The sequence below is a fragment of the Microbacterium sulfonylureivorans genome, from assembly GCF_003999995.1.
In the GTDB taxonomy this organism is placed as follows: Bacteria; Actinomycetota; Actinomycetes; order Actinomycetales; family Microbacteriaceae; genus Microbacterium; species Microbacterium sulfonylureivorans.
In genome coordinates this window covers 454,505-510,252 of record NZ_RJAD01000001.1, presented here as the reverse complement: position 1 = coordinate 510,252, position 55,748 = coordinate 454,505, and the positions used below count along the sequence as shown (strand labels likewise).

Genomic DNA, 55,748 nt, shown 5'->3' with positions numbered 1-55,748 from the left:
CGTTCGTGGCGCAGCCGTCGGTGCTCATCCTCGACGAGGCCACGTCCTCGGTCGACACGCGCACCGAGCTGCTGCTGCAGCACGCCATGGCCGCGCTGCGCGAGGGGCGCACCTCGTTCGTGATCGCGCACCGCCTGTCGACGATCCGCGATGCCGACCTCATCCTCGTGATGGAGCACGGCGACATCGTGGAGAAGGGCTCGCACGACGAGCTCATCGCCGAGCAGGGCGCGTACTGGCGGCTGTACCAGTCGCAGTTCGAGCAGGCCGCCGCCGACCTCGACGCCGAAGCAGCGCTCCTCGCGCAGGGCACCGGCGCAGCCGGCGCGACGCCGGCCGACGGCGAGGCCGGCGCCGAGGCCGGCGCCGAGGCCGATGTCGACTCGGCCGACGCCGCTTCGCGTCAGCCCTAGTCGGCCGCCCCGCACGAAGAGACCGGGCCGCACCCTCGAGGGTGCGGCCCGGTCTCGTTCTGCGAGCGGTCAGCTGACCTTGCGGCGGTAGATGGCCATCGCCCAGAAGTACGCGACCACCAGGATGCCGACGCACCAGGCGAGAGCGATCCAGATGTCGTTGCCGACGGGCTGCTGCGCGAACAGGTCGCGGATCGTGTTGACGATCGGCGTGACCGGCTGGTTCTCGGCGAACCACGCCACCGGCGCCGGCATCGTGTCGGTGGGCACGAACGCCGAGCTGATGAAGGGAAGGAAGATCAGCGGGTACGAGAACGCGCTCGCTCCGTCGACCGTCTTCGCCGAGAGCCCCGCGACCACGGCGAGCCAGGTCAGGGCCAGGGTGAACAGGATCAGGATGCCGGCCACTGCGAGCCATGCGCCGAGACTCGCCCCGGTGCGGAAGCCCATCGCGAAGGCGACGCCGATCACGATCACGAGCGAGATCATGTTGGCGACCAGCGAGGTCAGCACGTGCGCCCACAGCGAGCTCGACCGTGCGATCGGCATCGACTGGAAGCGCTCGAAGATGCCGCCCTGCATGTCCATGAACAGCCGGTATGCCGTGTAGGCGATGCCGGAGGCGATCGTGATCAGCAGGATGCCGGGGAGCATGTAGTCGATGTACGAGTAGGAGCCGGTGTCGATGGCACCGCCGAACACGAACACGAACAGGATCATGATGGCGACCGGGGTGACCGCCGTGGTGATGATCGTGTCGGGACTGCGGAGGATGTGGCGCAGCGATCGTCCGGTCAGGACGGCGGTGTCGCCGAGGAAATGAGTGCTCATCGTCGTTCCTTACTTGTCCGTGGTGGCGGGGGAGTCGACGGCGGCGGCGCTCTGACCGTCGTCGCCGACGATCGCGAGGAAGACCTCCTCGAGGGTCGGCTGCTTCTCGACGTACTCGACCTTGGCCGCGGGCAGGAGCTGCTTCAGCTCGGCGAGCGTGCCGTTGGCGATGATCCGTCCCTGGTGGAGGATCGCGATGCGGTCGGCCAGCTGCTCCGCCTCATCGAGGTACTGCGTGGTGAGCAGCACCGTGGTGCCGTTCTGAGCGAGCTCCTTGACGGCGCTCCAGACCTCGATGCGCGCCTGCGGGTCGAGGCCCGTGGTCGGCTCGTCGAGGAAGATCACCGGCGGGTTGCCGATGAGGCTCATGGCGATGTCGAGGCGACGGCGCATGCCGCCCGAGTAGGTCGCGGCCCTTCGGCCGCCCGCGTCGGTGAGCGAGAAGCGCGCCAGCAGTCCGTCGGCGATCTTGCCGGCATCCTTGAGGTGGCGGAGCTTCGCGACCAGCACGAGGTTCTCACGACCGGTCAGGATCTCATCGACGGCCGCGAACTGGCCCGTCAGGCTGATGGACTGGCGGACGTCCGACGGCTGTGCGGCGACGTCGAAGCCGTGCACGTCGGCGGAGCCGCCGTCGGCCTTGAGCAGCGTCGACAGGATCCGGACGACCGTGGTCTTGCCGGCGCCGTTCGAGCCGAGCAGGGCGAAGATGCTTCCGCGGGCGACATCGAAGTCGACGCCCTTCAGCACCTGCAGGTCCTTGAACGCCTTCTCGAGACCCTGCACGCGGATTGCGGCATCCGTGGTCATTTCGCTTCTCCTCGCTCTGCGTCCTCGATCGCCTTCGTGAGGCGGGTGCGCTCCTTGTCGATCCACTGCCTGCCGGTGTACGCCTGAGCGAACGTCTCGGCGAACTCCACGGGGTCGTCGCCGACGATCTCGCGGATGGGCGTTCCGTCGAGCGATGCGCGCTCGAGCAGGTCGGCGAAGTCGCCGAGCATCGTGACGAGCGTGTCGCCGTCCACGATGCCGCCGTAGTACATGAAGTAGCGCTCGAACGCCTTCGCCGCCGAGCCGTACGGCTCGGGCAGTGCCTCCATGCGGGCCTTGTTCTGCTTGTACTGCTTCTTCTGCTCGAGCGACCCGGTGAGGGCTTCGATCCACTTTGCGGCCATGGTCACTTCTCTCCTTCGTGGAGCTTTTCGATACGGTCTGCGAGGAAGCTCCACGTCCTCCAGAACTCTTCGAGCTGTTCGCGCCCTTGCTCGTTGAGCGAGTACACCTTGCGCGGGGGGCCCTTCTCGGAAGGGACCTTCTCGACGTCGACGAACCCCTTCTGCTCGATTCGCACGAGCAGGGCGTACACGGTTCCTTCGACGAGATCCGAGAATCCCTGGTCACGGAGCCGCGCGGTGATCTCGTATCCGTACGCGGGGCTCCCGGCCAGAGTCGCAAGGACGATGCCCTCGAGCGTGCCCTTGAGCATCTCCGTCATCTGACTGCCCATCGCTCACCTCCGATCTACTCTGTGTTGCTGACTACCACTAGACGGTAACACTAAGTACCAGTAGATAGCAACACCAAGTACCAGCTTCTTCCCGACCGGCGACGGATGCTCGGGCCGCAGCGGGGCGCTGGAACGGCGCCCCCCGCGCCTCATTGGGGCGGGACGGCGGGGGCGCGACCTGGGTCAGGCCAGCCGAGGTGTGCGCGGAGGCGGCGTCCGGCGAGTCCCGGTCGCCTCGAACGCCGCCGCGATCGACAGCAGCGCGGTGTCGGAGTACGCCCGGCCGGCGAAGGTGAGGCCGACGGGCATCCCGATGTCGTCCATCACGCCCATCGGCGCCGTGACCGACGGGATGCCGAGGTGCCGCATCGCGAGGTTGCCGTTGGCGATCCACACGCCGTTGCGCCAGCCGCGGTCGGCGGATGCCGGGTTCACGTCCATGTCGGCCGGGCCGACGTCCGCGACGGCGGGGAACGCGACGGCGTCGAGCCGCAGCGCATCCATCCAGTCCTCGAGGTCGACGCGGCGCGTGCGCTCGAGCCCCTCCACCCCGGCTGCGAGCTCCGGGATGTCGGTGAACGCGTCGACGGGGTGCTCGCGCACATGGTCGGGGTACTCGGCGATGTCGTCGTCGAACCCCGTGTAGCGGTCGGGCAGCGCGCCTTCCGGATGCGGGAAGATCGTCGAGCCGTCCACCGCCGTCAGGGTCGACAGCGCCGGGTCGCCGTTCGCCGCGAGGAAGTCGTCCCACGCCCACGCCGACAGGTCGACGATCTCGCGCCGGAGGTACGCGGGCGAGACGTACCCGCGCGTGGCGATGGTCGGCGCCCCCGGCCGGTCGCCCTCGTAGTTCGACACCGCGGGGAAGTCGACCTCGACCACGACGGCGCCGTGCGCCTCGAGGTCGCGGCGCGCGGCATCCCACAGCGCGATCACCGATCCGCGGGTCTCGATGCGCCTGCCCGTCGGGCCGCCGATGCCGGGGGAGTCCGCGGTGCCGGCCTCGGGATCGGCGTTGATGTACATGCGGGGGATGCCGATGCGGAGGCCGTCGAGCACGCCGTCGGGCGCCTCGGCGGCCTCACGTCCGATCGACCGGTACGACGCGGGCCGCACCGCCGACGCGGCGGGAAGCGGGACCCACGGCTGCGCCCGCCAGAAGTCGCCGCGGGTGTCCGGGTCGTCGGCGACGACGACGTCGAGCACCTCGAGGAGGTCCGCCATCGTGCGTGTGTGCGGCACGACGACGTCCATCGTCGGGACGAGCGGCCAATTGCCCCGTACCGAGATCACGCCGCGCGAGGGCGTGTACGCGCACAGGGCGTTGTTCGACGCCGGCCCGCGGCCGCTCGACCAGGTCTCCTCGCCGAGCCCGAACGCGGCGAAGCTCGCTGCCGTCGCGGTGCCCGACCCGTTCGAGGAGCCCGAGGCGAACGGCGCGGTCAGGAACGCGGGATTGTAGGGGCTCTCGGCGCGGCCGTAGAGTCCGCGCTGCATGCCGCCGTTGGCCATCGGCGGCATGTTCGTGAGACCGAGGCAGATCGCGCCGCCGTCGCGCAGTCGCTCGATCGTGAAGGCGTCGCGCTGCGCGACGAGACCGGCGAACGCGGGGCTGCCGGCGGCGGCGGTCAGCCCGCGCACGAGGTAGCTGTCCTTCGCCGTATAAGGGATGCCGTCGAGCGGGCCGAGCGGGCGGCCGGTGGCGCGACGGGCATCGGATGCCTCGGCCTCCGCGAGCGCGTCGGGATTGGCCACCACGACGGCGTTGAGCGCGGTCTCCGTCGCCGGGCCGTCGTACGCCTCGATCCGGGCCAGGTAGGCACGGACGAGCTCGACGCTCGTCGCCTCGCCGCTCTCGAGTGCGTCGCGCAGCGCGGCGATGCCGGCCTCCACGACGTCGATCATCGCGCCGGCGCCTCGATCCGCGGCTGCTGCTGCGTGATGCAGTGGATGCCGCCGCCCCGCGCGAACATCGGCCGCGCGTCGACGCTCACGACCGTGCGCCCCGGGTACGCCTCCGACAGGATGGCGCGGGCCGCGGCATCCGCCTCGTCCTCGCCGAAGCCGCACGCGATGACGCCGCCGTTGACGACGAGGTGGTTGATGTAGCTCCAGTCGACGAAGCCCTCGTGATCGCGGAGGGTCGCCGGCGCGGGGACGTCGATGATCTCCCACGCCCGCCCCGCGGCGTCGGTCTCGGACTCGAACAGCGCGCGCAGCTCGCGGCTCACGGCGTGGTCGGGGTGGGCCTCGTCGGTCTGATCGTGCAGCAGCACGCGCCCCGGCGACGGGATGGTCGCCACGATGTCGACGTGCCCGTTCGTGCCGAAGTCGTCGTAGTCGCGGGTCAGGCCGCGCGGCAGCCAGATCGCCCTGGTCGTGCCGATCGTGCGGGCGAGCTCCGCCTCGACGCGCGCGCGGTCGGCGTAGGGGTTGCGGCGCGGATCGAGCTGCACGGTCTCGGTGAGGAGGACCGTCCCCTCACCGTCGACATGGATGCCGCCGCCCTCGTTGACGAGCACCGAGCTGACGAGCTCGGACCCGACGAGGCCGCTCACGAATCGTCCGATCTCGGCGGAGAGGCCCCACTCGGCCCATTCGGGCGCACCCCACCCGTTGAAGATCCAGTCGACGGCGCCCAGCACGCCGGGTCGTTCATCGTCGACGACGAACGTGGGTCCGAAGTCGCGCATCCAGAACTCGTCGAGCGGCGCTTCGACGATCTCGACACCCGACGACAGCATGCGGCGGGCGCGGGCGATCTCGGTCGGATCGACCACCATCGTCACCGGCTCGAACTCGGCGATCGCGTGCGCTGTGGCCGCCCAGGCGGCGTAGCACTCCTCCTGCTCGGCCAGCGTCTCACCGAGGGTCTGGCCGGGGCGGGGGAACGCCATCCAGGTGCGCTCGTGGGGCGCTGTCTCCGAGGGCATCCGCCAGGCCATGTGCCGTCCTCTCGATCGGTCGGGATCATCATCGATCCGGGATCACGGTACCCGTTTGTCACACCTCGCGCCCGGGCGGTGTCTCCATGTCGAAGGAAACCGACCCTTGGAGGAAGACATGACCGCCACCGCCCGCATTCCCGCCATCGAGGTGACCGGCCCGATCGGCTCGATCATGAAGGTCGCCGCCCGCAGGATGCTCGGCAAGGTGCCCGACTCGCTGGGGGTGCTCTGGCACTACCCGGCCGTGTTCACGGACATGATGGGGTTCAACCGCAAGGCCGAGAAGTGGGATCGGCTCGACGAGAACCTGTCGATCCTCGCCCGAATGGCCTCCGCAGCCGCGATCGGCTGCAACGCGTGCCTCGACATCAACTACTTCATGGCTCACCGCCAGGGACTCGACGAGGTGAAGGTGCGCGAGGTGCCGCGCTGGCGGGAGTCGACGATCTACACGACGCTCGAGCGCGCCGTCATGGCGTATGCCCATGCGATGAGCCAGACCCCGGTGGCCGTCACCGACGAGCTGTCGGCCGAGCTGCTGGACGCGCTCGGACCCGCGGCGCTGATCGAGCTCACCGCACGCGTCGGCCTGATGAACCTCGCCGCGCGCACGAACATCGCGCTCGGCATCCACTCGGAGGAGTACGCGGCGGCGTGCGGGCTCCCCGCCCTCGCGACGTCCACCGCCGCCCTAGGCTCGGTCGCATGAGCAGCCCGATCGGCGCCGGCGAGGACGATCCGTTCGTCGTGCACCGCAGTCTGCTCTTCACGGTCGCGTACGAGATGCTCGGCTCGGCCGCCGACGCGGAGGACGTGCTCCAGGAGTCGTGGCTCCGCTGGGCGGGTGCCGATCGCGACGCCGTGCGCGATCCGCGCGCGTATCTCGTGCGCATCGTCACGCGTCAGTCGCTCAACCAGCTGCGCACGGTGTCGCGCCGTCGCGAGGACTACGTGGGGGAGTGGCTTCCCGAGCCGCTGCTGACCACGCCGGATGTCGCGGACGACATCGAGCTCGCCGAGAGCGTCTCGATCGCGATGCTCACCGTGCTCGAGACCCTCGCGCCGACCGAGCGCGCGGTGTTCGTGCTCCGCGAGGTGTTCGACGTGCCCTACGAGGAGATCGCCGAGGCCGTCGACAAGTCGCCGTCGGCCGTCCGTCAGATCGCCCATCGGGCCCGAGACCACGTCGCCGCCCGGCGGCCGCGCGTGCGCGTCGAGCGTTCGGAGCATGAAGAGGTCGTCGAGCGCCTCATCGCGGCGCTGGGCTCCGGCGACGTGCAGGGGCTCATGGACGTGCTCGCCCCCGACGTCGTGTCGGTCGCCGACGGCGGCGGCCGCGTGCGCGGCGCGGCGCGGCGCCCGGTCATCGGGGCAGAGCGGCTGGCCCGGTACCTCGTCGCCGGCATGCAGCGGTTCGGGGTGCAGGCCGCGTTCTCGCCGATGGCGATCAACGGCGGGCCGGGACTGCGTGTCGAGGTCGACGGCGTCCTGTCCGGAGCGGTCAGCCTGACCATCGAGGACGGCGTCATCACGCACATCTACTCGATCGCCAACCCCGACAAGCTCGCTCGGCTCGACGCCGAGATGGCGCTCACCCGGTGATGAGCTCCGCTCGGAGCGAACTACGGTGGGATGCCTGACCCCATCGCACTCGCACCAGGAGGCGTCGCATGACCCAGGTTCTCGTCATCGTGGACATCCAGCGGGACTACTTCCCCGGCGGCGCGCACCCGCTCGTCGGTCCGGATGCCGCAGCCGACACGGCGTCGACCCTGCTCGACCGCTGGCGCCGTGCCGGTCTGCCGGTGGTCCATGTTCAGCACGAGAGTCGGGAGGAGGGCGCAGGCATGCTCGTGCCCGGCACCCCCGGCGGAGAGATCGACCCGCGCGTGGCGCCCTCCGCGGGCGAACCGGTCGTGCGCAAGACGCATCCCAACTCGTTCCTCGAGACGACGCTGAAGGAGCGGCTCGACGAGGCGGAGGCATCCGCTCTCGTCGTCATCGGGATGATGAGCAGCATGTGCGTCGACGCGACGGTGCGGGCCGCGTCGGATCTCGGCTACCGGGTCACCGTGGCCGCGGATGCCTGCGCCGCGCCCGACCTCGAGCACGGCGGCGTCCGGGTGGGCGGCGCCGAAGTGCACGCCGCGTTCATGGCGGCGCTCGCCTCCGCGTACGCCCGCGTGGTCCCCGCCGCGTCTCTGCCGAATTGATCCGCGGCGTCGCGCGCGGGCATCTCGGCGCGGGCGTTGGCGGGCAGGGGCGATCCGGTCCACGATGGGAGGACTTCCACCCAGAGAGCCGGTCGATGCCCACTGCCCCCGCCCGCCGCGTGCTTCCCGGCGTGACCCGCCGCTCCCTCGGCCGCGAACTGCTCGCCGGCGTGACGCTCATCGCGATCGCGGTGGCAGCGCCGCCGGATGCCGCAGCCGCCGCACTGGACGCCTCATCGATGTTCAGCCGTGTGAGAGGACCCGTCGACGAGCGACTGAGACACCTCGGCACCCTCGACGACCAGCCGGTGTTCGAGACGAACCGCGCCGCGCTCGCGGCGCTGGCACCCACCGCACAGAACGAGGCGAGCACATGACCGGGACCATCGGCGAGATCCTTCCCCTGGCGCTCGGCGTCTCGATCAGCCCGGTGCCCGTCATCGCCGCGATCCTCATGCTGCTCTCGCCCAGGGCGCGCGTGACCGGCGTCGGGTTCCTCCTCGGCTGGATCGCGGGCATCGTCGTCGCCGTCACGGTGTTCACACTGCTCGCCTCGCTGATCCCGAGCGCCGCACCCGATGCCTCGAAGCCGATCCAGGGAGCGATCCAGCTGCTCCTGGGTGCGCTGCTCCTCGTCCTGGCGCTGCGCAACTGGCGATCGCGCCCGAAGGCCGGCGAGGAGCCTCCGCTGCCGAAATGGATGCAGGCGATCGACAGGATCACGTTCCCCGCTGCGCTCGGCCTCGGCCTCCTCCTGTCGGCCGTCAACCCGAAGAACCTCATGCTCGGCGCGGCAGCGGGTGTCGACATCGGATCGGCCGGGCTCGGCGTCGGCGAGACGGTGCTCGTGATCGCCGTGTTCACGCTGATCGCGGCATCCACCGTCGCGATCCCGGTGATCGGCTATCTCATCGCCGCCGACCGCATGCGCGGTCCGCTCGGCGCGCTCCACGTCTGGCTGGCGCGCGAGAACGCGGTCATCATGGCGGTGCTGCTGCTCGTCATCGGCGCGGTGCTGATCGGCAAGGGCATCGCGAGCTTCTAGTCGCGCCGCGCGTCAAGCCCCTTACCGCAGCGGGGGGCGTTCCGTAGCGTCTCGACCGACGAACCGTCGGAAGGAGACGCACATGCACGACCCGATGACCGATCCCCGAGACAAGCATCCCGAGGGCGGCTTCCCCGGCCAGGGGCAGGAGCAGCCCGGGCTGACGGAGAAGACCCGGCCGGTGCCCGACCACGGCGAGGAGTCGTACGCAGGCGCGGATCGGCTCGCCGGTCGACGGGCGCTGATCACCGGCGGCGACTCGGGCATCGGCCGTGCCGTTGCGATCGCGTTCGCTCGGGAGGGTGCCGACGTCGCGTTCGCCCACATGCCCGAAGAGCAGGACGACGCCGACGCCACCATCGCGCTGATCGAGGATGCCGGTCGCGCCGCCCTCGCCTTCGCCGGCGACATCCGCGACGAGGAGTTCGCGACGAGAATCGTCGACGACACCGTCGACGTGCTCGGGGGCATCGACGTCCTCGTCCTCAACGCGGCGTATCAGAAGGACCGCGAGGGGCTCGCGTCGCTCGAGACCGCGGAGCTCGACCGCGTCTTCAAGACGAACCTGTATGGACTGCTCTTCACGGCGCGCCGCGCGGTGCCCGAACTCGCCCCGGGGAGCTCGATCATCGTGACGTCCTCGATCCAGGCGTTCCATCCGTCGCCGGGCCTGATCGACTACGCGATGACGAAGGCGGCGCAGGTCGCGTTCGTGAAGGCACTCGCCGAGGAGCTCGGGCCGAAGGGCATCCGCGTGAATGCCGTGGCTCCGGGTCCGATCTGGACCCCGCTCATCCCTGCGACGGGATGGGATGCCGAGCGCCTCGCCACCTTCGGCACCGACACGCCGCTCGGCCGGCCGGGACAGCCCGCCGAGCTGGCCGGCGCCTACGTCTATCTCGCCTCCGAGGCTTCGTCGTACGTCTCGGGCGCGGTGCTTCCGGTGACAGGGGGCAAGGGGCTCTGATGCCGCACACTGCGGGTGGTCGGCGGGCGCGACCGCGGGTGCGCCGTGGCCCGTGTGCGCTCGCGCTCGCAGGGGTGGCCGTCCTCGTGCTCGTCGGCTGCGGCGTGCAGATCCCGGCCGACCCGGGCGGGACCCTGGATCGGATCACGGGCGGGGTACTGCGGGTCGGCGCGTCGCCGAGCGGGGAGCTGGTGGCCACCGACGACGCCATCGTCACCGGGCCGCTCGCCGACCTGATCGAAGGCTTCGCGGAGAAGCGCGACGCGAGCGTCGTCTGGACGGTCGACAGCGAGGAGGACCTGGTGCAGGATCTGGAGGACGGCCGCCTGGATCTCGCGATCGGCGGGATGACGGCATCCACTCCCTGGGCCAGCCGGGTGTCCGTCACGCGCGGGTATCCGGGCGTCGACGGTTCCGGCGGCGCCGACGTCGCGGTGCTGCTGCCGCTCGGCGAGAACGCGCTGCAGGCGGCGCTGGAGGTCTACCTCGACGCGGAGGTCGCCCCGTGAAGACCATGGGGCGCACCGACCTGCCGGCAGAGCAGCGGGACGCTCTGCGCAAGGCGGTGCGGTGGGAGTGGTTCACGATCGGCTACACGATCGTCACGATCGCCCTGATCGCGATGGTCGTCAGCGGCTCGCAGGCGATGAAGACCGCCTGGATCGAGGACATGCTCTCGCTGGTGCCGCAGATCTCGTTCCTCATCGCCCTGCTGCTGATCCGGCATCCGCCCACCAAGGGATTCCCGTACGGACTGCACCGCGCGATGGGCGTCGGCCATCTCGTCGCGGGAGTCGCGCTGCTCGTCATCGGCGGGAACCTCGCCGTCGAGGCGATCCTCGGCCTCGCGCGGGCCGAGCATCCGGCCATCGGCACCGTGCAGATCTTCGGCTACACGATCTGGATGGGATGGATCATGGTCGCAGTCATGGCGCTCGTCACCATCGGCCCGCTGGTGTACGGCCCCGCCAAGGCCAAGCTCGCGCCTGTGCTCCACAACAAGGTGCTCTACGCCGACGCCGACATGGCGAAGGCGGACTGGACGACGACGGTGGCCTCGATCGTCGGGGTCCTCGGGATCGGCGTCGGCTGGTGGTGGCTCGACGGAGCGGCGGCGCTCTTCATCTCCCTGGGCATCATGTGGGACGGCTACCGCAACTCGCGGTCCGCCGTGCTCGACCTCATCGACCAGCGCGCCCGCAGCCACGACGACAAGCAGATCCACCCGCTCGCAGCCGAGGTCGTGGAGGCGCTCGACCGTCAGCCCTGGGTGCGTGCCTCGGCGATCCGCATGCGCGACATGGGGCAGGTCTTCCATGTCGAGGCGTTCGTCGTCCCGCGCGGGCGGCGCGCGTCGGTGGCTCAGCTCGAAGCCGCCCGGCAGGCGATCAGCGAGATGGACTGGAAGATGCAGGACATCGTGATCGTGCCGGTCGCGGAACTGCCCGGAGAGGCCGAGCGAACGTCGCGCCCGCGCCGCGATTGATCAGGCGGGTGCGGAGGGCACCCTGCCAGCCATGCTCCTGCACGCAGAGCGGGTGCGGGACCCGGCGCGCGAGTCGGCGCCCCGGCAGCATCGCCGCCGCAGCGGAGCGCTCCTCAGGAGGAGACGAGCGTGGTGAGGGTCTCGGGGGAGAGGGCGTACTCGATCGCGAGCATGCTCGCGCCGAGTACGGCGGCGTTGTGCGCCGTCGCCGACTGCACGATCGAGAGGTGCTCGGTGGCCAGCGGGATGGAGCGCGTGTAGACGACCTCGCGGACGCCCGCGATCAGGTGCTCGCCGACGCGTGCCATCGACCCGCCGATCGCGATGACCGAGGGGTTCACAAGACTCACACAGGTGGTGAGCACCTCGCCGATGTCGCGTCCGGCCTGCCGCACGGCCTGGATCGCGTCGATGTTCCCGCGCTTGACCAAGTCGACGACGTCGTTGCCGTTCTCGGCGGCGACCCCTTGGGCTCGCAGGGCGCGCGCGATCGCGGGGCCGGAGGCGAGGGCTTCGAGGCAGCCCTGATTGCCGCAGTGGCAGGGAACCCCGGCGCCGCGTGCGACGCGCACGTGGCCGATGTCGCCGGCGATGCCCTGGGCGCCTCGCTGCAGGGTGCCGCTGGAGATGACGCCGGCGCCGATGCCCGTGGCCACTTTGACGAACATGAGATGCTCGACGCCGGGGTACGCGATGGCCCGCTCGCCGAGCGCCATGATGTTCACGTCGTTGTCGACGAGGACGGGGACATCGAGGTGCTGCTGCACCCAGCCGGGAACGTCGAAGCGGTCCCAGCCCGGCATGATGGGCGGGTTCACGGGCTGTCCGGTGGAGTGCTCGACCGGGCCGGGGATACCCATCCCGATGGCGGCGACGTCATCGGTCGAGCGGCCGATGCGCTCGAGCAGAGCCACCGCGTTGTCGACCAGCCACGTGAGCACGGGCACCGGCCCCAACGTGACGTCCAGCGGCTCGCTGTGGTCGGCGATGATGCTGCCGGCCAGGTCGGTCACTGCGAGCGTGGCGTGCGAGGCGCCGATGTCGGCGGCCAGCACGAGGCGTGCACGGGGGTTCAGGGCGAACTGCGAGGGTGGGCGCCCGCCCGTCGACACCGTCTCGGCGATCGGCGTGATGAGGCCCAACCGCATGAGCTCGTCGACGCGCGCCGCGATGGTCGATCGCGCGAGCCCGGTCGACTTCGCCAGTTCGGCGCGGGTGCGGGGCACGCCATCGCGCAGAAGCTGGAAGAGCTGACTGACTCCGGACACGTTGGGTGTCGGTTCCATGCTCATTTTCGCCACATTCCAGTTTATCGGCAGTCGTGAGAGCGCCGAAGTCCGATGACTTCCGACGGGATGCCGCGGCCCGGCGCGGTGAGAACGTTCATTAGTCCGGGCGCCGGGCGGCGACATCCGATCAGGTCGCTCGTCCGGTGGGCTTCGCGAACCGCTGCTGCAGCAGCACGGCGACGACGATGATGATGCCCTTCACGACGGCCTGCACCGACGAGTTGAGGTTGTTCTGAACGAAGACGTTGCTGAGCGTCGCGAAGATCAGAACGCCGAACACGGTGCCGGTGATCGTGCCGCGGCCGCCGATGAGGAGCGTGCCGCCGACGACGACGGAGGCGATCGCGTCCAGTTCGAGGAGCGTGCCGTGCGTCGAGGTGCCGGCGGTGGTGCGTGCGAGGTACATGACGGCCGCGATGCCGGCGCACAGGCCGGAGATCGCGTACAGCCACATGGTGTGGCGCTTGACGTTGATGCCGGCGAGGCGGGCGGCCTCGCGGTTGCCGCCGATGGCGACGGTGCGGCGGCCGAAGGTGGTGCGGTTGAGGATGACCCACCCGAGCACCGCGACGATGGCGAAGATCCAGATGAGGATGTCGACCCCGATGATGTCGAGGTTCATGAACTCGATGAAGTCGCGGTTGCCGACCTGAAGGGTGCGTCGCTCGGCGATGATCTCGGCGAGTCCTCGTGCCCCGACCAGCATCGCGAGGGTGGCCATGAACGCGACGACTTTGCCGTACGCGATGACGATGCCGTTGATGAGGCCTGCGGCGAAGCCGACGAGCAGCGCGAACACGACCATGACGATCCAGTGCATCTGGTCGGCGAGGTCCTGCACGGCTGCGATCGTCGCGACGACGGAGGCGAGGCCGATCACGGAGCCCACCGACAGGTCGATGCCGCCGGAGATGATCACGAGCGTCATTCCGATGCTGACGACGCCGATGATGGACGCCTGACGCAGGATCGTGAGGATGTTGCTGACGCTCGTGAAGGTGTCCGGCGCGGTGACGGCGCCGACGATCACGAGCACCAGCAGCGCGGCGACGAGGCCGAGGTTGCGGCCGACCGACCCGGACATGAACCGCTGGAATCCGGACTTCTGCTTGTCGCCGTCGGGTGAGCCTGCGGGCGGCGGTGCCTCGCTGGCGGTGGGGACCCCTGCGGTCCCGGTGGTCTGCTCGCTCACGCGGCGGTTCCTTTCATGACGAGATCGAGCACACCGTGCTCGTCGATCTGGGAGGCGGGAAGGGTCTTGAGGACGCGGCCGTCCGCGACGACGAGCACGGTGTCGGCGAGGCCGAGCACTTCCTCGATCTCGCTCGAGACCACGACGACGGCATTGCCAGCGGCGGCCAGGCGCCGGATAAGCGCATAGATCTCGGCGCGGGCGCCGACATCGACGCCGCGGGTGGGCTCGTCAAGAAGGAGCACACGCGTGCCGTGCACGAGCCAGCGCGCGAGCAGGATCTTCTGCTGGTTGCCGCCGGAGAGGGTCATGGCCGGGCGGTCGGGATCTGCGGGACGAAGCTCGAGGGCGTCGATCTGCTCACGGGTCACCTTGCGCTCGGTGCGCTCATCGAGGAAGCCGGCCTTGGCGAACCGCGACATCGACGACAGGGTGACGTTGACGAAGATCGGCTCGTCGAGCACGAGCCCCTGGCTCTTGCGCTCCTCGGGAGAGAGTCCCACCCCCGAGGCGACGGCGTGCACGACCGAGCCGCGGCGCAGGCGCTTGCCGGCCACCTTGACGCTCCCGGCAGTGGATCGGCGCGCGCCGTACACCGTCTCGAGGATCTCGGAGCGGCCCGACCCGACGAGGCCGGCGAGGCCGACGACTTCGCCGGCCCGCACGGAGAAGGACACGCCCTCGAACACGCCGGAGAGGCCGAGGCCCTCCACCTCGAGGACGGTGGGCGCGTCAGCGGGCACGGGCACGGCGGGCGGGAACACGTTGGCGACCTCGCGACCCGTCATCAGGCGGATGAGCTCCGGCGTCGGCGTATCGGCCACGGGAAGCCCGACAGCGGTGGTGCGGCCGTCCTTGAGCACGGTGATCCGATCGCCGATCTGGCGGATCTCCTCGAGGCGATGCGTGATGTAGACCACGGCGATTCCCTGGGCCGTCAGCTCTTTCACGACGTGGAAGAGGTTCTTGACCTCCTCGGTGTCGAGGACGGCGGACGGTTCGTCCATGATGATCAGCTTGATGTCGTGCGAGAGCGCCCTGGCCATGCTGACGATCTGCTTGTTCGCCGCCGACAGTGAGCCGACCTCCGCGTGCGGCGAGAGGCGCGGATGCCCGAGTCGTCGCAGCAGCTCGCGGGTCTGCTTCGCCGCCTCCGATCGCCGGGTGAAGCCGCCGCGCGCCAGCTCGTGGCCGAGGAAGATGTTCTCCGCGATGGTGAGGCCGTCGACGACGTCGAGTTCCTGGTACATCGTGGCGATGCCGAGTTCGATCGCGGCTTCGGGGGTGGGGACGTCGACCGTCTCACCGAGCCAGGAGATCTCGCCCTCGTCGGGGCGATGCACACCGGCGAGCGTCTTGATGAGCGTCGACTTGCCGGCACCGTTCTGGCCGAGGACGCAGTGGACTTCGCCCGGAAGGACCTCGAGGTCGACCCCGCGGAGGGCGCGGACTCCGGAGAAGGACTTCGTCACGCCCTTGACGGAAAGTAATGCCGATTGATGGTCAACTTTGATCACCCGGTGAACATAACACGTCTTAGGCATGCGCGACGAGAACAATTTCACCTACGTGTGTTTCGGCGGCTGCGCGCATTCACGCCCCACATGCCGGAACTTCTGCAGGTCAGAGTCGATTCATCGACTTCTGACGAGTGGAAAACAAAAGATGCCAAAGCGAGGCGCACTTCTGCTACGGTGAACTTCGTCAGCGTGGACTCCTCGAGTGCGGGCAGCTCCCCCTCAGAACCACGCTGGTCCTAGCTGCATCACATTCAAGGAGGAAACACATGCGCTCACACCTGAAGGCGCGCACGCGACTCGTGCTCACCGGCACCGCCGTCGTCGCAGCCATCGGTCTTCTCGCAGGCTGCACCGGGGGCGGGGCCGACGAGGACACCGTCGTCGACCAGGGCACCACGACCGAGGAGAACGCGGAGTCGGGCGACACCGTCGTCATCGGCTTCTCGGGACCCGCGGCCGACCACGGCTGGCTCGGCGCCATCAACTCGGGCGCGCAGGCCGCCGCCGACAGCTTCGACGATGTCGAGCTGCGCGTGGCCGAGGGCACCAATGACCCGATCGCTCAGATCGCGGCGGTGGAGACGTTCGTCAACGACGGTGTCGACGCCATCGTGCTGCTGCCGACCGACGGCGCGGCGCTCACCGAGGCCGCGATCGCGGCGATGGAGGCCGGCATCCCGGTCATCAACGTCGACCGCGAGTTCTCGAGCCCGTTCGCCGCGCGAAGCACCATCCTCGGCGACAACTACGGCATGGGCGTCAGCGCAGGCACGTACATCTGCGAGCAGCTCGGTGGCGAGGGCTTCGTCGCCGAGATCGCGGGAATCGACTCCCTGCCGCTGACCCAGGACCGCTCGGCGGGCTTCGCTGATGCGCTCGAGGACTGCGGTCTGCAGGTCGACGCCCGCGTCGCGGCCGACTTCACCGTCGCCGGCGGAGAGGCAGCGGCATCCCAGCTGCTCGCGGCGAACCCGCAGATCGACGCCATCTGGAACCACGACGACGACCAGGGCATCGGCGTCCTCGCGGCGATCGACTCCGCGGGCCGTGACGAGTTCTTCATGATGGGCGGCGCCGGAAGCCGCTCCGCGATGGAGGCGATCCAGGCGGACGACACCGTGCTCAAGGCGACGGTCATCTACCCGTCGACCCAGGCCGCCGACGGCGTTGCGCTGGCCCGCCTCATCGCGCAGCAGAAGACGATGGGCGACCTGATCACGCCCAGCATCCCGAACCGGGTCGTGCTCGACGCCCCCGTCGTCACGAAGGACAACGTCGACCAGTTCATCGACCTCTCCTTCGAGTGAGTCAGACGACCGATCCGTGGGGCGCCCGCCGACAGGCGGGCGCCCCACGCCTCACCTCCCGAGAGAGGACACCGCGTTGACCGAGACGCTGAAAGTCGCCATGATCGGCCACGGCTTCATGGGCGCCGCACACTCGCAGGGCTGGCGTGTCGCCCCCCGCTTCTTCGATCTCCCGCTCGAGCCCGAGATGACCGTCGTCGTCGGGCGCAACGGGGCCGCGGTCGAGGCATCCGCTCGCAAGTGGGGCTGGGCCGAGACCGCGACGGACTGGCGGGAGGTCATCGCCCGCGACGACATCGACCTCGTCGACATCGTCACTCCGGGCAACACCCACGCGGAGATCGCGATCGCGGCGCTCGAAGCGGGAAAGCACGTCCTCTGCGAGAAGCCGCTGGCGAACACGGTCGCCGAGGCCGTCGAGATGGCCCGGGCTGCGACCGCCGCGGCCGACCGGGGCGTCCGCTCGATGGTGGGCTTCACGTACCGCCGCGTGCCGGCGACCACCTTCGCACGCGACCTCGTCGCCGCGGGGCGCATCGGCGAGATCCGCCAGGTGCGCGCCGAGTACCTGCAGGACTGGCTGATGGACCCGGAGGCGCCGCTGACCTGGCGTATGGACAAGAGCCTCGCCGGGTCCGGCGCGCTCGGCGACATCGGCGCCCACGCCGTCGACCTCACCGAGTACATCACCGGGCAGCGGGTCACGTCGGTGTCGGGGATCATCGAGACGATCGTCTCGGAGCGTCCTCTCCTCGGCGAAGGCGTCGGCCTGTCGGGCACGGCGTCATCCGAACGCGGTCCCGTGACGGTCGACGACATCGCGCTGTTCACCGGCCGGCTCGAGTCGGGTGCGCTCGCCTCGTTCGAGGCCACGCGCTTCCGCACAGGACGCAAGAACGCCCTGCGCATCGAGATCTCGGGTTCGAAGGGCGCGATCGCCTTCGACCTGGAGCGCCTCAACGAGCTCGAGTTCTACGACGCGACGCTGCCCGAGACCGGGCTCGGCTTCCAGCGCATCCTGGTCACCGAGCACGACCACCCCTACCTCGCCCCCTGGTGGCCGACCGGTCATATGCTCGGCTACGAGCATGGCTTCTCGCACCAGGTGTACGACTTCGTCACCGCGATCGGCGACGGAACGCAGCCGCGGCCGTCGTTCGACGACGGACTGCACGTCCAGCGCGTGCTCGACGCAGTCGAGCGCAGCTCGTCAGCAGGCAGCGCGTGGGTGCGCGCCGACGACTGAACCACGTCCATACGGAAACCGGAGGAACCGCAATGTCGCGACCGATCACTCTGTTCACGGGCCAGTGGGCCGATCTCCCCTTCGAGGAGGTGGCGCGCCTGGCGGGCGAGTGGGGCTACGACGGTCTCGAGATCGCCTGCTGGGGCGACCATCTGGACCCGTGGCGCTGGGATGACGAGGCGTATGTGCAGAGTCGCCTCGACATCCTGGAGCGCAACGGGCTGAAGGTGTGGGCGATCTCGAACCACCTCAAGGGCCAGGCCGTCTGCGACGATCCGATCGATCAGCGCCATCGCGACATCGTCTCGGATCGGGTGTGGGGCGACGGCGACCCCGAGGGCGTGCGGCAGCGCGCCGCCGAGGAGATGAAGAACACCGCCCGGCTCGCGGCGAAGCTCGGCGTGAAGACCGTGATCGGCTTCACGGGCTCGTCGATCTGGAAGTACGTCGCGATGTTCCCGCCGGTCTCGCAGGAGGCCGTCGACGCCGGCTATCAGGACTTCGCCGACCGATGGAATCCGATCCTCGACGTGTTCGACGAGGTCGGCGTCCGGTTCGCGCACGAGGTGCACCCTTCCGAGATCGCGTACGACTACTGGACGACGGTCCGCACGCTCGAGGCCATCGGCCACCGCGAGGCGTTCGGGCTGAACTGGGACCCGTCGCACTTCGTCTGGCAGCAGCTGAACCCGGTGGACTTCATCCTCGAGTTCGCCGACCGGATCTACCACATCGACTGCAAGGACGTGAAGCTCAACCTCGGCAACGGCCGCAACGGACGGCTCGGGTCGCACCTGGCGTGGGCCGACCTGCGTCGCGGGTGGGACTTCGTCTCGACCGGCCGCGGCGACGTGCCGTGGGAGGCGTCGTTCCGGGCGCTCAACCAGATCGGCTACACCGGTCCGATCTCGGTGGAGTGGGAGGACGCCGGCATGGACCGGCTCATCGGCGCGCCCGAGGCCCTGGAGTTCGTCAAGCGCAACCTGTTCGACGCGCCGGACGCCGCGTTCGACGCCGCCTTCAGCAGCCGCTGACACGGCATCGGTCGACGGGATGCCTCGTGCCGGGGCATCCCGTCGCTCGGCGCCGTCCGCAGCCGTCCCGGGGGTCGGGGGATAGGGTTTGACCATGGCGACGACACCCCCCGGCTGGTACGACGACGGACACGGCGGCCTGCGGTGGTGGGACGGCTCGCAGTGGACGGAGCACGTCGCGACCCCCGACGCCGAGACCGACGAGTCGGCACCCACCGAGGCCGACATCCTCGCCGCGTCGGACGCCGAGACCGCCCAGGTCGCCGCCGAGGTCGATGCGGCCACCGCTCTGGGGTTCGGCGTCCCGCCCGCGGCCGGCGCACCGGAGTACCCTGCGGCCGCCACCCACCTCGACCACCCGCAGGGTGCGTATCCGGGCGGCTACCCGGGGACGGATGCCCCGGCCGGCGCGTTCACCGCGGCCACCGAGCCGCGCACGTCGAACCTGTGGATCCTGTGGGTCGTGCTCGGCGTCGTGATGCTCGGCATCGTCATCGCCGCAGCCGTCGTGATCCCGCTGATCTTCCTCAGCCTGACCAGCGGATCGTCGCAGTCCGCGGTCGAGCCGTCCGGCGCCGACCAGGAGGCCGCCGTCGCCGCGGTCGAGCTCTACGACGACGCGTGGCAGGACGTGGACTGCGATGCGTACGTCGCCTCCACCACGGAGTCGTTCCGCGAGGTGTCCCAGCTCCCCGACTGCGAGGCGTTCACGTCGACCGCCTCCGAGTTCGCGGCGAGTGTCGAGGACTACGACGTGACCGTGACCGACATCGGCGTCGAAGGCGACTCCATCGTCGTCTCGACCGCGGAGACCTACGGCGCGCTCTTCGACGAAGACGGGAACCCGCTGGACCCGCCGCAGCCGGAGGAGCTCGAGTACACGTACGTCGTCGTTCCGCTCGACGGCGGCTGGGTGATCGACAGCATCGACGACATCACGAACTGACCTGTGCCCGGTTCCACCGCGCGCGAGAGGGATGCGCGCTTCGTCCTCACCTGCATCGGGATCGGTCTCGTCGCAGGACTGCTCTCGGGCCTCTTCGGAGTCGGCGGCGGGACCGTCATCGTCCCGCTTCTCGTGCTCGCACTCGGATTCGATCAGCGACTCGCCGCCGGCACGTCGCTGGCGGCGATCGTGCCGACCGCGACGGTGGGCGTCGTGTCGTACGCGCTCCACGGCTCTGTCGCGTGGATCCCGGCCCTCCTCCTCGCCGCGGGTGCGGTCGTCGGGGCGCAGATCGGCACCTGGCTGCTCCCGCGCCTGTCGCTCACGATCCTCCGGTGGGCGTTCGTCGGTTTCCTCGTGGTCGTGATCGTGAGCCTCTTCATCGTCGTTCCCTCGCGCGACGCCGTGCTCGAGCTGACGGTCGCGACCGGCGTGGGGCTGGTGGCCCTGGGGGTGGTGACGGGCATCGTCGCGGGCCTCATCGGCGTGGGCGGCGGCATCATCGTCGTGCCGTCGCTCATGGTGCTCTTCGGCACGAGCGACCTGATCGCGAAGGGCACGTCCCTCCTGATGATGATCCCCACCGCGGTCTCGGGCACGATCGGCAACGTCCGACGAGGCAACGTCGACCTCTTCGCCGCGGCGCTCGTCGGAGTGGCGGCGTGCACGACGACGGCGGCCGGTGCCTGGATCGCGACGGTCGTCGACCCGCAGGCCGGCAACATCCTGTTCGCGGCCTTCCTCGTCGTGATCGCCGTCCAGATGGCCGTCCGCGCGATCCGCGGCCGCAGCCGCCGACCCGACCCGCCGGGGCCTGCTCGGTAGGATGGCCTGGTGCCAGTGAACCCCGAGATCGTCGGCCGGGAATTTCCCCCGACGGCCCCCTACCTCGTCGGTCGCGAGAAGGTGCGCGAGTTCGCCCGCGCCGTGTTCGCCACCGACCCGCAGCACTCCGACCCCGCCGCCGCCCAGGCGCTCGGCTATGCCGACGTGGTGGCCCCGCCGACCTTCGCGATGGTCGTGCAGGACCTCACGCTGCAGCAGCTCCTGGCCGAGCCGGACTCGGGCATCGTTCTGCAGAACGTCCTGCACGCCGAGCAGCGGTTCCGCTACACCCGGCCGATCATCGCGGGCGACGAGCTGACCGCTCGCCTGTCCGTGACCGGCATCCGCACACTCGGAGGCAACGCGATGGTCACCAGCGATGCCGAGATCCGGGATGCCGAGGGCGGCCATGTCGTCACGGCGACGTCGGTCCTCCTCGTCGGGGAGGCAGGCGAATGAGCGCGCTCGACGCCCTGATCGTCGGCGACGTCGTCGCCGAGCGGTCGGTCCACCTCACCCGGGAGTCCCTCGTGCGGTATGCCGGGGCATCCGGTGACTTCAACCCCATCCACTACCGCGACGACGTCGCAGCCGCCGTCGGCCTGCCCGGTGTCCTCGCGCATGGGATGCTCACCATGGGCCTGGCCGTCGAGACGATCGTCCCCTGGCTCGGCGACGCGGGTCGCATCGTCGAGTACGGCGTCCGCTTCACGCGCCCGGTCGTGGTCGACCCCGAGGCCGGGGCCGTCGTGACGATCGTCGCGAAGGTCGGCGTGGTCGAAGACGGTGCGGCGCGCATCGACCTCACAGTGACCCACGCCGACACCACCGTCCTGGGCAAGGCGCAGGTGCGCGTCCGGACCGCATGACCGAAGTCACCCCCGTCCCGCTCGCACGGCTGACGACGCTGCGCACCGGCGGCGCGCCGACCCGCCTGCTCGAAGCGTCCACATCGGACGAGCTCGTCGCGGTGCTCCGAGGCGTCTGGGCCGACGACGAGCCGTGGCTCGTGCTCGGCGGCGGGTCGAATCTGTTCGTCGGAGACGAGCCGTTCGACGGCACGGTCGTCCGGATCCGCACGCAGGGGATCGAGCGGCTGCCGTCGCCGCGGCCGGGCTTCGCGCGCCTGCGCGTGCAGGCGGGCCACGACTGGGACGCCCTCGTCGGCCACGCCGTGTCGGAGGGGCTGGCCGGCATCGAGGCGATGTCGGGCATCCCGGGGACGGTCGGCGCGGCTCCCGTGCAGAACATCGGGGCGTACGGTCAGGAGATCGTCCAGACGCTCGTCGAGGTCGAGCTGATCGACGAGCGCACGGGAGAGGTCTCGACCGTTCCGGCGTCCGAGCTCGGCCTCGGCTTCCGCACGTCGGTGCTCAAGCACCACTACGGGTCCGCGCCCGCCCGCCGCGCGGTCATCCTGTCGGTCACCCTCGAGCTCGCCGAGGTCGGTCACGACGAGCGCCCGATCGCGGGCGACCAGCTGCGCACGGCGCTCGGTCTCGCTCCGGGCGAGGCGGTCTCGGTCGCGTGGGTGCGCGATCACGTGCTGAGCACGCGCGCCCGCAAGGGCATGGTCCTCGACGACGCCGACCCCGACACGTACAGCGCCGGATCGTTCTTCCAGAACGCGATCGTCTCGGCCTCGTTCGCGCGCACCCTCCCCGCCGAGTGCCCCCGATGGCCCGTCGCCCCCGACCTCGACCCGGTGCTCATCATCCCGCTGGCCGCCTTCGACGGCTACGTGCCGCCCGCTGCGGCGGTCGAGTCCGACGTGAAGGTGAGCGCCGCCTGGCTCATCGAGCACAGCGGTCTGAGGAAGGGCTTCAAGCTGCCCCGCTCCCGTGCGGCGCTGTCTTCGAAGCACGCGCTCGCGCTCACGAACCGCGGGTCGGCGACCGCCGCCGAGCTCGCCGAGCTCGCCCGGTACATCCAGGGTCGCGTGCAGGCCGAGTTCGGCCTGGTGCTGCAGCCCGAGCCCGTGCTCGTCAACGTCGAGCTTTAGCCCGCGGCGCCGTCCCGCGCTCCCGACTCGTCGTCGAGGTCGCGCTCCTGGTCGAGGAGCAGGTCGCGATGGTTCGGGCTCAGGTTGGCGAAGGCGGCGGCCACCTGGGCGGCCGTCGACAGGCTGGGACGCATGGGCGTCTCCTTCCGTTCGTCTCATCTCTGACGACGAACGGAAGCGGCACGGATCGACCTACCGGCGGACCCGACGTCCGAATCGGGGAGGTCACGGCTGACGCGAGGTGTGTCCGCGGTCGATCTCGCGCAGCCGTCGCTCGAGGTAGCGCCTCTCCGGTGCGGTCGGTGCGAGTGCGATGGCGGCGCGGTAGCGGTCGGCCGCGTCATCCGCTCGCCCCAGACGCCGGAGCAGATCGGCCTGCGCCGCCGGGAGCAGATGGTGGCCCGTGAGGGCTCCGTCCGCCTCGAGCTCGCCGAGGAGGGCGAGGCCCGCCTGGAGGGAGACGGCGAACCCCACGGCGATCGCGCGGTTGAGTGCGACGACGGGCGAGGCCGAGAACTCCTCGAGCTCGGAGTACAGGCGGGCGATGCGCGCCCAGTCCGTCGCATCCGGCGCCGGGGCGGTCGCGTGCGCCGAGGCGATCTCGGCCTGCACCCGGTAGGCGCCGCGCACCCGGTGGTCGGCGCCGAGCAGCATCACGGCCTCGGCGATCGCGGGACGGTCCCACCCGGTGCGATCCTGCGTCTCGAGCGTGGCCAGGCCGCCGTCCACGCCGATGCGGACGGTGCGGCGGGAGTGATGCAGCAGCATGAGGGCCAGGAGTGCGCGCCCTTCGTCCTGGACGGACGGGGGCACGAGCTCGAGTGTCAGGCGGGTCAGGCGGATCGCCTCGTCGCACAGGTCGACGCGAAGCAGCCCGTCGCCCGACGTGGCGGCATACCCCTCCGAGAAGACGAGGTAGAGCACGGCCAGAACCCCATCGAGCCGGTCGGGCAGCTCGTCGACGGAGGGCACCCGGAACGGGATGCCGGCTCCGCGGATGCGACGCTTCGCCCGGACCAGGCGCTGGGCCATGGTCGTCTCCGGCACGAGGAACGCCCGGGCGATCTCGGCCGTCGCGAGGCCCGCGACCGTGCGCAGGGTGAGCGCGACCCGCGAGTCCATCGGCAGCGCCGGGTGCGCGCATGTGAACAGCAGCCGCAGCCGGTCGTCGGACTGCTCGTCCCACGTTCGGGCGACGAGGTCGGCCACGTCGGACGCGAACGCGCCGCCGGTCAGCTCGTCCATCACCCCCACCTCCTGCAGCTTGCGGGTCTCGGTGGATGCCCGGCGGATGCGGTCGAGGGCCGCGTTGCGGGCGACGGTCGTGATCCACGCACCGGGCTTCGACGGGATGCCGTCGTGAGGCCAGGTCCGTGCGGCCTTCTCGAACGCGTCCTGGGCGGAGTCCTCGGCGAGGCTCCAGTCGCCGGTGAGGCGGATGAGGGTCGAGACGATGCGCGTCCACTCCTCGCGGTGGACGCGCACCAGCGCCTCGTCGACGGTCAGACCGCCTCCTCCTCCGCGCGCAGCGGCCAGAACGGACGCAGCTCGACCAGTCCGAATCGGGCCATCGGATGCTTCGACGCGATCTCGATCGCCTCGTCGAGGTCGCGGCAGTCGAGGATGTCGAAGCCGCCGACCCACTCCTTCGCCTCGAGGTACGGGCCGTCGCTGACGACGACGGCGCCGCCGCGCACCCGCACGGTGGTCGCGTCTTCCGGAGGCCTGAGCCGATCGCCCTCGGGACCGACCACGCCGCGGGCGCCCATCTCGGCCTCCCACTCGTCGAGGTTGTCGCCGTCGGGATCGTAGGGCTCGCCGGCCGGATCGTGCACCACGAACATCAGGTACTTCACGACGACACCGCCGCGGCGATGATGCGGTCTTCGCCCGGCACGCCGAGGTGGCCGATGGGGCGCAGCTCGATCGATCCGAGTCCGACCATCGGATGCCGCCGCGCCGCGCGCAGCGCGTCGTCGACGGTGTCGCACTCGAGGACGTCGAACCCGCCGATCCACTCGCGGGCCTCCGCGAGCGGCCCGTCGGTGACCAGCACCTCGCCCCCGCGCTCGCGAACCACGGTGGAGGCTGCGGTCGGCGCGAGCGGACCGCCGACGAGTCGGATGCCCCGCCCCTGTACGTCGTCGATCCAGGCGCCGATCGCACCCTGAGGGAGCTCTGCGGCCTCGGCCGCGGCATCCACCCACACCAGAAGCAGAAATCTCATCGCGCGTTCCCTTCTCGTTGTCACGCTATGTGAGGACGACGAACGGGGGAACCCGTTTTCGACACCGCCGGACAGGCGGCGCCGGATGCCTAGGCGAAGAGCCGCTGCAGGCGCTGCACGCCCTCGAGCAGGGCGTCGTCGCCGAGCGCATACGACAGGCGGAGGTAGCCGCTCGGGCCGAACGCCTCGCCGGGCACCACGGCGACCTCGGCCTCTTCGAGGATGAGGTCGGCGAGTTCGAGCGAGGTGGCCGGGGTCTTGCCGCGCCACTCGCGTCCGAGCAGACCCCGCACGTCGGGGTAGACGTAGAAGGCTCCGAGCGGGTTCGGCACCGTCACGCCGCCGATCTTCGACAGCTCCGACACGATGAGCTTCCGGCGACGGTCGAATGCCAGCCGGAACTGCTCGGCCTCGTGCTGCGACCCCGACAGCGCCGCGAGGGCCGCGCGCTGGGCGATGTTGTTGACGTTGCTCGACAGGTGCGACTGGAGGTTCGCGGCGATCTTGATCGCGTCCTTCGGGCCGACCATCCACCCGAGGCGCCAGCCGGTCATCGCGTAGGTCTTGGCGACGCCGTTGACGAGGATCGTCTGGGCTGCGGCATCCGGAACCGCCTCGACGATCGAGACGGCGCGGACGCCTTCGTAGACGAGGTTCTGGTAGATCTCGTCCGAGATGATCCAGATGCCGTGCTCGACGGCCCACTCGCCGATCGCGCGGGTCTCTTCGGGCGTGTAGACGGCGCCCGTCGGGTTCGAAGGCGACACGAAGACGAGCGCGGTCGTCCTGTCGGTGCGGGCGGCCTCGAGCTGGTCGACGGTCACCTTGTAGTCCTGGTCGGCACCCGCGAACACCTCGACGGGAACGCCGTCGGCGAGCGCGATGGCCTCGGGGTAGGTCGTCCAGTAGGGCGCGGGCAGCAGCACCTCGTCGCCGGGGTTCACGACCGCCTGGAAGGCCTGGTACACCGCCTGCTTCCCGCCGTTGGTGACGATGACCTGCGACGGGTCGACCTCGAGGCCGGAGTCCCGGAGGGTCTTGGCCGCGATCGCCTCGCGCAGCACAGGGAGCCCGGCGGCGGGCGTGTAGCGGAAGTTGGCCGGGTCCTTCAGGGCCTCGGCGGCGGCATCCACGATGAACTGCGGCGTCGCGAAGTCGGGCTCGCCCGCCGCGTACGAGATCACGGGGCGGCCGGCGGCCTGCAGCGCCTTCGCCTTGGCATCGACCTTGAGGGTCGCGGACTCGGCGATGGCGGAGAGCTTGCGGGAGAGCGGGGCGCGTTCTGTCACGTCTTCGAGCGTAGTCCGCGAGCGCGCCGCGCACCGTCCGGATTGCGTGGCGGGGCGCGACACTCCGCATGCGGGAGAGGGGACTGCCGCTCAGGCTGGCCGGCCGGTACGGTGTGATCCGTGGGTGCATGGGTCTGGGGAGCGGTGGCGCTCGCGATCGTCCTTGTGATGGCAGGGGGGATCGCGTGGTGGCTCGCGCGCGGATGCGTTCTCACGAGGATCGGCGCGGCGGGCGCGGTGCTCGGCGGCGTCGTCTCGCTGATGAGCCTGGCCGCTCTGCTCGACACCGATGCGTCGCTGCGTATCGCGGCGCTCCTGACCATCGGGTCCGGGGCGTGGCTGCTCGCATGGGCGCTCGCGGGAGGCATCCGGGGCCAGCGGCTCATGCGGGCCGAGGAGGCGGAGGCGCTCGCCCCGCGCGCCCGCGTCGAGGCTCCGCAGGTCTGACCCGGGCGAACCGACGGGTGGGGGAGCCGCACTCGTGCACGGCGTCTGCCCGACCGCTGCCGCTCATCGGACGAGAGACGACGGATGCCTCGGACCGCGCGGTCCGAGGCATCCGTCGTCTTCAGAGCGGACTCAGCTGAACTGGTTCATCGTGTTGTGCTGGCCGCCCGCCTTGAGCGCCGCATCGCCGGCGAAGTACTCCTTGTGGTTGTCGCCGATGTCGCTTCCCGCCATGTTCTGATGCTTGACCGTCGCGATGCCCTCGCGGATCTCCCGGCGCTGGACACCCTTCACGTAGGCGAGCATGCCCTCGTCGCCGAAGTAGCCCTTGGCGAGGTCGTCGGTCGACAGCGCAGCGGTGTGGTAGGTCGGAAGCGTGATGAGGTGGTGGAAGATCCCTGCGCGGGCCGCACCGTCACGCTGGAACGTGCGGATCTTCTCGTCGGCCAGCTGCGCCAGCTCCGTGTCGTCGTACTCGACGCTCATCAGATCGCCGCGGTCGTAGGCCGAGACGTCCCTGCCCTGCTCCGCGAGCGCGTCGTACGCCTGCTGGCGGAAGCTGAGCGTCCAGTTGAACGACGGGCTGTTGTTGTAGACGAGCTTCGCGTTCGGGATCTCCTCGCGGATCGCGTCGACCATGCCGGCGATCTGCTCCACGTGCGGCTTCTCCGTCTCGATCCACAGCAGGTCGGCGCCGTTGCGCAGCGACGTGATGCAGTCGAGCACGACCCGCTCCTCACCGGTCCCCGGGCGGAACTGGTACAGGTTGCTGGCGAGACGCTTCGGGCGCAGCAGCCTGCCGTCGCGCTTGATGACGACGTCGCCGTTGCCCAGATCGTCCTCGGAGATCTCCTCGACGTCGAGGAAGGAGTTGTACCGGTCGCCGAGGTCGCCCGGCCGGTGCGTGACGGCGAGCTTCTGCGTGAGCCCGGCGCCGAGCGAGTCGGTGCGGGCGACGATGATGCCGTTGTCGATGCCGAGCTCGAGGAACGCGTACCGGACCGCGGTGAGCTTCGCGATGAAGTCCTCGTGCGGGACGGTGACCTTGCCGTCCTGGTGACCGCACTGCTTCTCATCGGACACCTGGTTCTCGATCTGGATGGCGCATGCGCCCGCCTCGATCATCTTCTTCGCGAGGAGATAGGTGGCCTCGGGGTTGCCGAAGCCCGCGTCGATGTCGGCGATGATCGGCACGACGTGGGTCTCGTGGGTGTCGATCTGCGACTGGATGAACTCGACGGCGGTCTCGTCGCCGGCGACGCGCGCCTCGTCCAGCCGCGTGAAGAGCAGATCGAGTTCGCGGGCGTCGGCCTGGCGGAGGAAGGTGTAGAGCTCCTCGATGAGCGACGGCACCGAGGTCTTCTCGTGCATCGACTGGTCGGGAAGCGGGCCGAACTCCGAACGGAGCGCGGCGACCATCCACCCCGACAGGTAGAGGTAGCGCTTGTTCGTGGTCTTCAGATGCTTCTTGATCGAGATGAGCTTCTGCTGCCCGATGAAGCCGTGCCAGACCCCGAGCGACTGGGTGTAGACCGACGAGTCGGCGTCGTACTCGGCCATGTCGCGGCGCATGATGTCGGCCGTGTACTGGGCGATCTCCAGCCCCGTCCGGAAGCGGTTCTGGGCCCGCATGCGGGCGGCGGACTCGGGGTCGATGGCATCCCAGCTCGAGCCGTGCCGCTCCTTGAGCATCCGGATGGCCTCGATGTCGTCGTGGTACGCAGTCATGTCAATTCCTTCTCTCGGTGTGGTGTTCGTGTCCCGAAAACTTGTCTTCGTGTCCCGATTTCCACCGCCCGAGCGGTCGTATGGCGTGGAAATCGGGACACGGACAGCGCGTCACTCGGTCTCGATGAGGAAGCGCGAGTAGGCCGGCAGCGTCAGGAATGCCGGGAACTCCTGGCCGAGCGCGACCTCGCGGAAGATCTCGGCGGCGTCCTCGTACCGGTCGCCGTCGCGTCGCTCGACCTCGCCGAGCACCCGGGTGATCAGACCCTCGACGTAGTCGCGGGTGATCGGGGTGCCGTCGTCGGTGGTGCGGTCCTGGTGGATCCACTGCCACACCTGCGAGCGCGAGATCTCGGCGGTGGCGGCATCCTCCATGAGGTTGTCGATGGCGACCGCGCCCAGTCCCCGCAGCCATGCCTCGAGGTACCGGATCGCCACCGAGACGTTCGCGTGCACGCCGACTGCCGTGACCGGCCGCCCGATGTGCACGTCGATCAGGTCGGCAGCCTTCACATCGACCTCGGGGCGCTGGCGATCGAGCTGGTTCGGCCGCTCGCCGAGCACCGCGTCGAACTCGGCCCGAGCCACCGGGATGAGGTCGGGGTGGGCCACCCAGGTGCCGTCGAACCCGTCGCCGGCCTCGCGCTTCTTGTCGGCGGCGACCTTCTCGAACGCCGTCGCCGTCACCTCGGGGTCACGGCGGTTCGGGATGAACGCGCTCATGCCGCCGATCGCGAAGGCTCCGCGCTTGTGGCACGTCTGCACGAGCAGCTCGGTGTAGGCCCGCATGAAGGGCACCGTCATGGTCACTTCGCTGCGGTCCGGGAGCACGAAGCGGGCGCCCCGGCCACGGTAGTTCTTGATGATCGAGAAGATGTAGTCCCAGCGGCCCGCGTTCAGGCCCGCGATGTGGTCGCGCAGCTCGAAGAGGATCTCCTCCATCTCGAACGCCGCCGGCAGCGTCTCGATCAGGACGGTCGCCCGGATCGTGCCGTGCGGGATGCCGACGTACCGCTCGCTGTACGTGAAGACGTCGTCCCACAGCTTCGCCTCTTCGCTCGACTCGAGCTTGGCGATGTAGAAGTACGGGCCCCGGCCGTTCGCGATCAGCCGCTGCGCGTTGTGGAAGAAGTACAGACCGAAGTCCACCAGCGAGCCCGACGCGGCCATCGTGCGGCCGGTGCGGTCCGTGAACCGGATGTGCTGCTCGGGCAGGTGCCACCCGCGCGGACGCATCACGATGGTCGGGGTCTCGGTCGCGGTGACCTCGTAGCGCTTGCCCTCGGGGCTGGTGAACTCCAGCTCGCCGCGGATCGCGTCACGCAGGCTCAGCTGGCCCTCGACGACGTTCTTCCAGGTGGGGCTGGTGGCGTCCTCCTGGTCGGCGAGCCACACCTTCGCGCCGGAGTTCAGCGCGTTGATCGTCATCTTCGGATCGGTCGGACCCGTGATCTCGACGCGGCGGTCCTCGAGCCCGGGACCGGCGCCGGCGACCCGCCACTCGGAGTCCTCGCGGATGTGCCGGGTGTCGCCGCGGAACTGCGGGTCGTGCCCGTTGCCGATCTCGAAACGGCGTCGCATGCGGTCGGCGAGTCGGTCGTGCCGGCGCGCTCCGAACCGCTGGTGCAGCTCGGTGAGGAACGCGATGGCCTCGGGCGTCAGGATCTCGTCGTACCGGGGACCCATGCGGCCGGCGACTTCGATCGACGGCTCGTGGATCTGGGTGGGGATGGGGCCGGTGCGCGTGCGCATCGGCGTGGCGGTTGCAGGTGTCATGTCCCTGTCTTCCTGTGAACGAGTGCAGTGAGAGATGGAGGGATGCCTCCACCCGGCGTGTGCGCCGGGTCGGGGCATCCCGTGATCCGCGTTCTGGATCAACCGTCGGTGTGGCGTGAGACCACTCTGCGGTGAAGTTCGGGGGCTCACCCCACGATTCGGCGTGTGAAGTTTTCGGCTATTTCTGCTTTCGTGAGAGAATCGGTGCATGACAACGTCGTTCACCCGCGATCCGCGGGCAGAAGTCCCCGACGATGAGGATGTGGACTCCCTCACCATCGGCCGCCGCATCCGGCAGCTGCGCACCGAGCGCGGCATGACGCTCGAAGAGCTCGCCTCCGCCGTGGACCGCGCGCCCAGCCAGCTGTCGATGATCGAGAACGGACGCCGCGAGCCGAAGCTCACGCTGCTGCAGGCGATCGCCCGGGCGCTCGGCTCGTCGCTCGACGCGATCCTCGAGTCGGAGCCGCTCGACGAGCGGGCCACGCTCGAGATCTCTCTCGAGCGGGCGATGCGCGGGCAGACGTTCCAGGCCCTCGGCATCCCGCCGTTCCGGATCGGGAAGACCGTGCCCAGCGAGGCGCTCAAGGCGATGCTGGCGCTGCAGTCCGAGATCGAGCGGCTGCGCGACGAGCGAGCGGCGACGCCCGAGGAGGCCCGCCGCGCCAACGTCGCGCTGCGCCGGCTCATGCGCACCCAGAGCAACTACTTCGCCGACCTCGAGGAGCAGGCTCGGGCGCTGCTCGAAGCGGTCGACCACCCCGGCGGTCCGCTGACGCAGCGGACGGCGTCCGACATCGCCGCGCACCTCGGGTTCACGCTGCACTACGTGCCCGACCTGCCGCAGACCACCCGGAGTGTCGCCGACATCAAGAACGGCCGCCTGTACCTGTCGAGTCGCCTGACTGCCAAAGGCGACCCGCGAACCGCGGTGCTGCAGGCGCTGTCGAGCCGCATCCTCGGGCACCGCGAGCCGACCTCGTACGCGGAGTTCCTCCGCCAGCGGGTGGAGACCAACTACCTCACCGGGGCTCTGCTCATTCCCGAGGCGCACGTCGTGCCGTTCCTGCAGGAGGCGAAGAAGGATCGCGCGATCTCGATCGAAGATCTCCGCGACGCCTACTCGGTCTCCTACGAGACGGCGGCGCACCGCTTCACCAATCTGGCGACCGTGCATCTCGGCATCCCGGTGCACTTCCTGAAGGTGCACGAGTCGGGGACCATCACGAAGGCGTACGAGAACGACGACGTCAACTTCCCGACCGATCGTCTCGGCTCGATCGAGGGGCAGATGTGCTGCCGCAAGTGGACCTCGCGCGTCGTCTTCGACGTCGACGACCACTTCAACCCGTACTACCAGTACACCGACACCGGCAACGGCACGTACTGGTGCACGGCTCGAGTCGAGCAGTCGAGCGAGGGTGCGCACTCGGTGAGCGTGGGGGTGCGATTCGACGACACTCGCTGGTTCCTCGGTCGCGACACCTCGAACCGGGGCGTCTCGAAGCACTCGGTCGAGGCCTGCTGCCGGCGGGCGCCCGCTGAGCTGGAGGCGTCGTGGCGCGAGAACTCGTGGCCGAACGTCCGCACGCCGCGCACGCTGCTCGCCACGCTGCCGACCGGTGCGTTCCCCGGAGTGGACACGACAGACGTCTACGAGTTCCTCGAGGCGCACGCTCCCCGCTGACGCCGCCGTGCCGGCCCGCTCTCGGCGACAGGGGGTGGGTTCGTCGCGGTGAGAGGCGTGTGAGAGGCGTGTGAGAGAGCGGACGTCGGGGGTTCCCCTAATACCTTTCAACTGTTAGGTTTTGCGGACCGACGGTTCCGCCCGACGGAGCCGCTTTCGATGAGGAGCGCGCGATGAAGCGATGGGTGAGCACGGCAGCGGCGGCGGGACTGGTCGCCGCAGGACTGGCCTTCGCCGGGCCGGCGACGGCGGCCGGCGGCGGAGACGGCAGGCCGGGGACCGAGAGCCTGGAGCGCTACGCACACGACACCTGGGCGTCGCTCGACGCCATGACCGACGCGGTCACCGGCCTCCCGTCCGACAACATCACCGGCGACCTCGCGACCCCCGCGGACTACACATCCCCGACGAACATCGGCGGGTACCTGTGGTCCACGGTCACAGCACGCGACCTCGGCATCATCTCGAAGTCCGATGCCCGTGACCGGATGGCGACGACGCTCGACACCCTCGAGACGCTCGAGCGCAATGACGCCAGCGGCATGTACTACAACTGGTACGACCCGGCCACGGGGGCGAAGCTGACGATCTGGCCGGATTCCGGCGACGTCGTGCACCCGTTCCTCAGCACCGTCGACAACGGGTGGCTCGCGGCATCCCTGCGCATCGTCCGCGAGGCGGAGCCGAGCCTCGCCGGGCAGGCCGACGCGCTCTACGACTCGATGGACTTCGGCGCGTTCTTCAACCCCGAGGGCGCACCAGGCCTGCCCGCCGGCACGAACCGGGGCGGGTTCTGGGAGGTCGCGCCTCCCGGCTGCAGCGTCGCCGCCCCCATGTACAACGGCTCGGGCGAAGAGGCGTTCTACACCTGCCACCACTACGACACGACCGTGAGCGAGAGCCGCATCGCGACCTACCTCGGCATCGCGAACGGGCAGATCCCCGCGACCGCGCTCTACGGAACACACCGCACGATGCCCCCGGGCTGCGACTGGGCGTGGCAGGAGCAGCTCCCCACCGGCACCACCCGCACCTACCAGGGCTTCGACGTGTGGGAAGGCGTCTACACCTACGCCGGCATGAGCTTCGTGCCCAGCTGGGGCGGCAGCATGTTCGAGTCCCTCATGCCCGATCTCCTCGTGCCCGAGACGAAGTGGGGCGCGAAGTCGTGGCGTCTGAACCACCCCATCACGGTCGCGGTCCAGAAGCATCACGGCCTCGTCGACGCGGGCTACGGTGCCTGGGGCTTCTCGCCCGCGAGCGACCCGTTCGGCGGCTACGCCGAATACGGCGTCGACCTCGCCGGCATGCGCTCCGACGGCTACCCCTCCGACCACGAGAAGACCGACGTCGACATCGACCGTCCCGGCTGCACCGAGGGGACCGCCCCCGATCCGGGGTTCGGCGACGGCGTCGTGACCCCGCACGCGGCCTTCCTCGCGCTGCCCTACGATCGCAGGGGCGTGATGGCGAACCTCGCGCATCTCGAGGACGACCTGGGCGCTTACGGCCCCGGCGGCTTCTACGACTCGGTCGCGGTCGGCAGCGGCACCGTCGCCGAGCGCTACCTCTCGCTCGACCAGTCGATGATCATGGCCGCGATCGGCAACGACCTCACCGGCGATACGCTGAAGCGGTACTTCGTCGACAAGGAGATGGAGAAGCGCCTGCGCCCCGCGATGGCCGCACAGGTCTTCAGCTCCGAATGGAAAGCGCGCGAGTGAGCAGCGAAGCCTCCGAGAACGCGACCGGGACACCCGATTCGGATGCCCCGGTCCGCGCCGTGCGCGCCCCGCGGGGCAGCTACGCCAAGGGCCTGGCCCGCCGGCAGCAGATCGTCGACGAGGCGCTGGTCGTGTTCGGCCGGAGCGGCTTCCACAGCGGATCGCTGCGCGAGATCGCGAAGCGCGTCGGCCTCACCCCGACCGGCCTCATGCACCACTTCGCCAACAAGGAGGAGCTCTTCACCGAGGTGCTCCGCCAGCGTGACGAGAAGATCCGGGCTGCCGCGGGCGATCCCTCCGAGCACACGCTCATCCAGCAGGCGGTCAAGGTCGTGGCGTACAACCAGGACTCCCGCGGCCTCACCTCGCTGTACGCGACGGTCTCCGCGGAGGCGACGGACTCCGAGCATCCCGCCCACGACGAGTTCTCGCGCCGGTACCGCGAGAGCGCCGAGCGCTCGACGCCGATCCTCGTCGCGGCGCAGGCCGACGGCGAGGTGCGATCCGACATCGACCCCGCGCTCGCCGCACGCCTCATCAGCGCGGTGATGGACGGCATCCAGCAGCAGTGGCTCCTCGACGACAGCGTCGACATGAACGCGCTGTTCGCCGAGTTCGTGCGCGGCTACCTTCTGCCTCCCGCAACCTGACCCGTCCTGCCGGCGGCCCTGCGCCGTCCAGCCCTCTGCCCGCGAGAGCACATCCCTTCGCCGGCGGCACACGGCTCGAGCGGCGCAGTCACGTGCGCCCGCTCAAGCCGTGTGTGCGCTCGGGGTAGAGGGCCCGCGCGGCTCAGCGCTCGAGGAGGGCGTTCGCGCGCGCGACCTCGCCGAGCCACGTGAGGCTGGGCTTGGGGTGGCGCTCGAAGGTCTCGCGGTCCCAGGCGATGAGCCCGAACGTGGGCCGGTAGCTGCCCCACTCGTAGTTGTCGAGGGCGCTCCAGTGGAGGTAGCCGCGTACGTCCACGCCGTCGTCGATGCACGCGCGCACAGCCTCGAGCGCGCCGCGGGTGTAGTCGATGCGGCGCGCGTCGTCGGCGGTCGCCATGCCGTTCTCCGTCACGTAGACGGGCACCGCGGCGCGAGCCCACGCGTTGCGGATGCCGTCGCCGACCGCGGGCGGGAAGTACTCCCAGCCGGTGAGGGTGCGCTCGGCATCGTCTGCGATGGGCAGCGGACCGTCCGGTCCGATGCGTGTGCGCGTGTAGGCCTGCACGCCCACCCAGTCGTCGCCCTGCGCCGCGTCGAGGAAGTCGTCCTCGCGAGAGCGGCCGTACTCGGCGGCGATCTCCTCGGCGCCGGCGACCGGCTGGTAGGCCTGCGTCGCCACCGACCATCCCGCCTGAGCGCCGGTGCCGCGGACGATCTCCACCGCGCGCTTGTGCGCGTCGACGAGGCGGTCGGTGACCTCGGGCACGCCGGGCGGCAGCCCGATCGACGGGAATCCGACCTCGGGATCGGCGAGCACCGACACCATGTTCGGCTCGTTGATCGTGCACACCAGATCGACGCCGTCGAGCACGGGCTGCGCCGCCTCGACGTACCGCGCGAAGCGGGTGGCCGCGGCATCCGAGTGCCAGCCGCCTTCGCGGGCGAACCAGACCGGATTCGTGAAGTGATGGAGCGTGATCATCGGGCGAAGACCGAGATCCTGCGCGGTCGCCACCATGCGCCGGTAGTGGTCGATGGCGGCTCGCGAGATCCAGCCGTCCTCCGGCTCGATCCGGGCCCACTCGATGCTGAACCGGTACGTGTCGAGGCCGGCCCCGGCGAGCAGCGCCATGTCCTCCGGATAGCGGTGGTAGCTGTCGGCCGCGTCGCCGGACGGTGACTCGACGGGGGCGCCGGGGAGATGACCCCACTCGCGCTGCCACCAGTCCGAGTTGACGTTGCCGCCCTCGATCTGGTGCGCCGCGGTCGACGCGCCCCACAGGAAGCCTTCGGGGAAGTCCATCGTGCGGATGGTCCTTTCGTTGAGGAGAGCGGATGCCTCGGCATCCGCCCGGGTCACTTGATTCCCGTCAGGGAGATGCCCTGGACGAAGTAGCGCTGCAGGCAGACGAACACCACCAGCACCGGCACGACCACGACGACGGCGCCCGCCATCATGAGGCCGTACTGCGCCGCGTTCTGGCCCACCGAGTACAGCGCGAGCGCCACCGGCAGGGTGTACATGTTCTCGGTCGTGGCCACGACGAGCGGCCACAGGAAGTTGTTCCAGCTGCCGAGGAACGTGAGGATCGTCAGCGTCGCGATAGCCGGGCCGCACAGCGGCATGATGACGCGCAGGAAGATGCGCCACTCGCTGGCTCCGTCGATGCGCGCCGCCTCGATGAGCTCGTCGGGGAGCCCCATGATGAACTGCCGCATCAGGAACACGCCGACCGGCGTGATGAGGAAGGGCAGGATGAGGCCGGGGTACGAGTTCACCAGACCGAGGTTCGCGGTGAGCACGAACAGCGGCACGAAGGTGACGACGCCCGGGACCATGAGAGTGCCGAGCACCAGGGCGAACAGCGCCTTCTTGCCGCGGAACTGCAGCTTCGCCAGGGCGTAGCCGACCATCGAGCAGAAGACGATGTTGCCGAGGGTGACGAACACGGCCACCACGATGCTGTTGAGGAAGAACGTCGCGAAGTCGAGTCGGACGAACAGCGCCTCGTAGTTCTCGGTCGTCGGGTCGATCGGCCAGAAGTTCGTCGGGTACTGGCGGATCTCCGCGTTCGTCTTGAACGAGCCGAGGATCATCCAGATGAACGGCATGACCATCGCGACCAGGCCGAGGGTCAGCACGACGTAGAGCCACCAGCGCGGGCGCCCGCGCAGGCTGCTGCGACGGCCGCGCGACTTCTGCGGCACGAATGCGGAGGCCTCCGGGGCCTCGGGAACCTGGGTGAGTGTGGACATGTCAGTCCTTCCGGCCGAGCAGGCGGAACTGGATGAGAGCGAGCGCGACGATCACGATGAAGAGCACGTAGCTCGCCGCCGACGCGTAGGCGTAGTTGCCGAACCCGAACTGGTCGTAGGTGTACATCGCCGTCGACAGTGTCGCGTCGAGCGGGCCGCCCTGGGTCATGACGTAGGGCTCCTCGAAGAACTGCAGGAACCCGATTCCGGTGATGACCGCGGCGAACAGGATCGTGGGGCGCAGTGCCGGAATCGTGATCGCGCGGAAGCGCTGGAAGACGTTGGCGCCGTCCACCATCGCGGCCTCGTGGTGCTCGCGCGGCACGCTCTGCAGACCCGCGAGGAAGATGACCATCAGGGTGCCGATGTTGCGCCACACCGCCATCATGATGAGCGACGGGAGGGCCCACGTCGTCGACTCGAGCCAGTTGGGACCCTGGATGCCGAACCAGGCCAGGAAGCCGTTCAGAAGCCCGTCGGGCTGGAGGATGAAGCGCCAGACGATCGCGATCGCCACGATGCTGGTGACCACGGGCGCGTAGTACCCGACGCGGTACACGGTGCGGAAGCGGTGGATGCCCTTGTCGAGCGCGAGGGCCACGAGCAGCGCGAGCGCCATCGTCAGCGGCACGCCCACGAGCGTGAAGGTGAACGTGTTGATGAGCGATCGGGTGAACCGGGGATCCTGGAACAGACGGATGTAGTTGTCGAATCCGACGATGTCGACGTTGAACGGCGTCTCCAGATCACGGGTGGTCAGGTCGGTGAAGCTCATCGCGAACGAGGCGACGATCGGCCCCGCCATGAACACGGCGAAGAGGATCACGAACGGGGTGGCGAACAGCCACGCCGTGAGGGTCATGCGGCGGTCCCGCCGCGACGCGCGGGCGCGCGGCGGGACCGATGTCGCAAGGGCGGTCATGGCTCGGGCCTACTGGCCGGTGCCGATCGATGTGGCCTGCTGCTGGACCGACTCGAGGGCCTCGTCGACCGTCGCGTCGCCGCGGGTGACCTTTTCGAGCTCCTGGTCGATGACGGCGGACACCTGTGCCCAGGTCGGGATCGCGGGCGGTGCCTTCGAGTCCTGCAGCTGCTCGCCGAAGACGCTGAGGTACGGGTCGTCGGAGAACACCGGGTCGTCCCACGCCGACTGCACGGAGGGGAGGTCGGTCGAGATGTCGTACCACTGCACCTGCGTCTCGGGCTGGCTCAGCCAGCGCACGAACTTCCACGAGGCGTCGCGGTTCTCGGTGTCCTCGAACACGGCGAGGTTGCCACCGCCGGTGAAGCTCGTGCGGCTCTCCTCGCCGGGGACCATCGCGACGCCGAACTTGTCGGCGAATTCCTCGCCGCCCTGGTCGAGCAGAAGGCTCACGTGGTACGGACCGCTGTAGAACGCGCCCACCTCGCCGTTGATGAACTTCTGCTCGATCTCGCCGCCCTCGAGGCGGACGGGCTCGGAGATGCCCTCTTCGAAGAAGCTGGCGTAGTACGCGAACGCCTCCTGCCACTCGGGGCTGTCGAGGGTGAACTCGGTGCCGTCTTCGTTGAGGATCTCACCGCCCTGCTGCCATGCCAGCGGCGTGACGTTCTGCCAGGAGTCGAAGCCGCCCGGGGGCAGCGAGAGCCCCCACTTCGCGCCGGCGGTCTGCAGTCCCTCGGTGAAGGTCTTCAGCTCGTCCCACGTCGCGGGCGGCTCGACGCCCGCCGCCTCGGCGAGGTCGGTGCGGTAGTAGAGCACGCGCGTGTCGACGTACCACGGCACGCCGTACGCGACCTCGTCCACGATCGTGGTGTCCCACGAGCCCTCGAAGAAGGAGGACTCGTCCACGAGCCCCTCCGGGGTGGGCTCGAACGCGCCCGTGGCGGCGAACTCGCCGACCCACGTGGTGCCGAGCATCGAGATGTCGGGTGTCTCGCCGCCCGCGATCGCGGTGGCGATGCGGTCGTGCGCGCTCTCCCACGGAACGGCAGTGACGTTGATCGTGACGTCGGGGTTCTCCTCCTCGAACTGCGCGGCGAGTTCACCGAGGACCTCGCCCTCGTTGCCCATCGCCCAGACGTCGACGGTGCCGGTGGCGGGGGAGTCGTCGACGGAGTCGCCGGCCTCGGGGCCGGCCGATCCGCCGCCGTCGGTGCGGCCGCAGCCGGCGAGCACGAGCGTGCCGACGAGTGCGACCGCGCCGGCTGCCGCCCAGCGGGAGCTTCTGCGTGTGAGAGTTCGATTCATGGGTCTGACGCCTCCATTGGTCGTCGCCGCCAGCGCGGCGGCCTTGCCTCGGCTGTGAGGGCGCCGGGGAAGCGCCCTGTGAGAACCGTATCCTAAAAACCTGACACATGAAAGGTATTAGCGAATGAGAATGGCCTCATGGTCCACGGTGACGGCGCGCGACCGCGCGCGGAACCGCCTCGACCATGGCACGCGATCGTGCTAGGCGCCGCGTCTGCGCAGGGGTCTCAGTGGCGGCCGGCGACGAAGTCGGCGACGTGCGCGGGCCAGGCGGTGCGCTCCGAGGACCCGGATGCCTCGGCGCGGTCGGCCGCGCGATACGCGGTGTAGATCGCGTTCACGGCCAGCCACCGCAGCGGCTCGACCTCCCACCGCTTCGCGCGGTGACCGACCCACGGCAGGCGCGTCCGGTCGGTGTCGCGGTCGAGCACCAGGTCGGCGAGCGTGCGGCCGGCGAGGTTCGTCGCCGTGACGCCGGTGCCGACGTACCCGCCGGCCCAGCCGAGCCCGGTCGCGGGGTCGTGGACCACGGTCGCCGCCCAGTCGCGCGGTACCCCCAGCACTCCCGCCCACGCGTGTGCGATCGGAACGTCGGCGGCTGCGGGGAAGAACTCGCGCAGCAGGCGTGTGAGCGAGGCGATCGTGCGCTCCTGGGTCGTGCCGTCGCTGTCGACGTGCGAGGCGTAGCGGTAGGGCACGCCGCGGCCGCCGAACGCGATGCGGTCGTCGGCCGTGCGCTGCGCGTACATGTACACGTGGGCGAAGTCGCCGAGGGTCTCGCGACCCTCCCATCCGATCGACGCCCAGGCCGCGGCGGGCAGGGGATCGGTGACGATCATCGACGAGTTCATCGGGAGCCACGTGCGGTGCTCGCCGCGGAGGTCGGCGGTGAAGCCCTCCGTCGCGCGCAGCACGTGCGTCGCCCGCACGACCCCGCGCTCCGTGACGGCCCGGCCTGGCGCGATCTCGGTCACGCGCGTCTGCGCGTGGATCGTGGCGCCTGCCCGCTCGACGGCGACGGCGAGACCCGCGACGAGCTTGGCCGGGTGCACCCGGGCGCAGTGCGGATGCCACACGCCGCCGAGCACGCCGTCGACGGCGATGCGGGATGCCGCGGCCGAGGCATCCAGCTCCTCCACGTCGGTGTGCGGCCAGGACCTCTCGTCGGCGGCGGACGCCCGCAGGCGGGCGAGCTGCGACGGCGTGCGGGCGACCCCGAACTCGCCGCCCCGGACGATGTCGGCTTCGATGCCCTCGCGTGCGGCGACGGCGATGACCTCGTCCACGGTCTCGTTGAGCGCGCGCTGCTGCGCGATCGCCGCGTCGCGGCCGTGGGATGCCGCGTACCGGTCGCGGCCGCCGGTGACCGTGTTCGTCAGCCATCCGCCGTTGCGGCCGGACGCGCCGAAGCCGCAGAAGCGCTGCTCGAGCACGGCGACCCGGAGATCGGGCTGCTCGCGCAGCAGGTAGTACGCCGTCCACAGGCCCGTGTAGCCGCCACCGACGATCGCGACGTCGACGTCGAGGTCGCCGTCGAGCGCCGCCCGGGGAGCGGGCGTCCCGCCCAGCTGCCGCCACCACCACGAGACGTCTCCGTTGGGAACCTGCGACTGCGTCATGCGCCCATCCTCCCGTGGCCCGCTTCGCCGCCGACACGCCGATCCGTCTCGTTTCCCCTCCGCCCTCGGCCGTTTGTGTGGAGTACGTTCCGCTCACCCGGAGCGCGAACCGCGCTCTTCTCCACACAAACCGCGGGGGGTGAGGGGGGATCAGGCGGGGTCGAGGGCGCGCAGCGCGGCCCACAGCTCGGCGCGGATCGCGAACGACGAGAGGTCGCGGCCGAGCACCCGCTCGACGAGCGCGAGGCGGGTCCGCACGGTGTGCCGGTGCACGCCGAGCGCGCGAGCGGATGCCTCGTGCGAGCAGTCGTTGTCGAGCCACGCCTGCAGGGTCTCCACGAGGTGCGTGCCCTCGGCGGCATCGTGAGCGGACAGCGGCGCGAGCTCGGCCCGGGCGAGCGAGCGGGCCTCGTCGGAGAGCGCCGAGAGCACGCCCGACCGCGCCACCTCGGCGAAAGCCGTGACCGGGCCGGTGCCGCGATCGCGGGCAACGCGCGCCTGGCCGACGGCGGCTGCGAACCCGTCGTACCCGGTCGGGTCCGACACTCCGATCCGCACCCCGAACCGCTCGGCGACCTCGTCGACCGGTCCGCGCTCGCCGACGGGGACGACGATCACCAGGCCGTCGTCGCCACGTCCGAAGAACAGCGAGCCCCGGCGCTCGTCGACCCGGAGCTCGAGCAGCTCGGCGATGGCGTCGATGCGGGAGGCCGCGGCATCCGTCACCGCCACCTCGACGGGTGCGGCCGGGAGCGGCCCCCACAGCTCGCGGGCGATGCGACGTGCGAGGGCGGGATCGTCGGTGAGCAGCGCGTGCACGAGTCCCGCCCGGAGCGCGCCGCGTGCCCGGCTGAGTCCCTGCTGCTGCTCCAGTGCGAGACCGGCCATGGCGATCACGGCGGTGACGACCCCGCGCCCCTCCTGGTCGAGGTCGCCCGCCGCCATCGCGATCACACCGCGCAGGTGCCCGCCACGACCGAGCGTCTGCAGGCTGAAGGGCGTGTCGGCGATGCGCAGGGACGACCCGGCGCGCGCCCCACGGTTGAGGACGCCGGTGACCTCTCGGCCGAGCGCCGCCGCAGTCGCGGGGTCGAGCCCGTCGACCGGATGCTCCCGCGAGAGCTCGCCCGCGGCGTCGTACATGCCGACCCACGTGTCGAGCTGACGCGCGAGCTCTGCCACGGTGGCGCCGAGCCCGTCGGGGCGGAGCGCGGCGAGGGCGATCGCGCGCTGCGCGGCCAGGGCCCAGCTGCGCCGGGCGTAGGTCTGAGCCGCGATCGCCTCCGCGTTGGCGCGCGCCACGGCGATGAACGGCGTGCGGTAGGGGACCTCGAACAGCGGCATCCGCTCGTCACGGCAGGCCTCGGCGAGTGCCGGGGGGAGTCCGGCGCGGACGACCTCCGTGCCGAACCCGAGCCCGACCACTCCGCGGGCGGCGAGGCGGCGGACGTAGGCGCGATACGACCCGGCGTCGTCGGGGTCGTCCTGGAACTGCGTGCCGGTCGTCAGCAGCACCAGCCCCTCCGAGAGGAACGGCGTGGGGTCGGCGAGGTCGGAGCTGTGCACCCAGCGCACGGCCCGGTCGAGTGCTCCCGGCTCGAGTGCGTCGTCTTCGGCGAGGGTGAGCCGCAGGTCGGCGCGGGTGAGCAGCGCACGAAGGGTGGGGGCGTCGACTGCGGCGTTCATGATCCTCCGGATGTACCACCTGTACAGCGGTCTACAGAGAATGTACAACCGGGAAGGTGCGGGTGCGCGAGAGCACGGCCTACGCTCGCGACCATGAGCGCTGTCGACACCGTTGCCACCACGCCTCTGGGCGGTCCGTCCCTGCCGCAGGAGCGGCGCCTGGTCACGAGCATCCCGGGCCCGCGCTCTCAGGAGCTGCTCGCCCGCAAGGCGGCGGCCGTCGCGGCGGGCGTCGGCCACACCGCCCCCGTCGAGGCCGTCGCGGCCGGCGGCGGAGTCATCGTCGACGCCGACGGCAACTCGCTCATCGACCTCGGGTCGGGCATCGCGGTCACGTCGATCGGCAACGCGCACCCCAAGGTCGTCGCCGCCGTGCAGGCGCAGGTCGCCCAGTTCACCCACACGTGCTTCATGATCGCGCCGTACGAGTCCTACGTCGCCGTCGCGGAGGCGCTCAACCGGGTCACTCCCGGCGACCACGACAAGAAGAGCGCCCTCTTCAACTCCGGCGCCGAGGCCGTCGAGAACGCGGTGAAGATCGCCCGCAAGTTCACCGGCAAGCAGGCCGTCGTCGCGTTCGACCACGGCTACCACGGCCGGACCAACCTGACGATGGCCCTCACGGCGAAGTCGATGCCGTACAAGAGCGGCTTCGGCCCGTTCGCCTCCGAGATCTACCGGGCGCCGCTGTCGTACCCGTACCGCGACGGACTGAGCGGGGCGGATGCCGCGAAGAAGGCCATCTCGGTCATCGAGAAGCAGGTCGGCGCCGACAACCTCGCCGCCGTCATCATCGAGCCGATCCAGGGCGAGGGCGGATTCATCGTCCCCGCCGAGGGCTTCCTCCCGGCGATCGTCGAGTGGTGCCGCGCCAACGGCGTGGTGTTCATCGCCGACGAGATCCAGACCGGCTTCGCTCGCACAGGGGAGATGTTCGCGAGCGATGTGTTCGGCATCGTGCCGGACCTCATCACGACCGCCAAGGGCATCGCGGGGGGCCTGCCCTTGGCGGCCGTGACCGGCCGCGCCGAGATCATGGACGCGTCGCACGCCGGCGGGCTCGGCGGCACCTACGGCGGCAACCCCGTCGCCTGCGCTGCGGCGCTCGCCGCGATCGACGTCTTCGAGAACGACGGCATGATCGAACGCGCCCGCGAGATCGGCGTGCTGCTGAAGGATCGCCTCGGCGCGCTGCAGGCGGGCGACCCGCGTGTCGGCGACGTCCGCGGTCACGGTGCGATGATCGCGGCCGAGTTCGTCGACCCCGAGACGGGCGAGCCGGATGCCGCGCTCACTGCCGCGGTCGCGAAGGCGTGCATCGCCGAAGGCGTCATCGTCCTCACGTGCGGCACCTACGGGAACGTGATCCGCTTCCTCCCGCCGCTGTCCATCACCGACGACCTGCTCCACGAGGGCATCGACGTCGTGGCGTCCGCTCTCGCGGCGCACTGAGCCCACCACCACCCGACATGTCCCGAAATCGGCTGAACGTGTCCCGAAACCGGCCGCAACAGTGGTCGGGTGACAGCTGAAATCGGGACATGCCGAACAGGGGGACCGCGGGAGACCGCCGAACCCCCGCCCGCGGCGAGGATCACACCAGACGAAGGAGTCCCATGACCGAGATCACGCGAGACGTCGTCATCGTCGGCGCCGGCGCAGCCGGCACGACCGCCGCGAACGAGCTGAAGAAGGCGGGGCTGTCCGTCGTCGTGCTCGAGGCGCGAGACCGCGTCGGCGGACGCCTGTGGACCGATGTGATCGACGGCGCCATGCTCGAGATCGGCGGTCAGTGGGTGTCGCCCGACCAGGAGGCTCTCAAGGAGACGATCGCCGAACTCGGACTCGAGACCTACAGCCGCTACCGCGAGGGCGAGTCCGTCTACGTCAACGGCGCCGGCGAGCTCACCCGGTTCACCGGTGAGATCTTCCCGGTTCCTCCGGCGACGGAGAAGGAGCTCGTGCGGCTGATCGAGAAGCTCGATGCGATGGTCGCCGAGGTCGATCCCGACCGGCCGTGGGAGCACCCCGACGCCGTGGCGCTCGACCGCATCTCGTTCGAGGCGTGGCTCGAGCACGAGACCTCCGACCAGGAGGCACGCGACAACATCGCGCTCTTCATCGCCGGCGCGATGCTCACCAAGCCCGCCTACGCCTTCTCCGCGTTGCAGGCGCTCCTCATGGCGGCCAGCGCCGGCAGCTTCTCGAACCTCGTCGACGCGGACTACATCCTCGACGAGCGCGTCGTCGGCGGCCTGCAGCAGGTGCCGCTGCTCCTCGCCGAGCGGCTGGGCGACGACGTCATGCTCGACCAGCCCGTCACCGAGGTGAACTGGTCGGACGACGGCGTCCGCGTCGTCACCGACCACGGCCTCGTGGTCAACGCCCGCTTCGTGATCCTCGCCCATGCGCCGATCCTCTACCCGTGGATCGACTTCAACCCGGCGCTCCCGCGGCTCAAGCAGCAGATGCACCAGCACATCTCGATGGGCTTCGTGATCAAGGTGCACGCCGTCTACGACCGGCCGTTCTGGCGGGAAGACGGGCTGTCGGGCACCGCCTTCAGCCCGTACGAGATCTCGCACGAGGCCTACGACAACACCAACCACGGCGATGAGCGCGGCACGCTCGTCGGCTTCGTCTCCGACCGCAACGCGGACGACCTCTTCCGCGTCTCGGCCGAGGAGCGCAAGGCGCGCATCCTCGAGTCGCTGTCGCACTACTTCGGTCCCGAGACCCTGAACCCGGTCGTGTACTTCGAGAGCGACTGGGGCGCCGAGGAGTGGACGCGGGGCGCCTACGCCGCCAGCTTCGACCTCGGCGGTCTCTCCCGCTACGGGGCGGACCTGCGCACCCCTGTCGGCCCGATCCACTTCGCGTGCAGCGACATGGCAGGCGCCGGCTATCAGCACGTCGACGGCGCGATCCGCATGGGGCGCCTCGTCGCCGCGAACATCGTCGAGGAGACGCGCGCATGAGCGGACACATCGTGGTCGGGTTCACCGCCACCGACGCCGGGCGCGACGCCGTCGCCCTCGGCGCGCGGCTGGCCGCGGCATCCGGGGCATCGCTCGACCTCGTGGTCGTGCTGCCCGGAGAGGACCGCAGCGTCATCACCCCGCCCGACGCGGGCTACGACCGCTTTGTGCAGGACCAGGCGCAGGCCTGGCTCGACGAAGCCGCCGACGCGGTCCGGGATGCCGTGTCCCCGGCCACGCACGTCTGCTACGGCGAGTCCTTCGCCGGCGGCCTGCTCGAGATCGCGCACGAGATCGGAGCGACCCTGATCGTCGTCGGCGCCGCGAACGGCGGTCTTCGCGGCAGGCATCGCCTGGGCACTGTGGCCAGCGAGCTGCTGCACTCGGCCGACGTTCCGGTCGCGCTCGCCCCGGAGGGCGCGCGGCGGATCGACCCGACGACGGGGATCACGCGCGTCACGGCCGCGATCGGGCTCCGTCCCGGCGCCGACGTGCTGCTCGAGGAGAGCGTCGCGCTCGCGACCGCGACAGGGGCGGAGCTGCGGCTCGTCTCCCTCGTGGCGATCGATCTTCCGGCCGGCATGGCTGGGAACGAGTCCGCCGCCATGCACGCGGACGAGGTGTTCGTCCATGCGCGTGCCCAGCTCCCGAAGAGCATCGATGCGGAGGCGGTCGTCGGCCTCGGCGACAGCATCGAGGAGGCGGTCTCGCACCTCAGCTGGGAGCCGGGTGAGATCGCGGTCGTCGGCTCGAGCCGGCTCGCGCGGCCGCGGAGGCTCTTCCTCGGCTCGACCGCGGCGAAGATGCTCCACGAACTGCCGGTGCCGATGATCGTCGTGCCCCGCACGCGCAAGAAGAAGGGGGCCCGGTCATGAGCGGTCAGCACGACACCGACGTCGTCAGCGGCGATCCCGTGTCCGGAGGTCTGTCCAAGAAGGGCCTGAGCGCCGGGACGGTGGGCCTCATCGGCGCCGTCGTGATCGGCATCTCGTGCATCGCGCCGGCGTACACGCTGACGGCGGCACTCGGCCCGACGGTGTCGGAGGTGGGCTTCCAGGTCCCCGCGATCATCCTCGTCGGGTTCATCCCGATGCTTCTCGTCGCGTTCGGATACCGCGAGCTGAACCGCGCGATGCCCGACTCGGGCACCTCCTTCACGTGGGCGACGCGCGCGTTCGGGCCGTGGGTCGGCTGGCTCGCCGGCTGGGGCCTCATCGCGGCGACGATCCTCGTGCTCTCCAATCTCGCGGGCATCGCCGTCGAGTTCCTGTTCCTTCTGATCGATCAGCTCGCGGGGAGCCCCGGCACGATCGCCGAGCTGGCGTTCAACCCGTTCATCAACGTGGTGGTGTGCCTGCTGTTCATGCTCGGTGCGACCTTCATCTCGTACCGCGACATGCAGACCACCCAGAAGCTGCAGTACTTCCTCGTCACGTTCCAGGTCCTGGTGCTGGTGATCTTCTCGGTCGCTGCTTTCGTCGCCGTGGCCAACGGAAACGCCTTCGACGCGAGCCCCGTCGAGCTGTCGTGGTTCAATCCGTTCGCGGTGGGTGACTTCGCAGCGGTCGTGGCCGGACTCTCGCTGTCGATCTTCATCTTCTGGGGCTGGGACGTCACCCTCACCATGAACGAGGAGACGAAGGACCCCGAGAAGACGCCCGGCCGCGCGGCGACCCTCACGGTCATCACGATCGTGGTCCTGTACCTGCTGATCTCGGTGTCGCTCCTCGCGTTCGCCGGGACGGGCACGGAGGGCGTCGGGCTCGGCAACGAGGAGATCCAGTCGAACGTCTTCTTCTACCTGTCCGGACCGACCCTCGGCCCGTTCGCGTTCCTGGTTTCGCTCGCCGTGCTGACGAGCTCGGCATCGTCGCTGCAGTCGACGTTCGTGTCGCCCGCGCGCACGCTGCTCGCCATGGGCCACTACGGCGCACTTCCGCCGAAGTTCGCGAGCGTCACGCCGCGGTTCTTCACCCCGGGCTACGCGACCATCGTGTCCGCCGTCGTGGCGTCGGTCTTCTACGCCGTCATGCGCTTCATCAGCGAGGACGTGCTGTGGGACACCATCACGACGCTCGGCATGATGATCTGCTTCTACTACGGCATCACGGCGTTCGCGTGCGTCTGGTACTTCCGCAGGCAGCTCTTCGACTCGGCCAGGAACGTGTTCTTCATGTTCCTGTTCCCGCTCATCGGCGGCCTGATCCTGCTGTTCCTGTTCGGCAAGACGCTGATCGACAGCATGGACCCCGACTACGGCAGCGGCTCGAACATCGGCGGCCTCGGCCTCGTCTTCATCCTCGGCGTCGTGGTGATCGGCCTCGGCGTCGTGATCATGATCTGGCAGGCGATCAAGCGTCCGGCCTTCTTCCGCGGCAAGACACTCAGTCTCGATGCACCGCCGAGCCTTCGACGCGCACGTCGCTGACCGGCAGACTTGACCAACCACCCGATCGGAGAACACCCATGAGCGACTACGCCGTCGTCAACCCCGCCACGGGCGAGACCCTGGCCACCTACCCGACGATCACCGACGAGGCGCTCGAAGCCGCCGTCGCCGGAGCGGATGCCGCATACCGCACGTGGCGCGACACTCCCGTCGCCGAGCGCGCCGCCGGCATCCGCAAGGTGGCCGAGCTGCATCGCGAGCGCCGCGACGAGCTCGCCGCCATCATCGTGCGCGAGATGGGCAAGCCGCTGGAGGCCGCGCTCGGCGAGGTCGACTTCGCCGCCGACATCACCGAGTACTACGCCGACCACGCCGACAAGATCACCGGCGACCAGCCGATCGACATCGATGGCGAGGGCACTGCGGTCATCCGCCGCACGGCCCTCGGCGTGCTCCTCGGCATCATGCCGTGGAACTTCCCCTACTACCAGGTGGCCCGCTTCGCCGCGCCGAACATCGTCATCGGCAACACCATCCTCCTCAAGCACGCTCCGCAGTGCCCCGAGTCGGCGGCGGCGATCGAGCAGATCTATGCCGACGCCGGACTCGCCGGGGTCTACACGAACATCTATGCGACGAACGAGCAGTCGGCGACCGTGATCGCGGACCGCCGCGTGCAGGGCGTCTCGGTCACGGGTTCCGAGCGCGCCGGCGCCGCGGTCGCCGAGGTGGCGGGCCGCAATCTCAAGAAGGTCGCACTCGAGCTCGGCGGGTCGGACCCGTTCATCCTCCTGTCTACCCACGACCTCGACGGGGCGGTGCAGGCCGCCGTCGACGCACGCCTCGACAACACGGGCCAGTCGTGCAACGCGGCCAAGCGCTTCATCGTGGTCGACGGCCTGTACGACGAGTTCGTGGAGAAGTTCACCGCCAAGATGACCGAGGCGAAGGTCGGCGACCCGTTCGCCGAAGACACCGTCCTCGGACCGCTCTCGTCGCTCACGGCGGCCGAGCGCCTCGCCGAGCAGGTCGACAAGGCCGTCTCGCAGGGCGCGACGCTCGTCACGGGCGGCACGCGCGACGGCGCCTACTACCCGGGCACCGTCCTCACCGGCGTCACGCCGGAGATGGACGCCTATCGCGAGGAGTTCTTCGGACCCGTCGGCGTGGTCTACAAGGTCGCCGACGAGGACGAGGCCGTGAAGATCGCGAACGACACCAGCTACGGGCTCGGCTCTTACGTCTTCACGACCGACGAGGCCCAGGCAGCGCGCGTCGCCGACAAGATCGACGCGGGCATGGTGTACGTCAACGTCGTCCTCGCCGATGAGCCGGGCCTGCCCTTCGGGGGCGTGAAGCGCTCCGGCACCTCGCGCGAGATGGGGCTCCTCGCCGCCGACGAGTTCGTCAACAAGAAGCTGATCCGCATCGGCGCCTGACCGGCTCTCGCTCGACGACCGGGAGGTCCGGTCGTCGGGCGGGAGGGGCGATCAGAGCGCGTCGCGGGCTTCGGCGAGAGCCTCGTCGGCCCATCGCACCTGCTGCGGGGTGCCCCAGCGGGTCGCGGCATCCCGAGCGCGCTCGAACTCGGCGATCGCATCGTCGATGCGCCCGGCGTCGAGATGCGTCCATCCGGCGTTGTTGTGCAGCGAGACCGCCCACCGCAGAGTGCGGGCGTCCGTCGTGCCGTCGAGAGCGTCGAGCGCGCGCGCCGTCCACTCGCCCCCGTGGTCCGGGTCGGCGATCGCGAGCATGTGGAGCGCGTCGACCCGGAGGAACGTCAGGTCGGCGGATGCCGCGGCCTCCGCCGCGAGTTCGAACAGCGGGATCGCCGCGGCGGTGTCGCCCGCCGAGTTGCGCAGGCGACCGCGCTCGAGCGCGATGCGCACCGATGCCTCGGGTGAGGCCACCGGAGTCGTGCTCAGCACGGCGTCGGCCTCGTCGAACCGCTCCTGAAGACCGAGGGCGCGCGCGACCTGTGTCGCGAGCTCGGCGCGGGCCGCGGCATCCGTCTCCGCCTCCGCGGCGGCGCGCAGCCGGGCTTCGGACCCGGCCGCGTCGCCGAAGTCCCACAGTGCGTCGAGCGCGGACTGCGAGAGAGTCATGACCGCATGGTAGCCCCGGCTTCCGGGGGGTGTCGCGCCCGGGCGCGCGGGGGGAGGATGGAGGCATGGCAGACACACCGGGTCCCGTCGTCGCACTCACCGACTCGCAGTGCTGGGAGCGGCTGCGCTCGCAGGAGCTCGGCCGGCTCGTCACCCGTGTCGGCGACGTGCTCGACATCTTCCCCGTCAACTTCGTCGCCGACGGCGAGAGCATCCTCTTCCGCACAGCCGAGGGGAGCAAGCTGTTCGAGCTGACCGTGAACGATGAGGTGCTGTTCGAGGTCGACGACCACACCGATACCGACGCGTGGAGTGTCATCGTTCGCGGCCATGCGCACGCCCTCGACGACTCGGCCGAGGTCGAACGGGCCGATGGTCTGGGACTTCGTCCCTGGATCCCGACGCTGAAGTACACGTACGTGCGGATCGAGCCGGCCTCGCTGTCGGGTCGGGCCTTCGAACGGGGACCTGAACCCGACCGCTACGGCGTCCAGCAGTACTGACCGGATTCGCGGGGCCCCGGAGCATGCCGTACACTGGACCATGCAGTTGAAGTCTGCATTCTTTCGCCGTGCCCGTCGTCCGGGTCGGCTCCCTTTCGCTCAGGTGACAGGGGAGAACGCGGGTTTCCGAGGCCTCCGGGCCTCTAGGGCGGTAGCTCAATTGGCAGAGCAGCGGTCTCCAAAACCGCAGGTTGCAGGTTCGATTCCTGTCCGCCCTGCGCGTCAGCGCAACGTCGACAAGACAACGTCGACGGTTGACAACACAGTGAGTCGGCCCACGCCGGCGCACGGAAGGTAATCAGGTGGCATCGATGGTTCAGGACGAGCCGACGGGCGAGGTCGTCCCTGCGGGCGCCGCACCCCGCGAGAAGAAGCCCAACGTCTTCGCGCGGATCGCCATGTTCATCCGTCAGGTCTTCGCAGAGCTCCGCAAGGTCGTCACGCCGACGCGCCAGGAGCTGCTGAAGTACACGGCGGTCGTGCTCGGATTCGTCGTCATCATGATGGCGATCGTCTACGGCCTCGACGTGCTGTTCGTGTGGATCACGGCATACGTCTTCGGAGTGCCGGGCGGCGCCTGAGTCGCCTGAAGGCCCTGATCGAGCAGCGGGGCCACGCGGATGGGGTCTCATCCCACCGCGGACGGAACGGAAGAGAACGCAGTGTCTGAAAGATATTTCGACGACGCCGACTGGGCGACGGCGGCAGAGCAGTCCTCTGAGGACGACGAGGCCCAGGAGGGCAACGTCCTCGCTCAGGAGGACGCCGCCAACACGCCGGCCGAGCACGTCGCGATCCACATCGTGGACGACACCGAAGACGACGACGCCGACCTGGACGACATCGACATCGACGACCCGGAGGCAGACGCCATCGTGAACGACGCACTGAACCTGGACGAAGCCGCCGAGACCGAGGCCGCGGCCGAGGTCCTCAACGACTCCATCGCAGAGGAAGTGGCCGAACTCGAGGCCGAGGCCGCCGACGAGGTCACCCCCTACGACGGTCCCGACGTGAACGGCGACGAGGACGAGCCTGTGCTCGACTCCGAGTTCGTCGCCGAGGTGGATGCCGCGGCCGAGCTGGTCGACGAGGTCGAGGCGGAAGAGTCCGACGACGAGGACGACGAAGACCCCTACGAGGCCTTCCGCACCGAGCTCCGCATGCTTCCCGGCAAGTGGTACGTCATCCACTCCTACGCCGGCTTCGAGCGCAAGGTGAAGGCCAACATCGAGCAGCGCAAGTCGACGCTCGAGGTCGAGGACGACATCTTCCAGATCGAGGTCCCGATGGAGGACGTCGTCGAGATCAAGAACGGCCAGCGCAAGATGGTCACGCGCGTTCGGATCCCCGGCTACGTGCTCGTGCGCATGGAGCTCAACGAGGACACCTGGTCGGTCGTGCGCCACACCCCCGGCGTCACGGGATTCGTGGGCAACGCCCACAACCCGACGCCCCTCCGCTTCGAGGAGGCCTTCAACATGCTGAAGAGCCTGGTCGAGATCAAGGAGACCGCGCCGACCAAGGCCGGCGCTGCCAAGAAGGGCCAGGCCGCCGCGGCACGCGTCATCCCCGCCGAGGTCGACTTCGAGGTCGGCGAGACCATCACGATCAAGGAGGGCTCGTTCGCGGGTCTTCCCGGCACGATCAGCGAGATCAAGCCCGAGAGCGGCAAGCTCACGGTCCTCGTCTCCCTCTTCGAGCGCGAGACCCCCGTCGAGCTGTCGTTCGACCAGGTCACCAAGCTCTGACAACAGACTTCCCGGGTCTCCCGGGAGAACCGCTGCCCGGAAACGCCGGGTGTGCGGGAGAACGGATGCCTCACGGCATCCGCTCGATGAAAGGAAAGAAGAATGGCACCGAAGAAGAAGGTGACCGGCCTGATCAAGCTTCAGATCAACGCCGGTGCAGCCAACCCGGCGCCGCCGATCGGCCCCGCGCTCGGTCAGCATGGCGTCAACATCATGGAGTTCTGCAAGGCGTACAACGCCGCGACCGAGTCGCAGCGCGGCAACGTCATCCCCGTGGAGATCACCGTCTACGAGGACCGCAGCTTCACGTTCATCCTGAAGACCCCGCCGGCCGCTGAGCTCATCAAGAAGGCCGCAGGCGTCCAGAAGGGCTCGCCGACCCCGCACACGACCAAGGTGGCCAAGCTCACCAAGGAGCAGGTGCGGCAGATCGCCGAGGCGAAGCAGCCCGACCTGAACGCGAACGACATCGAGGCAGCCTCGAAGATCATCGCCGGCACCGCCCGTTCCATGGGCATCACGGTCGAGGACTGAGGGGTAAGAGGAATCATGGCAACCAAGTCCAAGGCCTTCCGGGCCGCAGCCGCCAAGATCGAGGCGGACAAGTTCTACACCCCCACCGAGGCCGTCGCGCTCGCGAAGCAGACGGGTTCGGCCAAGTTCGACTCGACCGTCGAGGTCGCGCTCAAGCTCGCCGTCGACCCGCGCAAGGCGGACCAGATGGTGCGCGGCACCGTCATCCTCCCGCACGGCACCGGCAAGACCGCCCGCGTCATCGTGTTCGCGACGGGTCCGGCCGCTGAGGCCGCCATCGCCGCGGGTGCCGACGAGGTCGGCGGCGCCGAGCTCATCGAGAAGGTCGCCGGCGGCTACACCGCGTTCGACGCGGCCGTCTCGACGCCCGAGCTCATGGGCCAGGTCGGTCGCCTGGGTAAGGTGCTGGGTCCCCGTGGCCTCATGCCCAACCCCAAGACCGGCACCGTGACCCCCAACCCGGCCAAGGCCGTGGAGGAGATCAAGGGCGGCAAGATCGAGTTCCGCGTCGACAAGCACGCCAACGTGCACTTCGTCGTCGGCAAGGCGTCGTTCACCGCAGAGCAGCTCGACGAGAACCTCGCCGCGGCGCTCGAGGAGATCGTGCGTCTGAAGCCGTCGAGCTCGAAGGGCCGTTACATCCAGAAGGGCGCCGTGTCGACCACGTTCGGCCCCGGCATCCCGCTGGACGTCAACTCCATCTGATCCTCGGATCGGAACGCACGGGGCTCCACCTTCGGGTGGGGCCCCGTCGTCGTCGGCGGCGACCGCCGCGCGTCCGCAGGCTCAGCGCCGGAGTAGCGTCGGAGCATGCCCTCGCATCTCACCACCGTCCTCGGCATCGATGCGCCGATCATCCTCGGCCCGTTCGGCGGGCTGTCGTCGATCGCCCTGACCGGGGCCGTGAGCGACCGGGGCGGCCTCGGGTCGTACGGTCTGTACGGGTACTCGGGCGACCGCATCCGCGAGACGGCCGCGCAGCTGCATGAGAACACCGCCCGGCCGTTCGCCCTCAACATCTGGCTTCCGACAGGCGACGAGATCATGCCGGCCGACGTCGATCTGGGCCCGGCCCGCGACGCACTCGCGCCGCTCCTCGAGGCCGCAGGCGTGGCGCTGCCCGAGACTCCGGAGCGGTTCCTCCCCGACACCGCCGAGCAGGTGGAGGCGGTGCTGGATGCCGCGCCCGCCGTGCTGAGCGTGGTCTACGGCGTGCCCGACGAGGCGCTCGTCGACGCCGCGCGGGGGAGAGGCATCCGGATCATCGGAACCGCGACCACGGTCGCCGAGGCGGTGGCCCTCGAGTCCGCGGGCGTCGACGCCGTCGTCGCGAGCGGCGCAGAGGCGGGCGGCCACCGCATCTCTTTCCTCCGGAGCGCCGAGGAGTCCCTCGTCGGGACGTTCGCGCTCGTGCCGCAGGTCGTCGACGCGGTGCGCGTCCCCGTCATCGCGGCCGGCGGCATCGCCGATCGTCGCGGCGTTCGCGCGGCGTTCGCGCTCGGCGCCCAGGGCGCCCAGGTCGGCACCGCGTTCCTCCGGACGCGGCAGTCGGCCGCCACCGACGCGCACCGCCGTGCGCTCGCCGGCGCGGCCGACACCGACACCGTGCTGACCCGGGCGATGAGCGGGCGCCTGGCGCGCGGCATCCCGAATCGCGCCATGCGGCACATCGAGACCGCGGGGGTCATCGCGCCATTCCCGGCGCAGAACTGGCTGACCGGCCTGTTCCGCGCCGAGGCCGGCCGGCGCGGCGACGGCGATCTCGTGTCGCTGTGGGCGGGCCAGGCGGCGGGCCTCTCGGTGCGCGAAGATGCCGTCGAGGTCTTCGACGAGCTCGTCGCGGGCGTCCCCGACTGAACGCGACAGGTCCGGGCTGAACCCCGAGAGCGCGGCAACGGAGCGTAACGCGATGGCCCCCGGCGCCCGGGAGCGTGCTGTACTGGAATGTCCTCCGCGGGCCACACGCCCGCTCGAAACAGCACCAGGAATCAGCCATGTCTCGCCGTCGCATCACCGCCCTCGTCCTCGCCGCCACTGCCGCCCTCACGTTGTCGGCGTGCAGCTCCGCGTCGCCGGAGCCCTCCGCGTCCGCCGGAGGCGACGACTACGGCCTCACCACCGAGGGCACGCTCACGGTCGCCACCGAAGGCACCTACCGGCCCTTCACGTTCCACGACGAGACCGGCAGGCTCGTCGGGTTCGACGTCGAGATCGCGGAGGCCGTCGCCGACAAGCTCGGGCTCGAGATCGCGTTCGAGGAGACGCAGTGGGACGCGATCTTCGCCGGGCTCGACGCCGGACGGTTCGACGTCATCGCCAATCAGGTCTCCATCAACCCGGAGCGCGAGGAGAAGTACCTCTTCAGCGAGCCGTACACCGTCTCGCCCGGCGTCATCGTCGTGCTCGAGGACGACGACTCGATCTCGAGCTTCGACGACCTCGCCGGAAAGACGACCGCGCAGTCGCTGACGAGCAACTGGTACGAGCTCGCCCAGGCGAGCGGCGCGACCGTCGAGGCCGTCGAGGGCTGGGCCCAGGCCGTCGCACTGCTCCAGCAAGGCCGCGTCGACGCCACGATCAACGACAACCTCACGTTCCTCGACTACGAGACGAGCGAGGGTCCGACCGGGCTCAAGATCGCCGCCGAGACCGACGACCCCGCGTACAACGCCTTCGCGCTGACGAAGGACAAGGACGCACTGGTCGAGGCGATCGACGGAGCGCTCGCGGAGCTGCGCGAGGAAGGCGTTCTCGCCGAGATCAGCGAGAAGTACTTCGGCGCCGACGTCACCGAGTAGACCTCCCGCCCCGCCCGCCCTAGTTTGGGGCGGGCGGCGGCATGTTCGGCCGCTTCGGGGAAGGACCGTGTATGGCTGACACTCGGACGCTGCTCGTCCACGTGCTGTCGCCGGCGCCGGCGGAGACCGCCGGTTCGGGCGACGACGTGTGGCAGCTGCTCGTCGACTCGTTCTGGCCGCTGCTGCTCGCGGGCCTGACCGCGACGATCCCGCTCGCGCTGGCGTCGTTCGCCCTCGGACTGGTGATCGCCCTCGCCGTCGCCCTGCTTCGGCTCTCCCCGAACCCGGTGCTCTCGAGCATCGCCCGGTTCTACGTGTCGGTGATCCGCGGAACGCCGCTCCTCGTCCAGCTGTTCGTGATCTTCTACGGCCTCCCATCGATCGGGGTGGTGATCGACCCCTGGCCGGCGGCGATCATCGCGTTCTCCCTCAACGTGGGCGGCTACGCAGCCGAGGTGATCCGGGCGGCCATCCTCTCGGTGCCGAAGGGCCAGTGGGAGGCCGGGCACACGGTCGGCTTCTCGCCGACGCAGACCCTGACCCGCATCGTGCTCCCGCAGGCCGCGAGGGTGTCGGTGCCGCCGCTGTCGAACACCTTCA

57 protein-coding genes and 1 tRNA gene (2 of these 58 running past the window's edge) are annotated in these 55,748 nt (G+C 70.0%); 35 read left to right on the top strand and 23 right to left on the bottom strand.

Annotation, left to right across the window (positions count from 1 at the left end):
* Positions 1-413 carry the end of an ABC transporter ATP-binding protein gene (locus EER34_RS02365; RefSeq protein WP_127472969.1) on the top strand. 1,708 nt of this gene lie to the left of the window's left edge, so 413 of the gene's 2,121 nt are visible here — the last part of the coding sequence; the start codon falls outside the window, past its left edge; it ends in the stop codon at positions 411-413.
* A 69-nt stretch (positions 414-482) separates the two neighbouring features.
* Here EER34_RS02365 and EER34_RS02360 read toward each other — a convergent pair whose 3' ends face one another.
* The 6 genes from EER34_RS02360 to EER34_RS02335 form a co-directional block, all read right to left on the bottom strand.
* The gene (locus EER34_RS02360) at positions 483-1,244 is read right to left on the bottom strand and encodes an ABC transporter permease (RefSeq protein ID WP_127472968.1); all 762 of its coding nucleotides are present in this window, start codon (positions 1,242-1,244) and stop codon (positions 483-485) included.
* 9 nt (positions 1,245-1,253) lie between these two features.
* A complete protein-coding gene (locus EER34_RS02355; protein ID WP_127472967.1) occupies positions 1,254-2,054 on the bottom strand; it encodes an ABC transporter ATP-binding protein in 801 nt (266 codons plus the stop codon).
* The gene (locus EER34_RS02350; RefSeq protein WP_127474246.1) at positions 2,051-2,419 is read right to left on the bottom strand and encodes a DUF1048 domain-containing protein; all 369 of its coding nucleotides are present in this window, start codon (positions 2,417-2,419) and stop codon (positions 2,051-2,053) included. The genes EER34_RS02355 and EER34_RS02350 overlap by 4 nt, the downstream gene beginning before the upstream one ends.
* Positions 2,420-2,421: 2 nt before the next feature.
* Complete coding sequence (locus EER34_RS02345) at positions 2,422-2,751, bottom strand: PadR family transcriptional regulator (RefSeq protein ID WP_127472966.1); 330 nt, start codon at positions 2,749-2,751, stop codon at positions 2,422-2,424.
* A gap of 183 nt (positions 2,752-2,934) precedes the next feature.
* Entirely contained in the window at positions 2,935-4,656 is a 1,722-nt protein-coding gene (locus EER34_RS02340) for an amidase (protein ID WP_127472965.1), read from the bottom strand.
* Positions 4,653-5,696 (bottom strand): agmatine deiminase family protein, encoded by a 1,044-nt coding sequence (locus EER34_RS02335; RefSeq protein ID WP_127472964.1) that lies wholly within the window; start codon positions 5,694-5,696, stop codon positions 4,653-4,655. Before EER34_RS02335 ends, EER34_RS02340 begins: the two co-directional genes overlap by 4 nt.
* Before the next feature lie 118 nt (positions 5,697-5,814).
* Between EER34_RS02335 and EER34_RS02330 the strand changes: the two genes are divergently transcribed.
* The 8 genes from EER34_RS02330 to EER34_RS02295 all read left to right on the top strand — a co-directional run bounded on the left by EER34_RS02330 (position 5,815) and on the right by EER34_RS02295 (position 11,410).
* A complete protein-coding gene (locus tag EER34_RS02330; protein WP_127472963.1) occupies positions 5,815-6,408 on the top strand; it encodes a carboxymuconolactone decarboxylase family protein in 594 nt (197 codons plus the stop codon).
* Positions 6,405-7,301, top strand: a complete 897-nt coding sequence (locus EER34_RS02325) for an RNA polymerase sigma-70 factor (protein ID WP_127472962.1) — start codon at positions 6,405-6,407, stop codon at positions 7,299-7,301. The genes EER34_RS02330 and EER34_RS02325 overlap by 4 nt, the downstream gene beginning before the upstream one ends.
* A gap of 68 nt (positions 7,302-7,369) precedes the next feature.
* A complete protein-coding gene (locus tag EER34_RS02320; protein ID WP_127472961.1) occupies positions 7,370-7,912 on the top strand; it encodes a cysteine hydrolase family protein in 543 nt (180 codons plus the stop codon).
* Positions 7,913-8,007: 95 nt separating this feature from the next.
* Positions 8,008-8,289 (top strand): hypothetical protein, encoded by a 282-nt coding sequence (locus tag EER34_RS02315; protein ID WP_127472960.1) that lies wholly within the window; start codon positions 8,008-8,010, stop codon positions 8,287-8,289.
* Entirely contained in the window at positions 8,286-8,957 is a 672-nt protein-coding gene (locus EER34_RS02310; protein WP_127472959.1) for a GAP family protein, read from the top strand. The genes EER34_RS02315 and EER34_RS02310 overlap by 4 nt, the downstream gene beginning before the upstream one ends.
* A gap of 82 nt (positions 8,958-9,039) precedes the next feature.
* Complete coding sequence (locus EER34_RS02305) at positions 9,040-9,924, top strand: SDR family oxidoreductase (RefSeq protein WP_127472958.1); 885 nt, start codon at positions 9,040-9,042, stop codon at positions 9,922-9,924.
* Positions 9,924-10,433: a transglycosylase SLT domain-containing protein gene (locus tag EER34_RS02300; RefSeq protein ID WP_127472957.1), complete on the top strand. Its 510-nt coding sequence runs from the start codon at positions 9,924-9,926 to the stop codon at positions 10,431-10,433. The genes EER34_RS02305 and EER34_RS02300 overlap by 1 nt, the downstream gene beginning before the upstream one ends.
* Before the next feature lie 5 nt (positions 10,434-10,438).
* Complete coding sequence (locus EER34_RS02295; protein ID WP_127474245.1) at positions 10,439-11,410, top strand: cation diffusion facilitator family transporter; 972 nt, start codon at positions 10,439-10,441, stop codon at positions 11,408-11,410.
* A 113-nt stretch (positions 11,411-11,523) separates the two neighbouring features.
* On the opposite strand, the gene EER34_RS02290 is transcribed toward EER34_RS02295, so the two are convergent.
* The 3 genes from EER34_RS02290 to EER34_RS02280 all read right to left on the bottom strand — a co-directional run bounded on the left by EER34_RS02290 (position 11,524) and on the right by EER34_RS02280 (position 15,363).
* Positions 11,524-12,702: an ROK family transcriptional regulator gene (locus EER34_RS02290; RefSeq protein WP_420845957.1), complete on the bottom strand. Its 1,179-nt coding sequence runs from the start codon at positions 12,700-12,702 to the stop codon at positions 11,524-11,526.
* 124 nt (positions 12,703-12,826) lie between these two features.
* Positions 12,827-13,891 carry an ABC transporter permease gene (locus EER34_RS02285; protein ID WP_127472955.1) on the bottom strand — a complete coding sequence of 355 codons (1,065 nt, stop codon included), beginning with the start codon at positions 13,889-13,891 and terminating at the stop codon, positions 12,827-12,829.
* On the bottom strand, positions 13,888-15,363 hold the full coding sequence (locus EER34_RS02280; RefSeq protein ID WP_127472954.1) for a sugar ABC transporter ATP-binding protein: 1,476 nt from the start codon (positions 15,361-15,363) through the stop codon (positions 13,888-13,890). Before EER34_RS02280 ends, EER34_RS02285 begins: the two co-directional genes overlap by 4 nt.
* Before the next feature lie 314 nt (positions 15,364-15,677).
* Between EER34_RS02280 and EER34_RS02275 the strand changes: the two genes are divergently transcribed.
* From EER34_RS02275 to EER34_RS02240, 8 genes are all read left to right on the top strand, one after another.
* Positions 15,678-16,718, top strand: coding sequence for a substrate-binding domain-containing protein (locus EER34_RS02275; protein ID WP_127472953.1), 1,041 nt, complete (start codon positions 15,678-15,680; stop codon positions 16,716-16,718).
* Positions 16,719-16,818: 100 nt separating this feature from the next.
* Positions 16,819-17,964, top strand: coding sequence for a Gfo/Idh/MocA family protein (locus EER34_RS02270; RefSeq protein WP_127474244.1), 1,146 nt, complete (start codon positions 16,819-16,821; stop codon positions 17,962-17,964).
* A gap of 32 nt (positions 17,965-17,996) precedes the next feature.
* Positions 17,997-18,998, top strand: a complete 1,002-nt coding sequence (locus EER34_RS02265; RefSeq protein ID WP_127472952.1) for a sugar phosphate isomerase/epimerase family protein — start codon at positions 17,997-17,999, stop codon at positions 18,996-18,998.
* Positions 18,999-19,092: 94 nt separating this feature from the next.
* A complete protein-coding gene (locus EER34_RS02260; RefSeq protein WP_127472951.1) occupies positions 19,093-19,944 on the top strand; it encodes a DUF2510 domain-containing protein in 852 nt (283 codons plus the stop codon).
* A 3-nt stretch (positions 19,945-19,947) separates the two neighbouring features.
* A complete protein-coding gene (locus EER34_RS02255) occupies positions 19,948-20,769 on the top strand; it encodes a sulfite exporter TauE/SafE family protein (protein ID WP_127472950.1) in 822 nt (273 codons plus the stop codon).
* Between the two features lie 9 nt (positions 20,770-20,778).
* Positions 20,779-21,228 (top strand): FAS1-like dehydratase domain-containing protein, encoded by a 450-nt coding sequence (locus EER34_RS02250; protein ID WP_127472949.1) that lies wholly within the window; start codon positions 20,779-20,781, stop codon positions 21,226-21,228.
* Positions 21,225-21,638, top strand: coding sequence for a MaoC/PaaZ C-terminal domain-containing protein (locus EER34_RS02245; protein WP_127472948.1), 414 nt, complete (start codon positions 21,225-21,227; stop codon positions 21,636-21,638). The genes EER34_RS02250 and EER34_RS02245 overlap by 4 nt, the downstream gene beginning before the upstream one ends.
* Positions 21,635-22,771 carry a UDP-N-acetylmuramate dehydrogenase gene (locus tag EER34_RS02240; RefSeq protein WP_127472947.1) on the top strand — a complete coding sequence of 379 codons (1,137 nt, stop codon included), beginning with the start codon at positions 21,635-21,637 and terminating at the stop codon, positions 22,769-22,771. The genes EER34_RS02245 and EER34_RS02240 overlap by 4 nt, the downstream gene beginning before the upstream one ends.
* Here the strand turns inward: EER34_RS02240 and EER34_RS17375 are convergent.
* From EER34_RS17375 to EER34_RS02220, 5 genes are all read right to left on the bottom strand, one after another.
* Positions 22,768-22,905: a hypothetical protein gene (locus EER34_RS17375; RefSeq protein ID WP_164743419.1), complete on the bottom strand. Its 138-nt coding sequence runs from the start codon at positions 22,903-22,905 to the stop codon at positions 22,768-22,770. The genes EER34_RS02240 and EER34_RS17375 overlap by 4 nt on opposite strands.
* 91 nt (positions 22,906-22,996) lie before the next feature.
* Positions 22,997-24,256 carry an RNA polymerase sigma factor gene (locus EER34_RS02235; RefSeq protein WP_240642075.1) on the bottom strand — a complete coding sequence of 420 codons (1,260 nt, stop codon included), beginning with the start codon at positions 24,254-24,256 and terminating at the stop codon, positions 22,997-22,999.
* A 17-nt stretch (positions 24,257-24,273) separates the two neighbouring features.
* On the bottom strand, positions 24,274-24,627 hold the full coding sequence (locus EER34_RS02230; protein ID WP_127472946.1) for a YciI family protein: 354 nt from the start codon (positions 24,625-24,627) through the stop codon (positions 24,274-24,276).
* On the bottom strand, positions 24,624-24,998 hold the full coding sequence (locus EER34_RS02225; RefSeq protein ID WP_127472945.1) for a YciI family protein: 375 nt from the start codon (positions 24,996-24,998) through the stop codon (positions 24,624-24,626). Before EER34_RS02225 ends, EER34_RS02230 begins: the two co-directional genes overlap by 4 nt.
* Positions 24,999-25,087: 89 nt before the next feature.
* Complete coding sequence (locus tag EER34_RS02220) at positions 25,088-26,287, bottom strand: pyridoxal phosphate-dependent aminotransferase (protein ID WP_127472944.1); 1,200 nt, start codon at positions 26,285-26,287, stop codon at positions 25,088-25,090.
* 120 nt (positions 26,288-26,407) lie between these two features.
* Here EER34_RS02220 and EER34_RS02215 point away from each other — a divergent pair, with 120 nt between their 5' ends.
* Positions 26,408-26,734, top strand: coding sequence for a hypothetical protein (locus EER34_RS02215; protein WP_127472943.1), 327 nt, complete (start codon positions 26,408-26,410; stop codon positions 26,732-26,734).
* Positions 26,735-26,866: 132 nt separating this feature from the next.
* Here the strand turns inward: EER34_RS02215 and EER34_RS02210 are convergent, their stop codons facing one another.
* Together EER34_RS02210 and aceB are read right to left on the bottom strand one after the other, a co-directional pair.
* On the bottom strand, positions 26,867-28,462 hold the full coding sequence (locus EER34_RS02210) for an isocitrate lyase (protein WP_127472942.1): 1,596 nt from the start codon (positions 28,460-28,462) through the stop codon (positions 26,867-26,869).
* 111 nt (positions 28,463-28,573) lie between these two features.
* On the bottom strand, positions 28,574-30,214 hold the full coding sequence (gene aceB, locus EER34_RS02205; protein ID WP_127474242.1) for a malate synthase A: 1,641 nt from the start codon (positions 30,212-30,214) through the stop codon (positions 28,574-28,576).
* A gap of 232 nt (positions 30,215-30,446) precedes the next feature.
* Here aceB and EER34_RS02200 point away from each other — a divergent pair, with 232 nt between their 5' ends.
* The 3 genes from EER34_RS02200 (at position 30,447) to EER34_RS02190 (ending at position 34,299) form a co-directional block, all read left to right on the top strand.
* A complete protein-coding gene (locus EER34_RS02200) occupies positions 30,447-31,925 on the top strand; it encodes an XRE family transcriptional regulator (RefSeq protein ID WP_127472941.1) in 1,479 nt (492 codons plus the stop codon).
* 173 nt (positions 31,926-32,098) lie between these two features.
* On the top strand, positions 32,099-33,649 hold the full coding sequence (locus tag EER34_RS02195) for a glucoamylase family protein (RefSeq protein WP_127472940.1): 1,551 nt from the start codon (positions 32,099-32,101) through the stop codon (positions 33,647-33,649).
* Complete coding sequence (locus tag EER34_RS02190) at positions 33,646-34,299, top strand: TetR/AcrR family transcriptional regulator (protein ID WP_240642074.1); 654 nt, start codon at positions 33,646-33,648, stop codon at positions 34,297-34,299. Before EER34_RS02195 ends, EER34_RS02190 begins: the two co-directional genes overlap by 4 nt.
* 142 nt (positions 34,300-34,441) lie before the next feature.
* Here the strand turns inward: EER34_RS02190 and EER34_RS02185 are convergent, their stop codons facing one another.
* From EER34_RS02185 to EER34_RS02160, 6 genes are all read right to left on the bottom strand, one after another.
* Positions 34,442-35,602: a glycoside hydrolase family 1 protein gene (locus EER34_RS02185; protein ID WP_127474241.1), complete on the bottom strand. Its 1,161-nt coding sequence runs from the start codon at positions 35,600-35,602 to the stop codon at positions 34,442-34,444.
* A gap of 53 nt (positions 35,603-35,655) precedes the next feature.
* Positions 35,656-36,555, bottom strand: a complete 900-nt coding sequence (locus EER34_RS02180) for a carbohydrate ABC transporter permease (protein WP_127472938.1) — start codon at positions 36,553-36,555, stop codon at positions 35,656-35,658.
* A 1-nt stretch (position 36,556) separates the two neighbouring features.
* On the bottom strand, positions 36,557-37,477 hold the full coding sequence (locus EER34_RS02175) for a carbohydrate ABC transporter permease (protein WP_127472937.1): 921 nt from the start codon (positions 37,475-37,477) through the stop codon (positions 36,557-36,559).
* Positions 37,478-37,486: 9 nt separating this feature from the next.
* Complete coding sequence (locus EER34_RS02170; protein WP_127472936.1) at positions 37,487-38,785, bottom strand: sugar ABC transporter substrate-binding protein; 1,299 nt, start codon at positions 38,783-38,785, stop codon at positions 37,487-37,489.
* A gap of 227 nt (positions 38,786-39,012) precedes the next feature.
* A complete protein-coding gene (locus EER34_RS02165; protein WP_127472935.1) occupies positions 39,013-40,404 on the bottom strand; it encodes an NAD(P)/FAD-dependent oxidoreductase in 1,392 nt (463 codons plus the stop codon).
* Positions 40,405-40,554: 150 nt separating this feature from the next.
* Entirely contained in the window at positions 40,555-42,090 is a 1,536-nt protein-coding gene (locus EER34_RS02160) for a PucR family transcriptional regulator (RefSeq protein ID WP_127472934.1), read from the bottom strand.
* A 93-nt stretch (positions 42,091-42,183) separates the two neighbouring features.
* Here EER34_RS02160 and gabT point away from each other — a divergent pair, with 93 nt between their 5' ends.
* From gabT to EER34_RS02135, 5 genes are all read left to right on the top strand, one after another.
* The gene (gabT, locus tag EER34_RS02155; protein WP_127472933.1) at positions 42,184-43,542 is read left to right on the top strand and encodes a 4-aminobutyrate--2-oxoglutarate transaminase; all 1,359 of its coding nucleotides are present in this window, start codon (positions 42,184-42,186) and stop codon (positions 43,540-43,542) included.
* A 164-nt stretch (positions 43,543-43,706) separates the two neighbouring features.
* On the top strand, positions 43,707-45,068 hold the full coding sequence (locus tag EER34_RS02150) for a flavin monoamine oxidase family protein (RefSeq protein ID WP_127472932.1): 1,362 nt from the start codon (positions 43,707-43,709) through the stop codon (positions 45,066-45,068).
* Entirely contained in the window at positions 45,065-45,943 is an 879-nt protein-coding gene (locus tag EER34_RS02145) for a universal stress protein (protein WP_127472931.1), read from the top strand. Before EER34_RS02150 ends, EER34_RS02145 begins: the two co-directional genes overlap by 4 nt.
* Positions 45,940-47,496: an APC family permease gene (locus tag EER34_RS02140; protein ID WP_127472930.1), complete on the top strand. Its 1,557-nt coding sequence runs from the start codon at positions 45,940-45,942 to the stop codon at positions 47,494-47,496. The genes EER34_RS02145 and EER34_RS02140 overlap by 4 nt, the downstream gene beginning before the upstream one ends.
* A gap of 38 nt (positions 47,497-47,534) precedes the next feature.
* The gene (locus EER34_RS02135; protein ID WP_127472929.1) at positions 47,535-48,896 is read left to right on the top strand and encodes an NAD-dependent succinate-semialdehyde dehydrogenase; all 1,362 of its coding nucleotides are present in this window, start codon (positions 47,535-47,537) and stop codon (positions 48,894-48,896) included.
* 51 nt (positions 48,897-48,947) lie between these two features.
* Here EER34_RS02135 and EER34_RS02130 read toward each other — a convergent pair whose 3' ends face one another.
* Entirely contained in the window at positions 48,948-49,562 is a 615-nt protein-coding gene (locus EER34_RS02130) for a hypothetical protein (RefSeq protein WP_127472928.1), read from the bottom strand.
* A gap of 65 nt (positions 49,563-49,627) precedes the next feature.
* On the opposite strand from EER34_RS02130, the gene EER34_RS02125 reads away from it, so the two are divergent.
* The 9 genes from EER34_RS02125 to EER34_RS02085 all read left to right on the top strand — a co-directional run.
* Positions 49,628-50,065 carry a pyridoxamine 5'-phosphate oxidase family protein gene (locus EER34_RS02125; RefSeq protein WP_127472927.1) on the top strand — a complete coding sequence of 146 codons (438 nt, stop codon included), beginning with the start codon at positions 49,628-49,630 and terminating at the stop codon, positions 50,063-50,065.
* 145 nt (positions 50,066-50,210) lie between these two features.
* Positions 50,211-50,283, top strand: a tRNA-Trp gene (locus tag EER34_RS02120).
* A gap of 93 nt (positions 50,284-50,376) precedes the next feature.
* On the top strand, positions 50,377-50,646 hold the full coding sequence (gene secE, locus EER34_RS02115) for a preprotein translocase subunit SecE (RefSeq protein WP_127474240.1): 270 nt from the start codon (positions 50,377-50,379) through the stop codon (positions 50,644-50,646).
* 81 nt (positions 50,647-50,727) lie between these two features.
* Entirely contained in the window at positions 50,728-51,816 is a 1,089-nt protein-coding gene (gene nusG, locus EER34_RS02110; protein ID WP_127472926.1) for a transcription termination/antitermination protein NusG, read from the top strand.
* Positions 51,817-51,918: 102 nt separating this feature from the next.
* Positions 51,919-52,350 (top strand): 50S ribosomal protein L11, encoded by a 432-nt coding sequence (rplK, locus tag EER34_RS02105; protein ID WP_127472925.1) that lies wholly within the window; start codon positions 51,919-51,921, stop codon positions 52,348-52,350.
* Between the two features lie 15 nt (positions 52,351-52,365).
* Positions 52,366-53,055: a 50S ribosomal protein L1 gene (gene rplA, locus EER34_RS02100; RefSeq protein ID WP_127472924.1), complete on the top strand. Its 690-nt coding sequence runs from the start codon at positions 52,366-52,368 to the stop codon at positions 53,053-53,055.
* Positions 53,056-53,160: 105 nt separating this feature from the next.
* On the top strand, positions 53,161-54,207 hold the full coding sequence (locus EER34_RS02095; protein WP_127472923.1) for an NAD(P)H-dependent flavin oxidoreductase: 1,047 nt from the start codon (positions 53,161-53,163) through the stop codon (positions 54,205-54,207).
* Between the two features lie 137 nt (positions 54,208-54,344).
* Entirely contained in the window at positions 54,345-55,148 is an 804-nt protein-coding gene (locus tag EER34_RS02090) for an amino acid ABC transporter substrate-binding protein (protein ID WP_127472922.1), read from the top strand.
* A gap of 71 nt (positions 55,149-55,219) precedes the next feature.
* Positions 55,220-55,748, top strand: the 5' portion of a protein-coding gene (locus EER34_RS02085) for an amino acid ABC transporter permease (RefSeq protein WP_127472921.1). 203 nt of this gene lie beyond the right edge of the window; 529 of the gene's 732 nt are visible here — the first part of the coding sequence; its start codon is at positions 55,220-55,222; the stop codon falls past the right edge of the window.

Excerpts from the sequence above, each read along its gene's own strand:
- EER34_RS02360 (WP_127472968.1), bottom strand. The coding sequence starts at position 1,244 with ATGAGCACTCATTTCCTCGGCGACACCGCCGTCCTGACCGGACGATCG.
- EER34_RS02355 (WP_127472967.1), bottom strand. The coding sequence starts at position 2,054 with ATGACCACGGATGCCGCAATCCGCGTGCAGGGTCTCGAGAAGGCGTTC.
- EER34_RS02350 (WP_127474246.1), bottom strand. The coding sequence starts at position 2,419 with ATGGCCGCAAAGTGGATCGAAGCCCTCACCGGGTCGCTCGAGCAGAAG.
- EER34_RS02345 (WP_127472966.1), bottom strand. The coding sequence starts at position 2,751 with ATGGGCAGTCAGATGACGGAGATGCTCAAGGGCACGCTCGAGGGCATC.
- EER34_RS02340 (WP_127472965.1), bottom strand. The coding sequence starts at position 4,656 with ATGATCGACGTCGTGGAGGCCGGCATCGCCGCGCTGCGCGACGCACTC.
- EER34_RS02335 (WP_127472964.1), bottom strand. The coding sequence starts at position 5,696 with ATGGCCTGGCGGATGCCCTCGGAGACAGCGCCCCACGAGCGCACCTGG.
- EER34_RS02330 (WP_127472963.1), top strand. The coding sequence starts at position 5,815 with ATGACCGCCACCGCCCGCATTCCCGCCATCGAGGTGACCGGCCCGATC.
- EER34_RS02325 (WP_127472962.1), top strand. The coding sequence starts at position 6,405 with ATGAGCAGCCCGATCGGCGCCGGCGAGGACGATCCGTTCGTCGTGCAC.
- EER34_RS02320 (WP_127472961.1), top strand. The coding sequence starts at position 7,370 with ATGACCCAGGTTCTCGTCATCGTGGACATCCAGCGGGACTACTTCCCC.
- EER34_RS02315 (WP_127472960.1), top strand. The coding sequence starts at position 8,008 with ATGCCCACTGCCCCCGCCCGCCGCGTGCTTCCCGGCGTGACCCGCCGC.
- EER34_RS02310 (WP_127472959.1), top strand. The coding sequence starts at position 8,286 with ATGACCGGGACCATCGGCGAGATCCTTCCCCTGGCGCTCGGCGTCTCG.
- EER34_RS02305 (WP_127472958.1), top strand. The coding sequence starts at position 9,040 with ATGCACGACCCGATGACCGATCCCCGAGACAAGCATCCCGAGGGCGGC.
- EER34_RS02300 (WP_127472957.1), top strand. The coding sequence starts at position 9,924 with ATGCCGCACACTGCGGGTGGTCGGCGGGCGCGACCGCGGGTGCGCCGT.
- EER34_RS02295 (WP_127474245.1), top strand. The coding sequence starts at position 10,439 with ATGGGGCGCACCGACCTGCCGGCAGAGCAGCGGGACGCTCTGCGCAAG.
- EER34_RS02290 (WP_420845957.1), bottom strand. The coding sequence starts at position 12,702 with ATGAGCATGGAACCGACACCCAACGTGTCCGGAGTCAGTCAGCTCTTC.
- EER34_RS02275 (WP_127472953.1), top strand. The coding sequence starts at position 15,678 with ATGCGCTCACACCTGAAGGCGCGCACGCGACTCGTGCTCACCGGCACC.
- EER34_RS02270 (WP_127474244.1), top strand. The coding sequence starts at position 16,819 with ATGATCGGCCACGGCTTCATGGGCGCCGCACACTCGCAGGGCTGGCGT.
- EER34_RS02265 (WP_127472952.1), top strand. The coding sequence starts at position 17,997 with ATGTCGCGACCGATCACTCTGTTCACGGGCCAGTGGGCCGATCTCCCC.
- EER34_RS02260 (WP_127472951.1), top strand. The coding sequence starts at position 19,093 with ATGGCGACGACACCCCCCGGCTGGTACGACGACGGACACGGCGGCCTG.
- EER34_RS02245 (WP_127472948.1), top strand. The coding sequence starts at position 21,225 with ATGAGCGCGCTCGACGCCCTGATCGTCGGCGACGTCGTCGCCGAGCGG.
- EER34_RS02240 (WP_127472947.1), top strand. The coding sequence starts at position 21,635 with ATGACCGAAGTCACCCCCGTCCCGCTCGCACGGCTGACGACGCTGCGC.
- EER34_RS17375 (WP_164743419.1), bottom strand. The coding sequence starts at position 22,905 with ATGCGTCCCAGCCTGTCGACGGCCGCCCAGGTGGCCGCCGCCTTCGCC.
- EER34_RS02225 (WP_127472945.1), bottom strand. The coding sequence starts at position 24,998 with ATGAGATTTCTGCTTCTGGTGTGGGTGGATGCCGCGGCCGAGGCCGCA.
- EER34_RS02210 (WP_127472942.1), bottom strand. The coding sequence starts at position 28,462 with ATGACTGCGTACCACGACGACATCGAGGCCATCCGGATGCTCAAGGAG.
- aceB (WP_127474242.1), bottom strand. The coding sequence starts at position 30,214 with ATGCGCACGCGCACCGGCCCCATCCCCACCCAGATCCACGAGCCGTCG.
- EER34_RS02200 (WP_127472941.1), top strand. The coding sequence starts at position 30,447 with ATGACAACGTCGTTCACCCGCGATCCGCGGGCAGAAGTCCCCGACGAT.
- EER34_RS02195 (WP_127472940.1), top strand. The coding sequence starts at position 32,099 with ATGAAGCGATGGGTGAGCACGGCAGCGGCGGCGGGACTGGTCGCCGCA.
- EER34_RS02185 (WP_127474241.1), bottom strand. The coding sequence starts at position 35,602 with ATGGACTTCCCCGAAGGCTTCCTGTGGGGCGCGTCGACCGCGGCGCAC.
- EER34_RS02180 (WP_127472938.1), bottom strand. The coding sequence starts at position 36,555 with ATGTCCACACTCACCCAGGTTCCCGAGGCCCCGGAGGCCTCCGCATTC.
- EER34_RS02175 (WP_127472937.1), bottom strand. The coding sequence starts at position 37,477 with ATGACCGCCCTTGCGACATCGGTCCCGCCGCGCGCCCGCGCGTCGCGG.
- EER34_RS02170 (WP_127472936.1), bottom strand. The coding sequence starts at position 38,785 with ATGAATCGAACTCTCACACGCAGAAGCTCCCGCTGGGCGGCAGCCGGC.
- EER34_RS02165 (WP_127472935.1), bottom strand. The coding sequence starts at position 40,404 with ATGACGCAGTCGCAGGTTCCCAACGGAGACGTCTCGTGGTGGTGGCGG.
- EER34_RS02160 (WP_127472934.1), bottom strand. The coding sequence starts at position 42,090 with ATGAACGCCGCAGTCGACGCCCCCACCCTTCGTGCGCTGCTCACCCGC.
- gabT (WP_127472933.1), top strand. The coding sequence starts at position 42,184 with ATGAGCGCTGTCGACACCGTTGCCACCACGCCTCTGGGCGGTCCGTCC.
- EER34_RS02150 (WP_127472932.1), top strand. The coding sequence starts at position 43,707 with ATGACCGAGATCACGCGAGACGTCGTCATCGTCGGCGCCGGCGCAGCC.
- EER34_RS02145 (WP_127472931.1), top strand. The coding sequence starts at position 45,065 with ATGAGCGGACACATCGTGGTCGGGTTCACCGCCACCGACGCCGGGCGC.
- EER34_RS02140 (WP_127472930.1), top strand. The coding sequence starts at position 45,940 with ATGAGCGGTCAGCACGACACCGACGTCGTCAGCGGCGATCCCGTGTCC.
- EER34_RS02135 (WP_127472929.1), top strand. The coding sequence starts at position 47,535 with ATGAGCGACTACGCCGTCGTCAACCCCGCCACGGGCGAGACCCTGGCC.
- EER34_RS02130 (WP_127472928.1), bottom strand. The coding sequence starts at position 49,562 with ATGACTCTCTCGCAGTCCGCGCTCGACGCACTGTGGGACTTCGGCGAC.
- EER34_RS02125 (WP_127472927.1), top strand. The coding sequence starts at position 49,628 with ATGGCAGACACACCGGGTCCCGTCGTCGCACTCACCGACTCGCAGTGC.
- secE (WP_127474240.1), top strand. The coding sequence starts at position 50,377 with ATGGTTCAGGACGAGCCGACGGGCGAGGTCGTCCCTGCGGGCGCCGCA.
- rplK (WP_127472925.1), top strand. The coding sequence starts at position 51,919 with ATGGCACCGAAGAAGAAGGTGACCGGCCTGATCAAGCTTCAGATCAAC.
- rplA (WP_127472924.1), top strand. The coding sequence starts at position 52,366 with ATGGCAACCAAGTCCAAGGCCTTCCGGGCCGCAGCCGCCAAGATCGAG.
- EER34_RS02095 (WP_127472923.1), top strand. The coding sequence starts at position 53,161 with ATGCCCTCGCATCTCACCACCGTCCTCGGCATCGATGCGCCGATCATC.
- EER34_RS02090 (WP_127472922.1), top strand. The coding sequence starts at position 54,345 with ATGTCTCGCCGTCGCATCACCGCCCTCGTCCTCGCCGCCACTGCCGCC.